At 59.9% G+C, this 57,671-nt stretch carries 45 protein-coding genes and 2 pseudogenes (1 of these 47 running past the window's edge); 17 read left to right on the top strand and 30 right to left on the bottom strand.

Going from position 1 to position 57,671, the window contains the following annotated elements:
* The coding region (locus ACE3TJ_RS07050; RefSeq protein WP_374595238.1) for an alpha/beta hydrolase family protein at nucleotides 1–705 on the bottom strand (705 nt) is incomplete at its 3' end.
* 448 nt (nucleotides 706–1,153) lie between these two features.
* Here ACE3TJ_RS07050 and ACE3TJ_RS07055 point away from each other — a divergent pair.
* On the top strand, nucleotides 1,154–4,954 hold the full coding sequence (locus ACE3TJ_RS07055; RefSeq protein ID WP_374595240.1) for an SIR2 family protein: 3,801 nt from the start codon (nucleotides 1,154–1,156) through the stop codon (nucleotides 4,952–4,954).
* Here ACE3TJ_RS07055 and ACE3TJ_RS07060 read toward each other — a convergent pair.
* From ACE3TJ_RS07060 to ACE3TJ_RS07075, 4 genes are all read right to left on the bottom strand, one after another.
* A complete protein-coding gene (locus tag ACE3TJ_RS07060; RefSeq protein ID WP_374595242.1) occupies nucleotides 4,932–5,846 on the bottom strand; it encodes an HNH endonuclease in 915 nt (304 codons plus the stop codon). The two genes, ACE3TJ_RS07055 and ACE3TJ_RS07060, sit on opposite strands and share 23 nt — an antisense overlap.
* A complete protein-coding gene (locus ACE3TJ_RS07065) occupies nucleotides 5,843–6,625 on the bottom strand; it encodes a hypothetical protein (RefSeq protein WP_374595244.1) in 783 nt (260 codons plus the stop codon). Before ACE3TJ_RS07065 ends, ACE3TJ_RS07060 begins: the two co-directional genes overlap by 4 nt.
* A 501-nt stretch (nucleotides 6,626–7,126) precedes the next feature.
* On the bottom strand, nucleotides 7,127–7,348 hold the full coding sequence (locus ACE3TJ_RS07070; protein WP_374595246.1) for a conjugal transfer protein TraD: 222 nt from the start codon (nucleotides 7,346–7,348) through the stop codon (nucleotides 7,127–7,129).
* 16 nt (nucleotides 7,349–7,364) lie between these two features.
* Complete coding sequence (locus ACE3TJ_RS07075; RefSeq protein ID WP_374595247.1) at nucleotides 7,365–7,685, bottom strand: conjugal transfer protein TraD; 321 nt, start codon at nucleotides 7,683–7,685, stop codon at nucleotides 7,365–7,367.
* A 175-nt stretch (nucleotides 7,686–7,860) separates the two neighbouring features.
* Between ACE3TJ_RS07075 and traA the strand changes: the two genes are divergently transcribed.
* Both traA and ACE3TJ_RS07085 read left to right on the top strand, forming a co-directional pair.
* Nucleotides 7,861–10,728 (top strand): Ti-type conjugative transfer relaxase TraA, encoded by a 2,868-nt coding sequence (gene traA / locus ACE3TJ_RS07080; RefSeq protein ID WP_374595248.1) that lies wholly within the window; start codon nucleotides 7,861–7,863, stop codon nucleotides 10,726–10,728.
* A gap of 9 nt (nucleotides 10,729–10,737) precedes the next feature.
* On the top strand, nucleotides 10,738–11,415 hold the full coding sequence (locus ACE3TJ_RS07085) for a hypothetical protein (RefSeq protein ID WP_374595249.1): 678 nt from the start codon (nucleotides 10,738–10,740) through the stop codon (nucleotides 11,413–11,415).
* Between the two features lie 247 nt (nucleotides 11,416–11,662).
* Here the strand turns inward: ACE3TJ_RS07085 and ACE3TJ_RS07090 are convergent, their stop codons facing one another.
* The 11 genes from ACE3TJ_RS07090 to ACE3TJ_RS07140 all read right to left on the bottom strand — a co-directional run bounded on the left by ACE3TJ_RS07090 (nucleotide 11,663) and on the right by ACE3TJ_RS07140 (nucleotide 24,043).
* Nucleotides 11,663–12,763, bottom strand: a complete 1,101-nt coding sequence (locus tag ACE3TJ_RS07090; protein ID WP_374595250.1) for a PepSY-associated TM helix domain-containing protein — start codon at nucleotides 12,761–12,763, stop codon at nucleotides 11,663–11,665.
* A 139-nt stretch (nucleotides 12,764–12,902) separates the two neighbouring features.
* On the bottom strand, nucleotides 12,903–13,655 hold the full coding sequence (locus tag ACE3TJ_RS07095; protein ID WP_374595252.1) for an HpcH/HpaI aldolase/citrate lyase family protein: 753 nt from the start codon (nucleotides 13,653–13,655) through the stop codon (nucleotides 12,903–12,905).
* Nucleotides 13,656–13,891: 236 nt separating this feature from the next.
* Nucleotides 13,892–15,115 (bottom strand): diaminopropionate ammonia-lyase, encoded by a 1,224-nt coding sequence (locus ACE3TJ_RS07100; RefSeq protein WP_374595254.1) that lies wholly within the window; start codon nucleotides 15,113–15,115, stop codon nucleotides 13,892–13,894.
* Between the two features lie 3 nt (nucleotides 15,116–15,118).
* On the bottom strand, nucleotides 15,119–15,934 hold the full coding sequence (locus tag ACE3TJ_RS07105; protein WP_374595256.1) for a carbon-nitrogen hydrolase family protein: 816 nt from the start codon (nucleotides 15,932–15,934) through the stop codon (nucleotides 15,119–15,121).
* A gap of 12 nt (nucleotides 15,935–15,946) precedes the next feature.
* Nucleotides 15,947–17,698, bottom strand: coding sequence for a dipeptide ABC transporter ATP-binding protein (locus ACE3TJ_RS07110; protein WP_374595258.1), 1,752 nt, complete (start codon nucleotides 17,696–17,698; stop codon nucleotides 15,947–15,949).
* Complete coding sequence (locus tag ACE3TJ_RS07115; RefSeq protein WP_374595261.1) at nucleotides 17,695–18,528, bottom strand: ABC transporter permease; 834 nt, start codon at nucleotides 18,526–18,528, stop codon at nucleotides 17,695–17,697. The genes ACE3TJ_RS07110 and ACE3TJ_RS07115 overlap by 4 nt, the downstream gene beginning before the upstream one ends.
* A gap of 1 nt (nucleotide 18,529) precedes the next feature.
* Nucleotides 18,530–19,468 (bottom strand): ABC transporter permease, encoded by a 939-nt coding sequence (locus ACE3TJ_RS07120; RefSeq protein WP_374595263.1) that lies wholly within the window; start codon nucleotides 19,466–19,468, stop codon nucleotides 18,530–18,532.
* A gap of 3 nt (nucleotides 19,469–19,471) precedes the next feature.
* A complete protein-coding gene (locus ACE3TJ_RS07125; protein WP_374595265.1) occupies nucleotides 19,472–21,070 on the bottom strand; it encodes an ABC transporter substrate-binding protein in 1,599 nt (532 codons plus the stop codon).
* The gene (locus ACE3TJ_RS07130) at nucleotides 21,067–22,149 is read right to left on the bottom strand and encodes a C45 family autoproteolytic acyltransferase/hydolase (protein ID WP_374595267.1); all 1,083 of its coding nucleotides are present in this window, start codon (nucleotides 22,147–22,149) and stop codon (nucleotides 21,067–21,069) included. Before ACE3TJ_RS07130 ends, ACE3TJ_RS07125 begins: the two co-directional genes overlap by 4 nt.
* Nucleotides 22,146–23,021, bottom strand: a complete 876-nt coding sequence (locus ACE3TJ_RS07135; RefSeq protein ID WP_374595269.1) for a hypothetical protein — start codon at nucleotides 23,019–23,021, stop codon at nucleotides 22,146–22,148. Before ACE3TJ_RS07135 ends, ACE3TJ_RS07130 begins: the two co-directional genes overlap by 4 nt.
* 89 nt (nucleotides 23,022–23,110) lie before the next feature.
* Complete coding sequence (locus ACE3TJ_RS07140; protein WP_374595271.1) at nucleotides 23,111–24,043, bottom strand: GntR family transcriptional regulator; 933 nt, start codon at nucleotides 24,041–24,043, stop codon at nucleotides 23,111–23,113.
* Between the two features lie 230 nt (nucleotides 24,044–24,273).
* Between ACE3TJ_RS07140 and ACE3TJ_RS07145 the strand changes: the two genes are divergently transcribed.
* Nucleotides 24,274–26,373: a TonB-dependent siderophore receptor gene (locus tag ACE3TJ_RS07145; RefSeq protein WP_374595273.1), complete on the top strand. Its 2,100-nt coding sequence runs from the start codon at nucleotides 24,274–24,276 to the stop codon at nucleotides 26,371–26,373.
* 1,206 nt (nucleotides 26,374–27,579) lie between these two features.
* On the opposite strand, the gene ACE3TJ_RS07150 is transcribed toward ACE3TJ_RS07145, so the two are convergent.
* Nucleotides 27,580–27,945: a hypothetical protein gene (locus tag ACE3TJ_RS07150; RefSeq protein WP_374595275.1), complete on the bottom strand. Its 366-nt coding sequence runs from the start codon at nucleotides 27,943–27,945 to the stop codon at nucleotides 27,580–27,582.
* A 107-nt stretch (nucleotides 27,946–28,052) separates the two neighbouring features.
* On the opposite strand from ACE3TJ_RS07150, the pseudogene ACE3TJ_RS07155 reads away from it, so the two are divergent.
* Nucleotides 28,053–29,223 (top strand): annotated as a pseudogene (locus tag ACE3TJ_RS07155) (IS3 family transposase).
* Nucleotides 29,224–29,441: 218 nt separating this feature from the next.
* Complete coding sequence (locus ACE3TJ_RS07160; RefSeq protein WP_374595277.1) at nucleotides 29,442–29,627, top strand: transposase; 186 nt, start codon at nucleotides 29,442–29,444, stop codon at nucleotides 29,625–29,627.
* A gap of 544 nt (nucleotides 29,628–30,171) precedes the next feature.
* On the opposite strand, the gene ACE3TJ_RS07165 is transcribed toward ACE3TJ_RS07160, so the two are convergent.
* Nucleotides 30,172–30,903: a winged helix-turn-helix transcriptional regulator gene (locus ACE3TJ_RS07165; protein WP_374595280.1), complete on the bottom strand. Its 732-nt coding sequence runs from the start codon at nucleotides 30,901–30,903 to the stop codon at nucleotides 30,172–30,174.
* Between the two features lie 46 nt (nucleotides 30,904–30,949).
* On the opposite strand from ACE3TJ_RS07165, the pseudogene ACE3TJ_RS07170 reads away from it, so the two are divergent.
* From ACE3TJ_RS07170 to ACE3TJ_RS07190, 5 genes and pseudogenes are all read left to right on the top strand, one after another.
* A pseudogene (locus ACE3TJ_RS07170) lies at nucleotides 30,950–31,318 on the top strand (DUF1428 domain-containing protein); the annotation flags it as partial.
* Complete coding sequence (locus ACE3TJ_RS07175; protein ID WP_374599343.1) at nucleotides 31,304–32,098, top strand: VOC family protein; 795 nt, start codon at nucleotides 31,304–31,306, stop codon at nucleotides 32,096–32,098. The pseudogene ACE3TJ_RS07170 and the gene ACE3TJ_RS07175, both read left to right, overlap by 15 nt.
* A 51-nt stretch (nucleotides 32,099–32,149) precedes the next feature.
* Nucleotides 32,150–32,638 carry a VOC family protein gene (locus ACE3TJ_RS07180; protein ID WP_374595282.1) on the top strand — a complete coding sequence of 163 codons (489 nt, stop codon included), beginning with the start codon at nucleotides 32,150–32,152 and terminating at the stop codon, nucleotides 32,636–32,638.
* Nucleotides 32,639–33,134: 496 nt separating this feature from the next.
* Nucleotides 33,135–35,489, top strand: coding sequence for a TonB-dependent receptor (locus ACE3TJ_RS07185; RefSeq protein WP_374595284.1), 2,355 nt, complete (start codon nucleotides 33,135–33,137; stop codon nucleotides 35,487–35,489).
* Between the two features lie 14 nt (nucleotides 35,490–35,503).
* Nucleotides 35,504–36,436: an alpha/beta hydrolase gene (locus tag ACE3TJ_RS07190; RefSeq protein WP_374595286.1), complete on the top strand. Its 933-nt coding sequence runs from the start codon at nucleotides 35,504–35,506 to the stop codon at nucleotides 36,434–36,436.
* On the opposite strand, the gene ACE3TJ_RS07195 is transcribed toward ACE3TJ_RS07190, so the two are convergent.
* Together ACE3TJ_RS07195 and ACE3TJ_RS07200 are read right to left on the bottom strand one after the other, a co-directional pair.
* Nucleotides 36,420–37,505, bottom strand: a complete 1,086-nt coding sequence (locus tag ACE3TJ_RS07195) for a response regulator transcription factor (protein ID WP_374595288.1) — start codon at nucleotides 37,503–37,505, stop codon at nucleotides 36,420–36,422. The two genes, ACE3TJ_RS07190 and ACE3TJ_RS07195, sit on opposite strands and share 17 nt — an antisense overlap.
* Before the next feature lie 242 nt (nucleotides 37,506–37,747).
* Nucleotides 37,748–38,896: an aldehyde dehydrogenase family protein gene (locus ACE3TJ_RS07200; RefSeq protein WP_374595290.1), complete on the bottom strand. Its 1,149-nt coding sequence runs from the start codon at nucleotides 38,894–38,896 to the stop codon at nucleotides 37,748–37,750.
* Nucleotides 38,897–38,994: 98 nt separating this feature from the next.
* Here ACE3TJ_RS07200 and ACE3TJ_RS07205 point away from each other — a divergent pair, with 98 nt between their 5' ends.
* The 4 genes from ACE3TJ_RS07205 (at nucleotide 38,995) to ACE3TJ_RS07220 (ending at nucleotide 44,194) form a co-directional block, all read left to right on the top strand.
* On the top strand, nucleotides 38,995–40,419 hold the full coding sequence (locus ACE3TJ_RS07205; RefSeq protein ID WP_374595292.1) for a glutamine synthetase family protein: 1,425 nt from the start codon (nucleotides 38,995–38,997) through the stop codon (nucleotides 40,417–40,419).
* A gap of 37 nt (nucleotides 40,420–40,456) precedes the next feature.
* Nucleotides 40,457–41,185 (top strand): SDR family NAD(P)-dependent oxidoreductase, encoded by a 729-nt coding sequence (locus ACE3TJ_RS07210; protein ID WP_374595294.1) that lies wholly within the window; start codon nucleotides 40,457–40,459, stop codon nucleotides 41,183–41,185.
* A gap of 179 nt (nucleotides 41,186–41,364) precedes the next feature.
* The gene (locus ACE3TJ_RS07215; protein WP_374595296.1) at nucleotides 41,365–42,438 is read left to right on the top strand and encodes a DUF1116 domain-containing protein; all 1,074 of its coding nucleotides are present in this window, start codon (nucleotides 41,365–41,367) and stop codon (nucleotides 42,436–42,438) included.
* Nucleotides 42,439–42,544: 106 nt separating this feature from the next.
* Nucleotides 42,545–44,194 (top strand): flavin-containing monooxygenase, encoded by a 1,650-nt coding sequence (locus ACE3TJ_RS07220; RefSeq protein ID WP_374595298.1) that lies wholly within the window; start codon nucleotides 42,545–42,547, stop codon nucleotides 44,192–44,194.
* Between the two features lie 77 nt (nucleotides 44,195–44,271).
* Here ACE3TJ_RS07220 and ACE3TJ_RS07225 read toward each other — a convergent pair whose 3' ends face one another.
* From ACE3TJ_RS07225 to ACE3TJ_RS07235, 3 genes are all read right to left on the bottom strand, one after another.
* On the bottom strand, nucleotides 44,272–45,060 hold the full coding sequence (locus ACE3TJ_RS07225) for an SDR family oxidoreductase (RefSeq protein WP_374595300.1): 789 nt from the start codon (nucleotides 45,058–45,060) through the stop codon (nucleotides 44,272–44,274).
* 106 nt (nucleotides 45,061–45,166) lie between these two features.
* Nucleotides 45,167–47,365, bottom strand: a complete 2,199-nt coding sequence (locus tag ACE3TJ_RS07230) for a TonB-dependent receptor (protein WP_374595302.1) — start codon at nucleotides 47,363–47,365, stop codon at nucleotides 45,167–45,169.
* A 27-nt stretch (nucleotides 47,366–47,392) separates the two neighbouring features.
* Complete coding sequence (locus tag ACE3TJ_RS07235; protein ID WP_374595304.1) at nucleotides 47,393–48,124, bottom strand: SDR family NAD(P)-dependent oxidoreductase; 732 nt, start codon at nucleotides 48,122–48,124, stop codon at nucleotides 47,393–47,395.
* 146 nt (nucleotides 48,125–48,270) lie between these two features.
* Between ACE3TJ_RS07235 and ACE3TJ_RS07240 the strand changes: the two genes are divergently transcribed.
* Nucleotides 48,271–49,002 carry a FadR/GntR family transcriptional regulator gene (locus ACE3TJ_RS07240; protein ID WP_374595306.1) on the top strand — a complete coding sequence of 244 codons (732 nt, stop codon included), beginning with the start codon at nucleotides 48,271–48,273 and terminating at the stop codon, nucleotides 49,000–49,002.
* 72 nt (nucleotides 49,003–49,074) lie between these two features.
* Entirely contained in the window at nucleotides 49,075–50,040 is a 966-nt protein-coding gene (locus tag ACE3TJ_RS07245) for an alpha/beta hydrolase (protein ID WP_374595308.1), read from the top strand.
* A gap of 20 nt (nucleotides 50,041–50,060) precedes the next feature.
* Here the strand turns inward: ACE3TJ_RS07245 and ACE3TJ_RS07250 are convergent, their stop codons facing one another.
* The 7 genes from ACE3TJ_RS07250 to ACE3TJ_RS07280 all read right to left on the bottom strand — a co-directional run.
* Entirely contained in the window at nucleotides 50,061–50,372 is a 312-nt protein-coding gene (locus ACE3TJ_RS07250; RefSeq protein ID WP_374595310.1) for a DUF1330 domain-containing protein, read from the bottom strand.
* A gap of 17 nt (nucleotides 50,373–50,389) precedes the next feature.
* Nucleotides 50,390–51,661 (bottom strand): MFS transporter, encoded by a 1,272-nt coding sequence (locus ACE3TJ_RS07255; protein WP_374595312.1) that lies wholly within the window; start codon nucleotides 51,659–51,661, stop codon nucleotides 50,390–50,392.
* A gap of 64 nt (nucleotides 51,662–51,725) precedes the next feature.
* Nucleotides 51,726–52,913, bottom strand: a complete 1,188-nt coding sequence (locus tag ACE3TJ_RS07260; protein ID WP_374595314.1) for a lipid-transfer protein — start codon at nucleotides 52,911–52,913, stop codon at nucleotides 51,726–51,728.
* 29 nt (nucleotides 52,914–52,942) lie between these two features.
* Nucleotides 52,943–54,511 (bottom strand): AMP-binding protein, encoded by a 1,569-nt coding sequence (locus ACE3TJ_RS07265; RefSeq protein ID WP_374595316.1) that lies wholly within the window; start codon nucleotides 54,509–54,511, stop codon nucleotides 52,943–52,945.
* A 32-nt stretch (nucleotides 54,512–54,543) separates the two neighbouring features.
* Entirely contained in the window at nucleotides 54,544–55,719 is a 1,176-nt protein-coding gene (locus ACE3TJ_RS07270; RefSeq protein WP_374595318.1) for a serine hydrolase domain-containing protein, read from the bottom strand.
* A 24-nt stretch (nucleotides 55,720–55,743) separates the two neighbouring features.
* Nucleotides 55,744–57,009: an aspartate aminotransferase family protein gene (locus ACE3TJ_RS07275; RefSeq protein ID WP_374595320.1), complete on the bottom strand. Its 1,266-nt coding sequence runs from the start codon at nucleotides 57,007–57,009 to the stop codon at nucleotides 55,744–55,746.
* Nucleotides 57,010–57,151: 142 nt separating this feature from the next.
* A protein-coding gene (locus ACE3TJ_RS07280; protein WP_374595322.1) for a TonB-dependent receptor crosses the window boundary here: on the bottom strand, nucleotides 57,152–57,671 show its final stretch. The gene runs 1,694 nt beyond the window's last position; only the last 520 of its 2,214 coding nucleotides appear in the window; the start codon falls outside the window, past its right edge; the stop codon is at nucleotides 57,152–57,154.

Genomic DNA, 57,671 nt, shown 5'->3' on the forward strand with positions numbered 1-57,671 from the left:
GCCGCCGAACACGAAGGTCTGAGACGTGTCGACATAGCCCAGCGCTTGCGCCAGCGGCACCAGGTTCCGGACATCGTCAAGGTCGCCCCGACTGCCAAAACCATCCGAGCCGTCGCTGCCCGGCCCACCGCGATACTGCGTGGCAAGCACCACATAGCCGGCCTTCAGAATGGCGTGCCAGCCCTGGTACATCCAGGGCTGCATCGGGCCGAACTTGTTGTTGCCGCCGCGCAACGCGATCAGCAGCGGCAGGCGCTTGCCTTCGGTGTCAATGGGCTTCCACAAGAGGCCGGCGATCCGCAAGCCGCCGCTTGCGTAGCGGATGACCCAGCATTCGAAGCCGCGATAAGCCAGCCCCTCCTCGACCCCCGCCCGATCCGAGAGCGCTGCCGCCAGCTGCGCGTCGCTGATCGGCGGCATGACCAGGTTTTCCTCACGCGCCGCCTCGATCTCGCTGTCGAGATCCGCGCGGATCATTCGGACGAAGTCTTCGTAGGAGCGGTTCGGATTGGGCGGACAGGGTTCGGACGATAATAGCGTCCCGTCCGGTGCATCGGTTTGTGCCAGCGCGGGACTTGCGGCGATGACGAGCAGGCTGAGAAGCAGAATCAGGCACCGCCTTATGCCGGCACCCTCCCGTGCCCCAACCGGGCGGCAGGCGACCGCTTGGTCCCGATGGGAACAGGAAATGAAGACGTGGCCCATATGCACCCCCGATTGCAGTGGTGGCACAAGCAGAAACGGGACGCCAGCGTGAGAAGCGGGGGCTGATTTCGGAAAGCTGCGCCAGCCGTTTGAACGACCGCATTTTCGTGCGAAGTTGCCGTTCGGTGTCGCGCTAGGCCAGCTGACTTTTTCGCGAACAAAGGCGACGTTCACGGGTCCCAACTCGGGCGCCGAAACCGGCCGTTCGTTCACACGGCTGATTATGGCGCCTCCTGGGCCGAACGCGGTCAGTCAGCTTCCGGCTCGACACGCTGGCGCAGCGTCATGAGCAGAATGGGCAAGGCATTCGCCAGCTCGCCAATCCAGCGCCGATGCAGTTGGCAGGCTCAAGTGCTGGATCTACGGATGATCGGCATGCTGCACGAAAGGTATTATGGGGCGTAAGGTTAAAGTGGACCTATGCTTGTGAGGGCTCATAATAGCCGACATGCAGTTCGTCCCCGATGGCCCTTCTATTCCCGATGAATTGCTGGTCGCGCGCGATGCCGGTGACGTCATTTTCTTTTGCGGCGCGGGTGTGTCGCAGCACGAGGCGGGGCTGCCCAATTTCGAGAAGCTGGGACGCAACGTCATCGAGATTCTTGGCTCCGCGCAGGACAGCCCCGCGCGGAGCCTGCTGGTCAAGGCTCTGGAAATGGGCCGGATGGCTGGCGTCGGCGGTCTGCTCGCGACCGATCGCGTCTTCGGCCTGCTGGAGCGCGAGTTCGAAGTTGCCGACGTTCGGGCGGCGGTCGCCGAGGCGATCACGCCCGCGGCGGGCGCCGGCCTGGGTGCGCATCGCACGCTTTTGACGCTCGCCACGTCCCGGGCCGGGGTGACTCGGCTCGTGACCACCAACTTCGATCTGCTCTTCGAAGCCTGTGATCCCAATCTGCCAAGCTCCGGGCCGCCGCGCCTGCCCGACCCCCGGAACGATCGAGAGTTCCGAGGAATCGCGCATCTCCACGGAAGGGTCGACGCCACCTATCAGCAACCGGCGGATGACGAATTCGTCGTGTCGAGCGCCGATTTCGGGCGCGCCTATCTGTCTGACGGCTGGGCGACACGCTTCATCCAGTCATTGCTCTCCCGCTTCCAGATCGTGTTCGTCGGCTACACCGCCGAGGATCCGCCAGTTCAATATCTGCTCGAGGCGCTCAATCTGCAGGCGGGAACCCGCAATCGTCTCTATGCCTTTCAGGACGGCGAAAGCGAGGCAGCCACGGCGCTGTGGGAGCATAAAGGCGTCCAGGCGATCGCCTTCGACAGCAGCAAGGGCTTCGGCCTGCTCTGGGATACGCTCGCGGCTTGGGCGGAGCGCGCCGCCGACATCGACGGTTGGTACGATGGCTTGCTTGCCAAAGCTGCTGCCGGGCCGGCCGCGCTCGATCCCCATGTTCGTGCGCAAATTTCCGAGGTCATGGCGACCCGCGAGGGCGCGAGGCGCTTCGCGACTGCGGACGTGCCGCTCGATGCGCGCTGGCTTCTCGCTTTCGACCCGGTCCATCGCTTCGCCAATCCCGACAAGATCGATCCCTATGTCGAGGAGACGGAGCTTTTCGACCCCTTTACCGCACTCGGTCTTGGGTCGGACCCGATCCCCGATGCCGATGCGGGCGACGATTTTCTGCGCAATCGCAAAATTCCGTCTGACGCGCTGGACGTGTTTGCCCTGAACCGCAGCGACTCCGAGGACGTTGGCGAGGGGAGCATGGCGGTGCTGCGCGGCGGTAACGCGCGCCAGATCACACCACTGCCACCCCGACTGAGCAGCCTTGGCATCTGGCTCCAGCGCATTGCCCATCATCCCATTGCCTTATGGTGGGCGGGACATCAGGCGGCGCTCCATCCGGATGTCGAGCGCAGCATCGAATCCTGGCTCCGACAGGATCCCGCGCGTTTTCCCGAGGCCATCCGAAGGCAGTGGCGCTGGCTGTTCGCGGCCCGCGCGGACGTGAGGCCCGATCCCGACATGGCGCGCTACGACATCGAGGCGCGCGCCCAACAGGAGCATTGGTCGCCGTCGCTCGTTCGCGCCTGGGCCGACATCTACAAGCCCCAACTGAGCGCGTCGAAAGCCTATGGGGTGCGCCATCCGTTGTTCTGGGGGGACGAGCCTCCCGAAAAACTCGTTCACTTCGATGTGGAATATCCGCGCCCGCACGACAGCCTGCGGATCCCGGATGACCAGCTCGTTTATGCCGCCAGCCTGATCCGCGGGCACCTTGAACTGGCAGTCGCGCTCGAACGCGAACTGACGGGCGACGACTATATCCACTTCGAGCATACGCGCACCGACGACGGCGGCCCGCCGCTCACCGAGAATGAGTACGGCATCCGCTCTCCGATCGTGGTCCTGCAGAATCTGATGGCGCGATTGCAGGCGATCGATCCGGCCGCCGCGCGGGCCGAGGTGATGCGCTGGCCGGTCAGCGATCCATATGTCTTCGCGCGCATGCGAATCTGGGCGGCCGCCAACCGCCTGATCGATCCGGACGAAGGGGCGGCCGTCTTGCTCGGGCTCTCGGACGAGCTGTTTTGGTCGACCCATCACCAGCGCGATCTGCTCTATGCGATCCGGGATCTTTGGCCGGACCTGTCGGCTGCGTCGCGGGCCGCGATCGAGCAACGTCTGCTGACCACGACCTATCCCTGGAATGAAGAGGTTCGCGGCGGGCCGAGCCGGGCTGAGGCGCATTACCGCCTGAGCCGCTTGCACTGGTTGGCGTCGCAAGGCGTGACGTTTGGCTTTGATGTTGACGCTGAGCTCGCTGCCCTGCGGGTGTTGGATCCCGAATGGACAACCCAGGCAGGAGATCACACCGCGGATTCCAACGCGCCCGAAGTCTATAGCATAGAGACCGACACGGCACCGGACGCCATCCTCGACACGCCAGTACCCCAAATCCTGGAGGCGGCGCGGGCCGCCGGGGGACGTGTCGACTTCTTCGACCATGTCCAGCGCGAGCCCTTTCGCGGTCTCGCCGAGCAGCGTCCACTGCGCGCCCTGGCCGCCCTGACCCATGTCGCGCGCTCGGGCGAGGCGCCGCTCTCGGCCTGGTCGGCCTTTCTCTACGCCGACCAGCGTCTGAAGGACTCGGTCAGGATGATCTGCCTCATCAGCGGCCGTCTTCAGCGGCTCCCACTCCCGCTGCTGCATGGCATCGCCTATCCGGTGTCGGACTGGATGCAGCGGATCGGGCATCGTCTTTATGGCGACGCAGCTGCCGCGCTGCCCGCCCTCTGGGATCGGCTGGTTGCCGCGCTGGCGCTGGGTGACGAGGAAACGGCGCACCGCGCCGATCAAAGCTGGGCCGATGATGCCCTGAACGCGCCGGTCGGCCGCCTCGTGCGATTGCTGATGGACGATCCTATGAAAGCCGATCGGACCGTCGGTGGCGGCTTTCCGGAAATATGGACCCGCCGCGCCGATCAGCTTTTGGCGCTGCCGGGCGATCGGCGGCGGCACGCTCTGGTGATGATGGGCAACCGGTATAACTGGCTGTTCAACGTCGATCCGGTCTGGACCGAGCGGGCCTTGCTCCCCGTGATCGATGCGGACGACGCGGACGGCGACGCCCTGTGGGATGGCATTTTCTGGGCAGCGCGCATGCCCTCGCGCGCCCTGTTCCAACGGATCAAGTCCGGATTGGTCGCCCGCGCGCGTAGATCCGCGTCGCGGCGCAAGAGCAATGAAGTGATCGCGGGCATGCTGCTGAGCGGTTGGGGTGGCGAAGCGGACGCGCCGGAACCGGAGCGGCTGCTGACTGACGCGGAGTTGCGCGAGGTTCTTATCCACGCGGACGACGAGCTGCGCGGGCAGCTTCTGTGGCATCTGGGACATTGGTCGAACAACGCGCAGACCCGCTGGCCTGAGCGTCTCATACCGTTTCTGCGCAATGTCTGGCCGAAGCAGCGCGCGCTGCGAAACCCGACCGTCTCGGCCCGCTTGGTCGACCTGGCACTCGGCAGCGGCGACCAGATGCCCGCGGTGGTCGCGACTATATTGCCGCGCCTGGTGCCGGCGCGGTCGACCTCCATGCACATCATGCTGGTGACCAGTAGCTCGGACCCGCATCCCGCGCATCAGCATCCCAAGGCCCTGCTCGATTTGCTATGGGTTGTCCTGGGCGAGGATCCGCAGCAATGGCCCTATAAGATCGAGGATACGCTCGCGCTCCTCTCCGAGGATCCCGATGTCGGCTCGGACCCGCGCTTGGCGGAACTCAGGCGGCGGCGCCAGCGCTGACCGCCGACAAAGGCGCATCGAACAAGACATCGTCGTCATCGGCGAGCGGCTGCTCCGTTCGCATCCGCAGCCATCGATCAGGACCTTCGTGTATAGTATGAATGTCGAGCTTCGGAAGGTCGCCGAGCAACGCGGCAATTGCCTCGGGATCGCCGAAGAAACCTGCCAGCCTGAAATTGCGGTTCCATTCGATCGCCCAGGCCCAGACCGCCGGCTCGCCGAGGTGCCGACGGATCCAGACCCTGTAGAAGCCGTCAGCTGCAATGGCATGCAACCGATATTCCCAGTCCCTCGATACCGCGTCGATCCACAGCAGCCGCGGGTTACCCCAATCCTCCTGACGCGCCACCACAACCGGGGCATATTGCCCCGTCCAGAAATATCCGCGCTTCGCCGCCTCGTCATAGGTCAGCATGGAGAAGAACCCGACCAGCTGAAGCCGGGCCAGTTCGAACATCCGGCGATCATCTGCCTGGGCGGGCGCCGTGTAGGAGAAGGTGATGTTGGCCGGCCCGAAATTGCCCTTCACGATGAGCGGCGGCGTCGGCTCCGAGACACGTTGCTGTGTCCGCCGGTTCCGGGTGCGCGCCTTGCGCACCGCCTCCGCCCTGAGCCTGTCATCGTCCGCGGCGAACCGGCCGAGGCCATCGGGCTGCATCGTGATCGCCGAAAGATCGTCCTCGAGATCGGCCTTTGCGTCGTTACACGCCGGGCATGACCGAACGATCAGGTTCCACTGGCCGGCCAGGGTGCCCTTGGGCACGAACCGGCGACCAATGACATGCTCCTCTTCACCGCCCTTGAAGGGCTCGAGCGTTATGCCGCAATAGGCGCAAAGCACGTTGCGCTTCACGACGCGGTGCTTGGGCGAATAATGTACCAGGTCGGTCATGTGGGATCAGATCCGGGTTTGGGCACGGCGACGACATAGGCGAGCGGGTCGATCTGGCCCTTTTGCAGGCCCATCGCTAGAGTGAACGCCGCCTCGTCGCTTCCGCAGAATGAATAGGGGTCAAAGGGAAATCGCGGAAGCGCACGACCAAGGTCGGAATCTGCCTTCACCGCGGCCTCCAGCTCCGCGCGCAGCGCGCCCAATTCGTCATCCTTGATACGTTCGATCCGATCGAGTTGGGCGGTTACCAGCGCTCGCAGGTCATGGGCGATTTCGACCTTATGCTGCGCGCGCGTTGTGAGGATGTTGGTCTGCTCGCGAACGCCGGTTTCGGTGCGCTGGAAACTGAAAACGACCGCCTCGCGGACCAGCGGCGTGCCCAGAAGGACTTCCCCTGTGCCATAGTGCGCGATTGCCTCGCTTCTCAGCTTCTGTATGCGCTTGTGCGCATCGCGCAGCGGAGCCGGCACATCGGTGTCGTTCAATAGCGCCATACGGTTGTTGCCGCCCTGGGCCGTTGCCCGGGCATAAAGCACAATGGCCTGGGAAAAGAGCGCGCCGGTGATCGTCGCCTCATCCTCGCGCGGATTGGGACTCTCAATGGCGAGATCGTGCTTCTCTTGGATGCGCTCGATCACATCCAGGCAGCGGCCGCACTCGCGCAAGTCCTCGCAGATCGTGCCGAGCGCGGCGCTACGATCGACGAGGCCGACCAGCTTCCTATGGCGGCGCTGCGGTCGGAGCCAGTCGGCTAGCGCCTTCAGATCTGTGCTGTGCATGTCGTGTTCTAACGCGGCCGTGATTGTAGGAACGAGAACATGACCTCTATCACCTTAGTCGGTCGCCATGCGAACAAGCTGAGGGAGGCCAGTTCCCTGTCGCCTCCGGATGTCTGATCGGACACTTCTGCTGCGGTCGACCCAACAACGCCTCGCACGGAACGCGGCTATTGCTGGGGTAGCTTCCGGCCCTTCCATGCGTGCGCTTTCCATCGGCTGCGCGGCAGATCTTTGCTCGCCTGCCGATGCCGACCTGCGGCCTTCTGCTAGATACGCCCATGATTTCTCCGAAGTTTTCATGCCCCGCGAGAGCTGGAGCTCGGCAATCTGAGACAGGCGTTGCTCTTGAGCGGGCCTGTCCGCTTTCAGGCACTCGGCAAAGGGACTTCAACGACCGAAACTAGGGCGCGAAGCTGACGAGCCAGTTCACGTCCTAGCGCGTCCGCTATCCGGTGAGCGATCCTGAAAGGAGCCATTCCGGATCGTCGAACGAAGCCGCCATTACGAGTCCCGTTCCACAGCCTCCGCCTCAAACGCCCGTTTCCCTTTGCGCCGCCAGAGCGCAATGACCTCATCGCGCCGCTCTCCGCCCGCCTGCTGTACGAGCCCGAGCAGCGCCCCGTAGATCGCGGCCCGATCATCCTCGACCAGCACATCGAGCCTGACCTTGACGATGAGCCCGCCAAGTTCGATGAGCCGGCGCGTCCGCTCGCGGCGTTTCACCACCCACCCCCGCGTATCAGCCCGTGCGCGCCGCGCCTGCAACCGATGCCGCAGAGCCTGCATCCGCTGCTCGGCGCGCAGTGTTCTCAGCAGCGCCGTCAGCGTGCTTCCCGCGCAGAAAGAACGCCGCGCCCGCGGTGCGCCATTCCTCCCTCTGCACCATGTCGGTGACCGCGACGGCGTTGACCAGCACGCCCGCAAGCACATCGGCCCCGAGGCCATCGGCCCCGGTCGCGGTGACCAGCTGTCCGAGCTCGCGAAGCTTCCGCTCCTGAAGCGCCTTCGCCTTGTCGGCGAGCAGCTTCATCTCGGCATCATAATCACGGGGCCTGCGCATGGGATATGATCCTTCGATTCTGTGGTGATGTGCCCGAGGCTACGAGTCGTTCTCGCTTGCCGTAAAGAGGCCGAGCCTTGGTGAGATCACCCGGTCCCTCGCGAGATTCGATCTTGTGAGGGCGCGCTTATACGTCGTGCCGACGTGACTTTTGAAGTGTAGATGGATAGCCCTCATGGCGATCTATCACTTTAGCGCGAAGGTCATCAGCCGGTCGACCGGCGCGAGCGCGCTTGCGTCGGCCGCGTACCGCTCGGCCTCGCGGCTGCATGACCAGCGTCTCGATCGCCATCACGACTTCACGAACAAGGCGGGCGTCATCCACTCAGAAGTGATGCTCCCCGAGAACGCGCCCGAGCATCTCTGCGACCGCGAAGCGCTCTGGAACAGCGTCGAGGCCGCCGAGGTGCGCAAGGATGCGCAGCTCGCGCGTGAGGTCGAGTTCGCACTGCCAAGGGAGCTGGAACAGGCGGACGCGATTGAAGTGGCACGCGACTTCGTGCAACGCGAGTTCATCGAACGCGGCATGTGCGCGGATCTCAATGTCCACTGGGACATCGGCGCCGACGGCATGGCGAAGCCTCATGCCCACGTCATGCTGACGATGCGCGAGGTGGACGCGGACGGCTTCGGCGGGAAGGTGCGCGACTGGAACAGCACGCAGCTCCTCGAACACTGGCGTGAAGCCTGGGCGCAGCACCTCAACCGCGCACTCGCCGAGCGCGACATCGACATCACCGTCGACCACCGCAGCCTCGAGGCGCAGGGCATCAACCTCGAACCCCAGAACAAGATCGGCCCGGCGGCATCGCGCATGGCGGACGTGGGGCTTACCGGAGAACGCCTAGACGAACACCGCGCCATCGCGCGCGCCAACGGCGCGCGCATCCTCGCGAACCCGGAGGTGGCGCTCGATGCGCTGACGCACCAGCAGTCGACGTTCACGCGGCGCGAGCTTGCGATGTTTGTGCACCGGCACAGCGACGGCAAGGACCAGTTCGACCGTGTGCTCGCCGCCGTCGAAGCCTCGCCCGAGCTTGTCGCACTCGGCAAGGACGGACGCGAGCAGGAGCGCTTTACTAGCCGCGCGATGCTGGAGACCGAACAACGGCTCGAACAGGCCACAGAGCGCCTGCAGGGGCAGGACAAGCACAGTGTCCGCGATCTCTTCCGCGACCACGCCATCACGCGGGCCGAGCGGCGTGGGCTCGTGCTCTCCTCCGAGCAGCGCGCTGCGCTCGACCACGTGACCGAACCCAAAGGCCTCGGTGTCATTGTCGGCTATGCCGGAACGGGCAAGTCCGCGCTGCTCGGCGTGGCGCGAGAAGCGTGGGAAGATGCCGGCTACCGTGTGCGCGGGCTCGCGCTCTCCGGCATCGCCGCCGAGAACCTCGAAGCGGGATCGCGCATCGCGTCGCGAACGATCGCAGCTCAGGAGCACGCCTGGGCGGGCGGCACCGATCGTCTGACGTCGCGCGACGTGCTCGTCATCGACGAAGCCGGGATGATCGGGACGCGGCAGATGGAGCGTGTGCTGTCCCATGCCAGCGAGGTGGGCGCGAAGGTGGTGCTGGTGGGTGACCCCGAGCAGCTGCAGGCGATCGAGGCGGGCGCGGCGTTCCGCAGCATCCACGAGCGTCACGGCGGAGTCGAGGTCGCCGAGATCCGCCGCCAGCACGACGCCTGGCAGAGGGATAGCGTGCGCCAGCTCGCCACGGGCAGAACCGCAGAAGCCATCCATGCGCTCAAGGAACATGACCGCATCCACGCGGCGCCGACCGAAGCCGACGCCAGACGCGCGCTCATCGATCGCTGGGACAGGGACCGGAAGGCGCAGCCGCAGAAGAGCCGGCTGATCCTTGCGCACACGCGCGCCGATGTTGCCGGGCTCAACGCGCTCGCGCGCCAGCGCCTGCGGCTTGGCAAACAGCTGGGTGATGACGTCCGTGTCGAGACCACGAAGGGCCCCAAGCCGTTCGCGCGCGGCGACCGGGTGATGTTCCTGCGGAACGAGAAGAGCCTGGGGGTGAAGAACGGATCACTCGGCAGGGTCGAGAGCGTGAGCCCGGCACGCATGGGGGTGATGCTCGACGATGGTAGAGCCATAAGCTTCGACACGAAGCTCTACACCGACATCGACCATGGCTATGCCGCCACGATCCACAAGGCGCAGGGGGTCACCGTGGACCGCTCCTATGTCCTCGCAACGCAGGGCATGGACCGGCACGGCGCCTATGTGGCGCTGTCGCGCCACAGGGAGCGCGCCGATCTCTACTACGGCAAGGAGACGTTCAAGAACGAGCCGCAGCTGATCCGCACGCTGGCACGCGACCGCGGCAAGGACATGGTCGGTGACTATGGACCGGTCGCGGACAAAGCCGATGCGTTCGCCGCGCGCCGGGGCATCACGCTCCGGGAGAGGGTCAAGGAGATCGCGGTCAAGGTCCGCGACATGTTCGAAGGGCTGCAACTCAAAAGCACCCCCATCCAGACGCCGAAGCCGCAGCTCGAGCCGGCGATCGAGCAGTACGCCCGCACCGTGCAGAAGGTCCGCGAGATGGGCCTCGCACGCGTGCCGATGAGCGATGGCCTGCGCGCCATGCACGAACGCGACGAGGCCGCGCTCGATGCGATCCGGCCCGGCGCGGCGCGCGACCTTCGCAATGCATGGCGCGCGGACCTGAAGCTCCTCGACACGATGGCGCGCGGCGACGTGCGGCAGGCGCGTGCCATCCTCGACGAGGCTGAGCGTGTCCGCAGCGACCCCGCCTATCGAGCCGACCGGTTCGTCGCCGAATGGACCCGGCTCCGCAAACAACAGGAGCATGCCAGGTTCTGGGGTGAGGAATACAAGCTCCCGAAGATCAACGCGGGCATGGCCGGCCTTGCCAAGAGTCTCGAGCGCGACGCGCAGATGGAATCGCTGCTTCGGCCACGCGCCCGCGAGCTCGGGCTCGGCATCGGCATGGAACCGGAGCGCGGACTGTCCCGGGAGCTCTCAGACTGGTTCGGCCTCTCGCGCGGGCGAGGACTCAGCCGTTAGGCTCCGAGCATGACAACCGACTCATCACCGGCAGACGCGTTCGAGGCACTCAGGCGCGAGGTGGCGCTGCTCCGCCGCGCGCTCGAAGGGCTCGCCGCCGAGCAGAAGGCGCAGCCCGACTACAGCGGCGTGCTCGCCGGCATCAGCCAGAGGATCAGAGAGCAGAACACGGCGCTCGGCGCCATGGCCGAGGCGCCGGCCCTACAGCTGACCCCCGAGTCCATGGGACAGCAGATCATGCGCGCAAGCGAGCAGGTGCGGGCCGAGGACGCCCGGCTGCTCGGTCATGCTCAGCAGGCAATGACGAACGCGGCGCGTCAGATCGAGGCAGTCGTGGAGAAGGTGAAAACTGCACAGGAACAGCGGCGGGCGCGGATTTTGGCGGCGGTCGTTGGAGCCCTGTTCGGCGTCATTATGGCTTCTATTGCGTGGATAATAATCGGATGGCAGCCAGGATCGGGACAATCCGAAACACCAGTTTCAACCGAGGTCTTGTACCAGCCTGCAGAGGTTTTCACTTGCGCGCCGACTTCAGCTTTTTATTGGGTGCAGGTCCGGGGCCCTATACACTTTTCCTTGATTGGGGAGCCCGGCAAGGGGAGGTATTCTCCATCGATCAGCGGATCGCCTGAAAAGGTACCTTCCAATGTCACACCGGTCGAACTCGTATCGGCCGCGTTGGCGTAAAGTGCGAGATTCCGTCCGATGATGCGGCTGCCAACGCCAAGTGTGCTCCGAGGAACCTCGACCGCCAAAATCCGCGCGCCCAAGCCAGGCCGTCCTGCGCTTCTGGCCGCCATCAATGTTGACCCGAAAATCCTTCAAATAAGATAAGAAAACATTCAGTCGATCTTCTTGCCCGCTGATGACCAAAAATCCCGTTATCAGCATGGCGCGCGCCCACGAAACCGCAGTTTCATGACTGCAGGGTACTTCATCTTCGGCGCGGCTTTGCGTTCGTCCGCGCCCCTCGGGTCCTGCGGGAATTCCAAAGCCACAGCCCGCTTACCGATAGCCCAACAAGGGCTGTGCCCGAAATGACGACGAGAAGTCGTGTAACAACACCACCCGCTGTTCCCGCATGGATCGGAAAGAGTAGGTCCATCGCCTCAGTGGCGACGGGCAATTCACCTTCAACGTAGCGGGCCACCTCGCGACCGGTATAGCGGTCATAATAGATTTGATTGACCGCTTCGGGGTACCACGCACCTTTCCTTGCTAAGAAAATTACAGCCACACGGCCTTGGTTCACAAACCGCACTTGCCGGAGGGTATTGTCGCCGTAATCCTGGCGAGCAACAGCGATCAACCGGTCGATCCGGACCATCGGCGAGTTCGGCAATGCTTTGACCACCGGAGACGGCTTGTCGACCATCGGAGCCCATGTTCCAATAAAATCGCGAAGCTCCCCTTTCCATACCATCGCACAGCCCGTCAGCGCTGAGATCCCGAGTAAGGTCGCAGAGATTGCGCCGCACGTACGATGCGACGTCCTCCACGCAATATCAGCACCCCGATTGTAAGTGACGGTCAGCCCACTACGAACGCGCCTGCCTCCCGGCCACCAGATCACCGGGCCGGTCACACCAAGGAACAGCAAAGCCAGTCCCTCTAAACCGATGACGTAATGCCCTACCGACCCCGCCAGCAGACTATGATGGATGTAAAAGACCAGTTCAACGGGCCAAGAGAGCATTGGACCGTCTCGAACGAGGCTGTTACGAAACGGATCGACCGCAACTAGGCGACGAGAGCCATCATTGGCAACGAGCCTGAAGATGACCGCATCAGTCTTGCGTGCAGAAAATTCGATGCGATCGACCGAAAATTCTGCATGTGCCGCCTGCACCTTGTCGAGCATTTTTTGTAGCGGGGCACGATCCGGAAGCGCCACCAACACAAGCGCAGGGTGGATTGCCCTCTCTATTTCCTCACGAAATACCAGAACGACACCTGTCAGACCCTGCACTGTCAACAAGATGGCAAGAATTATACCTATCCATCGATGGATTTTTAGAAGTCCCTTTTTGTTCATTCCATGAGTTTCCAGCCATACGACTCAAATTTCTGAACGATTTTCTTCCAACATATTGACGATTAACTACAACAATTACCAGTATTCGAAGGGTTATATTTCTATAAATTGACGAGTATTCTACGAAGCGTCAAAGGCGTTATCCATTGCGGGCGTTCGATAGCGCCGCATCGAGACCCTGGGACAAAATTGCTTGCTCTTCGGCCACAATCAAAAGGTGAGCACCAAGGGTTTGGGCCCAGTCACGCTCAAGGGGAGTCCAAGCCGGCATGATCCAGGGCTTGCCAGCGGCGGCGGCCGCACAGGCGATTCGTTCTAGATCGGAACGGTCCTCGTCAGTCCGGCGATACCGCCCTCTTCCTCGTCGCAACGAAAGATCGGTCGGCCCCACGAACAGGCCATCGACCGTTTCCAAAGCTGCTATCGCCTCGACAGCTTCTAGAGCCTCCGCGGTCTCGATCATTGGAAGACAGAAGGTTTCGCGATTTTGCCGATCGAAAAAGTCGTCGGCGGGTGTTCGATAGTGAAAGCTCCGTCCGCCGGACGAACTTCGCGTACCGGAGGGCGGATACTTTGCGAACCCGGTCACACAGCGTGCATGGTCGACATTACCCACATGCGGGATAATCACTGCGGCTGATCCAAAATCGAGTGGTTGCTGAATCGAAGCCCGCTCGGGTGAGAGGGTCTTCGCGAGCACCACGAGTTCCAGCGAACGCGCGAGGCACAAGAAACTATCGAGTGTTGCAAGGTCGAATGAACCGTGTTCGAGATCAAGCACTATGACATCGACAGATTTCTGCACTGACAACTCGAGCAAAAGAAGGTTCGGCGATGACAGCCACAACCCCAACCCGCCGGGCAATCGTCCTGATGAGTTTTCAACAACCATACGCCCCTCCTCTTTGGATTGGATACCAAATAGATTCCGACGTCATTAACGATCTCAATATCAATAAGAATTCTTATTATTATATTTTCATCAACTTTGCACGAAGCTTATAAATTCCGGCACTAATCACAAAGAAAATTCTACATAATACTTTCGGGTCAATCTGGCGAAGCGGCTGTTCTGGTATTTTGACATACCAATTTCCATCGAACGAAAATCTCGCGTCTGCGCGAACGTCAGTTCATCTGAGCTTCAAGCCCACGCAGCAACAAATTTTCACGACGCTCCGGGTCCGTCGCACCTTCGGTGCCGATCAGTAAAATTCGGCTTGAAGACGAGATGCCAAGGGCATCTCTCAATGCAGGATTTCCCTTAACATTGCGCAACACGGCCAAACCTGCACCTGCGCATTCGCCAGCCTCAATCGGTTCGCCATCGATTCTCGTGGCGCCCAAATCACGCATCGCTTCAACTGCCGCCTCATCAGTAATCAAGACAAAGGCATAGGCCAATCGTTCCAGTACCAACCACGCGAGTTCGGACACCTCGCCGCAATCAAGACCGAGCATCACAGATCCAAGTCCACCCCTCGCGCGCCGCGGCACCCCGTGTAGGGCAGTTTGGTAGAGGCAATCGGCCTTCTCCGGCTCAACCATGATGAACTTTGGACACTCATCACCACAGTGAAGCGCGAAATAGGTAACAACCGCAGCAGCGAGTCCACCCACACCCACCGGAATGATAATATGAGTAGGCCTGGCCTCTCCCAGAACTTCTAGAATTTCGGCGAACATAACGCTGTATCCCGTCATCACGAGACGAGGAATTTCATTGTACCCAGGGTAAGTCGTGTCTGACACGACAGTCCAACCATTCGCTTCGGAGTCACGTGCTGCTATCCGGACGGAATCATCATAGTTCCCGTCCACGCTAATAATATTCGCTCGGAATGCAGCGATCGCGTTAGCGCGCGCTTGGCTGACGCCCTTGTGAACATAAATATTGCAGGGACATCCGAACATGCTCGCGCCCCACGCAACCGAACGGCCGTGATTTCCCGCTGTAGCGGATGCAATTGCAAACTTCGACGCGATCTCAGAAAACTCACCGCCCAGTAGACGCTCGATAGAGACCGAAGCTATGCCGGTCTCTATCTCAACTCTCTGGCTGAGCAGTTTGTAAACCGCATAGGCACCACCAAGGGCTTTGAAACTCCGGAGATTGAAGCGCTCTGCTTCGTTTTTGTAATGGATTATCCCGACATCGAGCTCGCGAGCGAGCTTAGTTAATTGAAGCAGCGGCGTCGGGCGATATCCCTCCCATTGTGAAATCACGCCGAGCGCTTCCTTGGACTCATCGATGCCAAACATGATTGAGGACAGCCACTCACGAAGCTCAGCTTTAGTCGGAGCCGTCCCAAAGCGTGAGTTCCTCAGAACGCTGATATCGGACCAAGCCATCTATCAACCTCCAAGTACTCGGTTTCTGTTGGATGGAATATCCGATCGCACCTTCTCAAGATACGCAAGATCGAGTTCTGCGGATACGAAACCGATGCCGTCCTGGGCCCGGGCAATGACAGTACCCCATGGATCAATAATCATCGAATTACCATAATTCATCCGTTCCACACCTCCCCCGAAATAACTACCCACCTGCCCGGGAGCTAGGACATAGCATTGGGTTTCGATGGCACGTGCACGCAGCAGCGCTTCCCAATGATCTTTACCCGTCATCATTGTAAATGCCGCAGGAAGAATAATTACCTGTACACCCTTCTTCGCTAGCGCGACGAATAGCTCGCCAAACCGTAGATCATAGCAGATGGTACATCCGATCCTCACGTCGCCAACATCATATGTCACGATGTCACTCCCCGGCGTGAATGTCGCCGACTCCTGATAGCTTTTCCCATCAGGCGTCATCACGTCGAACATGTGGATTTTACGGTACCGCACCACGAGTTCGCCTCGTGGATTGATGACCGGCGTCGTGTTGTAAAAGCGATCTTCATCGCGCTCGCCGATGCTGCCCCCATGGACATATACGCCATATTCGCGTGCAATTTGGCACAGCATCTCGAAGGCGGGGCCTCCGGGAATAGTTTCTGCTGAGTTCTTCGCACCGTCAACGGTTCCTCCGTGATAGGTGAAGACTTCCGGAAGCGCGACAAGATCGGGACGGCTGGCCTCGATGGACCTGCGCAACAAGTTTTCCGCATGCACGATATTTGCGGCCTTGTTGTCATGCGATGTCAGTTGAATGAGCGTGACTTTCATTGACGATGCCTTTCAGAATCCGTTTGAAGTGCAGGCCACGCTGTGGCCGGGAGAAACTTCGACTAGTCGCCCCATCGACATGGCTGCACCCTCAAGTTGGGCATAGTCATGGCCTGGCGGCGGCGGCGGCTGATTGGCTGGAAATGGATGTAGGCGATAGCCGTTAGCCCTGTCGCCATTAAGCCGAGGAGCAGCGCGCAGCAGTGCGCAAGTATATGGATGACGCGGTCGATCGAAGATGTCATCTCGACTACCGGTTTCCACAATATTGCCACGGTAGAGGACCATGACGCGATCCGCGACCTGTTCGACTACACCGAGCGCATGTGAAATGAAAATGCACCCAAACCCGCGGTCGGATTGCAGTCGTGCGAGCAGATTCAATATCTCGGCCTGAACAGTAACATCGAGCGCCGATACAGGCTCGTCCGCGACAATGAGATCCGGATCGGCAACAAGCGCACGCGCAATGTTCACGCGCTGACGCTGCCCACCGGACAACTGGTGAGGAAACCGGCTCGCAAAACCTTCGCCGAGCCCCACCTCATCCAATGTCCGCGATACGCGTTGAGCCCGTTCTCGGGCAGAAAGATCGTATGAATGGCGAAGCCCCTCCATCACAATCGCACCTATGCGCATGCGAGGATCCAACGCGGAAAAGGGGTCCTGGAATACGATACGGATGCGACGACGAGCGTCGCGTAATTCCTCGAGCCGCAGCGAGGAAATCTCGATACCATCGAAATACACGGTGCCGCTGGTAATGGGAACCAGTCCCAGGAGGGCTCGCGCAAGCGTAGTCTTACCGCTACCGGACTCGCCGACGATGGCCACCGTCTCGCCCCGCCGTATGCACATGGAAACGCCGTTGAGTGGCCGGACGTCCTCAGTCTTGCGCCATGGCAAGCTCCGCTTGCCAGGGAAGCGCACTGAAATATCGTCAGCCGACATGAGGATATTATCCGACTTATCGACATTCCTGTTCTTGCCGCGTCGCGGCAAGGCACCCAGAAGGGTTCGCGTATAGTCCTCCTTGGGGGCCGACAGCAAAGATGCGCTTGCGCCCTCCTCGACTACGCGCCCACGCCGCATGACATATATGCGGTGAGAATACTGCGCGACCAATCCGAGGTCGTGTGTAATTAATAATACGCCGGACCCGGCCTCGCGCGCCAGCTCGACGATGAGGTCGAGCACTTCCTTTTGCACTAAAACATCGAGCGCTGTTGTAGGCTCATCCGCAAGAACAAGCGTCGGCTTTAACAACATGACAGACGCGATCATGATGCGTTGGCGCATACCGCCCGAAAACTGATGGGGATACCGGTCAAGTACCCACTTGGGATTTGCAATCCGTACACGCGATAGCATCTCGATGCAGAGCGTGCGTGCCTCCGTTTCCGAGACCCCGGCATGATGCTTCAACGCCTCGGCCATTTGATCCCCGATACGCATCGACGGGTTGAGGCTCGTCATCGGCTCTTGAAAAATCATCCCAATTCGAGCGCCCCGGATCGCAAGTCTGTCGGTCTCGGATGCTCGCAGCAGGTCCACGCCGCTGAACAATGCCTCACCCCCGACGATTTCTGCCCCGAAAGGCAGGAGCCCCATCAGCGAACGTGCTGCCAGAGTTTTTCCCGAACCGGACTCCCCAACCAACGCGACGATTTCACCGCGCTCCACTTCGAACGATACCGAATCCACGACCTTCTTCGCGCCTTCGAAAGCGACGCTTAGGCCGGCGACCTTGAGAAGGCTGCTCATGCCCGAGCCATTCGCGGATCGAAATGATCCCGCAAAGCGTCGCCCAGCAAGTTAATGCCAAGGAGCGTCATCGAAATGGCAAGGCCGGGAAAGATCGCAAGCCACGGAGCGAATGTGAAGTAGGAACGCGCATCGGCGAGCATGCCTCCCCAGCTCGGATATGGCGGCGGAACTCCGAGTCCGAGGAAGCTGAGAGCGCTTTCTGCGAGAATGGCGAGTGAAAAGAAGGCAGTCGCTAGAACAGTCAGCGAACCGGCGCTGTTCGGAATGACATGCCGCGCAATCGTGTAGATTTCGGCATTACCCATCGCGCGTGAGGCCTCGACAAACTCCTTTTCCCTTAACGAGAGTGCTACGCCACGCATGACTCGAGTCACGCTAGGCGCATATGCGAGGCCCAGTGCCAGAATAACACCCCACTTGCTCTGGCCCAAGGCAGCGACGAGCGCCAGAGCGAGGAGAAGTCCCGGCAATGCCATCAAGGCGTCGGCCAGCATCATGACCAACCGGTCAACCCAGCCTCCGAAATAACCTGACAGCGCACCGATCGAGATGCCAATGACCATCGCCAACAACACCGCCAAGAAGCTGACGAGCAGACTGACCGAAGCTGCCGACAAGAGCCTGCTGAACACATCGCGCCCGAACTGGTCGGTTCCCAACCAATGCATTGCAGACGGAGGAGAAAGGCGAGCACCGAAATCAAGCGCGATTGGATCGTAGGGAGTGGCGACAGTCCCGATCAGCGCGGCAGTGAGGGCGAGGCCAAACAGAACGGTACCGACGCTGGCATTGGCATGCCGGAGACCGAGAAAGGAAGTTCTGGACATTTCAGAATCTCACCCTTGGATCAATGAAGGGATAGATGAGATCGACCGCGAGATTCACGGCCACATGGATGAGAGCCACAACGATTAACACGCCCTGGACGACCGCATAATCGCGGGCATAGATGCCATCGACGAGAAATCTTCCGAGCCCGGGTAGCGTGAATACCGTCTCGATGACAGCCGTGCCGCCCAGAAGGCTGCCAAGTATCAACCCCAGCAAGGTCATGGTCGGAAGAAAGCTGTTCTTGACGACGTGACGGCGGATTAGCGTGCTTTCGTCGAGCCCCTTGGCCCTAGCGCTCATCACATAGTCTTGGCGAAGAACATCGAGCGTGCTTGCGCGTACCATGCGCACGAGCGTGGCGATCTCAATACATAGAAGTGCGACCACCGGAAGCACGAGATATCGCAGGCCCTCCGTCAGATTCTCACCGATAGAAACGTAGCCGACCGTGGGAAGCCATCCGAGTGTCGCACCGAAGATGAGGATGAGCAGCAATCCGATCCAGAAGCTCGGCACCGAGATGAGGAGGTTGGCCAGCAGGACCACAGCAAGATCGCCTCGCTGATTTTGCCTTGCGGCAGCGTACGTGCCGAGGGGAACAGCAACAAGAAGCGCAAGTCCGACGGCAATGAGGACCACCTGTGCCGTAACCATAAAGCGGCTACCAATCGCCGATAGCACCGGCTCTCCGGTCATCATGGAAACGCCAAGGTCGCCGCTGAGAATGTTCGAAAACCACAGCCCGAACTGGACAATATACGGCTTGTCAAGACCGAGCTCCTTGCGCGCCTGTTCGAGGGCAGCCGCGTCTTCAGAATCGCCTACTAGGAGCAGAGCCGGGTCGCCCGGTATCGCACGCATCAGCAGAAAAATGATGCCGGCGACAAGAATGAGCGTGGGGATACTCAAAAGGAGTTTGACGATCGCGTAACGCATCGATTAGCTTCCCTTTCGCGAAACGCCCCAAAGGCGCGGGTAACCTATCGGCCAATTGCGATAACCCACGATGTTCGCGCGCAAGAGATCGCTGGAAGGCTCGTTGTAGAGGCCTATAATCGGTACAGTGGTCACCATCCGATTGTGGAGTGCGTCAAAAATCCTCTGCTGCTCGGACAACGAACCGACTATCGTCGAGCGAGCGAGCAGCGCCTGGGCTACCTGATCGTCCCACTGGACCGCGGCGTGCTTTTCCTTCGACCCCGAGAACATGGCGTAGCTCAGGACGGGATGAGCTCGCGCCGAGTATGAAAACGCCGAAAGCTGAAATTTGCCCTCCTGATAGTTGGAGAGCTGGGTAGCCCAATCGAGAACATCGAGGCGGGCATCTATCCCGACCGAGATCAGCATCGCCTGGATTGCGACCGCGTTGTCGAACGCGAAGGGCGTCTTTCGGTTCGTTTGGATTAAAACCGGCTGACCACGGTAACCTGCCTGCGACAAGAGCCTGCGCGCCTCCGAGGGGTCATATGGCCACCACTTGTCCTGATGTTTCGTATGAAAGGGACTAAGCAGTGGAATGGCCGACGGGTTGGCAGGTATATCACTAAGGGTCGCGATTTTCGCGATTTGCCGTGGATCAAGAGCCATTGCGATTGCGCGGCGTATCCGGACGTCCCGAAAGAGTGGATTTTGTGTTTGAATCAACAGCGTGTGCCAGGCTAGTTGCTCGCTTTCTGAGGTTTGCATCCCGTCGCGTTTCAGATCCAGATGCGCTGTGACGTAGGCCGGGGTGCGGGGAAGTATGTCGATATCGCCAGCTCGCACGGCAGAGACACCGACCGCGGCCTCGGGAATGATGACGAAGCGTACTCGCGGTGCCAGTGCTATTCTGGCTCCAGCGTAGCCGTCGCTTGGTTCCTGCCGGGGATTATAGCCGTCGAAGCGCTCGAGGTCGACAAATTCGCCGCGTCGCCATTCACGAATCCTGAACGGGCCGGTTCCAATTGGTCCGATCCAGTTTCCGTTCTTGTCCACAGATGCAGGATGAAGGATGGCTGTGATACATTGGAGACTCGCTAACTGGTCGAGAAAGACACTGTTAGGTTTGTCGAGCGTGAACACGGCGGTTAGCCGGTCGGGCGTTTCGATCCTGACGATCTTCGCGCCGAACCCAGTATTCGCCGAGCCGTCGTACCAGCTCCGACACCGCATCCCGGTCGCGGGATCCAGCATGCGCTCCCAGCTCCACTTGACTTCGGCCGACGTCACCGGCGCTCCGTTGTGAAACCGCAGTTTTTCGCGTAGCCGAAAACTGTACGTCCTAAAATCGGGCGAAACCTCAACATGTTCGGCGAGCATAGGTGCAACTTCGAGATTCTGGCGGTAGGCAACGAGACCTTCAACCACGTGATGCAGAACCGCATCCGTATTGCCGTCACGCGTAACGCCCGGGTTTGTACCTCGGATGTCAGCGCTGATTGCGACGCGTAGAGGTACGTCGGCCTGCACCGGGGGAAGGCTAGACGTTTGGAAAACTGACAGGCTGACGAGGAGCACCAACGTGGCGAGCACCCCGCCAATGGCAATACGCCTTCTCATGCCGCCACCTTGTAACGTGTGTAGGACGGCACGCCGTCGAATGGCGAAGGAGCAATCCAGATATCGCCGGATCCCGCGTTCATAATGAGGCTTGCAACGGTCGCAGACAGGCTCCCGTCCGGACGGACGGCGGGAGGACGACATATCGAATGCGGTTCGCCGAAATCGTCGGCGAACACTTGCTTGAGGGTATCGACAGTGATGGACGCCCTACCCGCATCAAGCCGCTCGTAGGCACGTGAGTCCCTCAAGAGGGACTCAGGGTGACGCAACAGGCCAATGTCCTTCACGCTGAGGAGTGCGGCGGGATGCTTGAAATGATTCGCGTGAGTCAGCAAGCCATCCGTCGGAAAACTCCAGAACAACTGCTCTGGCGTCGTCTCAAAGTTGATAGCGGCGGCGCGGCCGCTGCCGTCGATCTGGCTAAGCATCAGATTGTGCGAGGCGGATCGCGGCGTATTCAAAATGACGTCGGACGCTTCCGCCAAGGTTTGCGACATCAATATACGACGCCGTGCGAATGGACTGGGTAGACCATCGGCGGATCCCTCGTGGTCGGTTTGAAGCCCATTTGCCGTGACGGCGAGACCAACACTGTTGATGCCATGCCGGGCCAGTTGTCCGGCTTCGCAGAATGTAAGAATATCCGGTCCGTTGTCGACGAGGATACGAAGAACGATGGACGTCTCGGCGCAATCAGGCCGCCAATCCCAGTTCTGCCCATGAAGAAGCGAGCCGTCCGCCGTGCGTCGGGGCATCGCAAGTGCTGCCGTGCAGCCCTCGCGGACTGCCTTGGCATCCCAAGCGGTGAGCTCGGTACGCGCATTCAGCGCAACGATTGCTTCAACAGGCTGCTCCGCTCCCTCGGCAATTCCGCGAACCTCTGCCGCCAAGCCCCGGTCGAACTCGGCAAGGCGGGCAAGGTAGCGCGCAGCGATTTCGCTGAGCCGCGGAGAAGTCAGCGACGAGGCGTACAGACGAAGACCACGCGCAATGCGATCGCCGGCCTGTCTTCCATATGCGCGGCCGCGTTCGAGGGGCGGCCCTTCTACCTCTATCAGGGGAAACGAACGAGTCATACTTGGACCTCTCGTCCGCCACCACGAACGTCGTCCAGCACGGAGGCGAAGAATTCCGCCGCAGTATCGACGACCTTGTAGCCTTCGTGCCCTATCCCCTCAACGATATCGAGACGAACCGAGATGCCATGCTCCTCAAAACTTTGCTTCAGGGACCTTAGGCGATCGATACGTGTGCGCCCTGCGTCATTGGCACCCTCCATCCAGAAGCGGGAACCGGGCTGGATAGTTATTTCCCATGTCTCGGTATCATTCTCGCCGACGATCATCTGGACCGGGACTCTGCGGAGGGCGTCGAGATCAAAATCCTTTCCGAATCTTTGCCTCAAATCGCGGATCCCCCGCCACCATCCCCTTTCTGGATCGAGGAGCGTCACCATCCCAGGCGCGCCGATCGACAAGCCGAGCAGCCTTTCTGGATGAACATAGGCGAAACGGTGCACAAAATGCGCGCCCCCGGAGAAGCCAAAGGCAAGAAACCTTCTCTCCGGCAACCGGTACCGTGCCGCGATTTCATCGATCATCGCTAGTAGCAACTCGTCGTAGCGAAGGCCGCCACGTTCTAGAAACTTGTACGCCGCCAGTTCGCGCGGCTCATCGATCCCGGCCGGAAACATCGGAGCGACGACGATGCTGTTGTTACGCTCGGCAAAAGGAGCAAAGAGGTCACGATAAACCGCTGGCGTGCGCCCGGTCCCGTGAACGACCACGCAGAGGTCATATTGCGCAGCCCGGTCGAACGCGAAATTGCGGGGCACGTAAAGATAGTAGCCGAACCTCTGGTCAGCCTGGCACGCAAAATAGGTGGTGGCCTCGCACTCGTAGTGGCCAAGCTCATCCTCGGTGCCCGCACTCGTTGGTTGCTTGCCCACTCCCCCCCCCCTCGACACGATCATGGTGTCGCTTCATTCTCTGGCTCTGATTGTCTCTTTAGAACCATTTTTTTTATATGTCCAGATCATTATGGCATTATTTTATCTTTTGATACCAAATTGGTTTCTACGGCCGACTCCTTGGCAAAGAAAACTTGGGTTGATTCGGCCGCAAGTCGGAGGTGGCGATCGAGCAGGGTCGCCGCCCATTGACAGTCGCCACGGAGCAAAGCCTCAAGGATGGACATGTGCTCCTCGAAAGACGCCTTTACTCGCTCATCTGCGTAAAAGGACTCGATTTCCACGATACCTCGCAGCTGATTCTGGTCTTTCATGGAACGGATGAAAAACTCGTTCCCCGAGAAGGCCACGATCGTTTCGTGGAGTTCAGCATCAAGGGCAGACCATTCCATTCCGTTGATCGCCTCCGAACCCCTGCCGAGCAGCTTGACGTGACGATCGTACAAGGTCTGGACCGCGGCCATATCGATTCGATAGTTTGGCGATTGCAAAGCCGCCGGCTCTATCGCGAGACGGAACTCGTAACTGGCCTGATAGGACGCGACGGATCCGAGCGTCTCGCCGAATGTCCAACCCCGTGCAACACTCCGACTGATATATCCATTCCGATTCAGTTTGAGCAAAGACTTTTGGAGGGTGCTTCGGGTCACTCCATATTGGCGAAGCAAATCCGTCTCGCTGACGTGATCGGGCAGCTTACCGGAGAAGCGGTCGCGCAATATCTGAAGATACAGCGCACTCGCCGCAGGCTGCGGAACGTCGTGTGCAACTTTTGCTAGACTGCTCCCTCCCAACGCCAGGACGTAGCCCGCACCGTCACGAGTCACGATTTTTCGCTTCTGAAGCTCCGCCAACGCACCGCGTATCGGCGAGCGTGAAACCCCGAATTCATCGCCTAAGCGCCTCTCCGTTAACTTCGTCCCTGCCGGGAGGCCTTTGGCTACACAATATTCCACAATTTTCCCGCTGAGATGCAGGGCGAGTTGATTCGCGTTCGACATAAGCAGTTCCCATTGTTGCGGCTTGACATACGGCCTCTTTACAACCTCACTGTAGTTTGGTATTAAACCATTCATTGATACCACTCATGATCAATCTATATCCCAGTTATGCCAAGAATTTCCTATGCCGACCAGCGCTAATTAGGCCCTGTTTCGGTATCTAAGACCAAATTTGTCTTGTTCAGCAAAGCTGCGTGCAAACCATGTGCGCCATAAAGGGAGGGGTAGAAATGAAGTTGGGATTGAGGATCGCGTTGGCCGCTGGTGTTGCCATACCTGTAAGTGCGTCTGCGCAGACAGGCAAAGCCGCGACCGAGCAGGATCAGAGGCCAGAACTTGAGGAGATTGTCGTTACGGCTGACAGGCCGGACAGCTATGGCGCTGACTTCGTCCAAGTAGGAACGTTCCGTAACGCGCGGATCATTGATGTACCGCTCACCGTCAACGTTGTTCCGCAAGAGCTCCTGAAGGCACAAGCCGTTGCGGGGATTTTCGACGCACTCCGCAACACCGCCGGCGTTACCCGGTCGCAATTGAGCGGTACGACTTACGACAATATTGCGATCCGCGGGATCCTCATCCACAACAGTACGAGCTATCGCCTGAATGGCTCTATGCCCGTAGTCAACCTCGTCGATCTACCGCTGGAAAACAAAGATCGGGTCGAGGTTCTGAAAGGCGTGGGAGCGCTCTATTACGGATTTGCGCCTCCCTCAGGTATCGTCAACCTCGTGACCAAGCGGCCCGACCGCGACGTGACCAACTTTAGCATGACTGCAAACGATGCTGCAGGCGTCAATGCTACCGCCGATATCAGCCGACGGCCCAACGACGGATTTGGGATTCGCTTCAACGGGGGCGCTGGAATTGTTGAGAATGGCGTCAAGCGCTTCGGCGGCACGCGATACGTCGCTTCGTTGGCAGCCGACTTGAAGGTAACTGATGCCCTGAACTTCAGGTTCGATGCCGAGCACGTAGCCAAGGACGTGACCGAACCCCCCGCTCTACAACTCTTGTCGGCTGCGGCTGGGTTCGTCCCCGCGGCCATCCCCGATCCTGACGTGAATTATGGGGGAGAAAATCTTCGCTATGACGCCTGGGCGACAAATGTATTGGGGCGCGTTGACTGGAAAATTTCGCCGGCATGGGCCCTGACAATAGAGGGAGGCCAAGCCCTGACGGTTAGGAATCGCGATTTCTCCCAACTCGAGAATTACGCGACACCCTCGGGATCTTCGACATTGCGCATCTTCCGTACGCGGGATCAGCGGTTCCGGAACCGGAATGCGCGCGTCGAATTAGCCGGTACCTTCGCCACCGGTGCGATTACGCACAACATCGTCGCGGGCGCGAGCAGCAATTGGCGTTTTCAGAACGGCCGCAACAGCTCCGCGATCACGGTAGCTCAAAACTATATTGATCCCCGCGAAGTTGTCCTTCCTAATCCGACGGCCTTCACGCTTTCTCCTCTCAATATCCGGGACCAAGGCACCTATGTCGTAAACCGTACAGCCATTGGACCGATCGAACTGCTCGCCGGCGTCCGGTACAGCACCTACAAGAGTCACGCGGTATCGGCGTCCGGCGTTACGAGGCGCTTTTCGCTGAAAAAGTGGACGCCATCATACGGGATTATCGTCAAGCCCACGAAGAAGCTCAGCCTGTACGCTACCTATCTCGAGGGCCTGGAAGAGGGCGGTACAGCGCCGATCAACAGCGCCAATCCGGGCGATGTTCTGCCGCCCGCGATCTCGAAACAATACGAGGCCGGAGTGAAGGGTGAGGTGTTCAGAAATGTCACCTTCCAACTTGCCGGCTTTCAGATCAGTCGCCCATCGGCTTTCACCGATCCGGCCGATAATCTCTTCAAACTCGCCGGACGGTCGCGCTACCGGGGCATTGAAGCCTCTTTCACCGGCGAAGTGATCCGTGAACTCTCCGTTTATCTCTCGGGGCAATATCTCGATGCAGAATCGACATCTGCCGTAAGCCCGCTACTGCTCGGAAAGCGCCCGGAAAATACGCCCAAGTGGACAGGAAATCTCTATGTGGAGTATCGCCCGCAAGCGATTGAGAACCTCGCGATTGGCGGAGGCGTCATGCATATAGGTGATCGCGCAGTGAACAATTTCAATAATGCCTTCGTCGATGATTTCACGCTTTTGCAGGCCTCGGTTCGCTATACGTTCGATGACGTCGCAAACGGCTTGACGCTTCAGCTCAACGCAGAAAATCTCGCGAACAAGCGATATTGGAGCACCGCCAGCAACGGCTTGCTCGGGATCGGTAGACCGCAGCAGTTCAAACTGACGGCGCGGATCGGCTTCTAACCTCCTACCAAGAAAGAGCAGAAGCGGTTCAAACCCCGCCTGCGAAGGCCGGCTCCCCACGGGGCCGGCCTTCAAGTTGTAAATTGGTTGTTGATTTTCGCTGAGAAGCGACTTGGGAAGGCATAAATCACCATTCCTTTGAGTCGATCTCTGATGGTGCAATCAGATATTCTCAAAGCAACTAGAGGTCGTTGTGACTATGAATGTCTGTGATCCATCGCGCAGGGGCGGAACAGGTACAGAAACGCGCAAGAACGTGTGCGGCTGCAGTTGGAACGCTACAAGGCGGTACGGGAAGCGATCTCGTCGCAGCCATCGTAATTGCGCTCAGGCAGGTTACCGTGAAGGATACGCCCAGCGCAGTGGAAGTCGCCTATGACTTTGACCTGCTTTGAAATCCTTCCGGCGTTCGCCTTACCGCGACGTCGCTATGGGCGCCGGAGATTTGCTACACGTGAGACAAGGCGGGTTGCCTGCTCTCGCGCACGGCGTATGGCCGAATGCTGTGGTATGCCTATGTAAACGTAAACCTCGAGTGTGCCTCGCTGACGCTCCCAGGCGGGGTTGTGACGTACAGCTGCTATGATGCGGTTGGCCGTCTGACGAAGCTCAAGTCCGCCACCAAATGCGGCAATAACATGAGTCTTAATATGTCCCACGCGTTTGGCGACCTGTCGCGGCGCAGCGCGGCGACACTGAGGAAGGTCAGCGCCCATAGCTATATGGACACTCGCCTTCGCGAGGCGGGTTACGGAGATTTGAAAGCGTACTGATCTATGTTCGGTGCCAATTTTTGACCAAAATATGTGCTTTTTTTTAAAATGGTTATAAATACTTTGGGGGCAAGATTGGGGGCAATCTGATGCCACCCCCTCAAAATATCTTTTATTTTCAAATCTATGCATCAGGTGTTCGAGTCACCTAAGCGCACCATCCATTTTAAAATCCTTTATATTCAATCACTTGTCGTTGCTGAAACGCTGGGACTTGCGCAGTTCTGCGGGCTTTGGGTATGCGGCCATTCTGCCCTGGGGCGAGAGCGTCTCTGCTTTCAGGCCGGCTGCGCCTAAGTATCCCCGGCGTCTCTGTCAGCGATGTTTCAGACCCCATTTGCGGGATACGCGATGGTAGGTTGATGGGGCGGCGTTGCTAGAAGAACAGCGCACGAAGGCGCTCTTCATCAACTTTGAAGCTGTGGTTCAAGCGTTATGCAAACCCCAGCACCACACGCTGCTCTTGCCACTGGATGGGAAGCACCGTGCTGAGCAGCTTCTGATGCGTAAGCGTTGCAGGCTGGGAACCTTGGACGATCGCCTCAACGATGTCGGGCGCGAGCCACGCGAGCGGCGACAACCGCATCATGCGCTTGCGGCATTTGCCAGCTTCTGTAGCGATCACGCTCACCGGTTTTCCCCTAACCAGCATCGTCTCCCTCAAGGCGAACGCTTCAGCGACGAGTTCGACCAGCTGGGCATCAGGTGCTCGCGATGGCATCGTACCTTGGCCCGGAACAACGAGCTTGAGCTCGTTCCCACGACGCACGCGGGTAACCGGAGCCGTGATCTTGATCACCGCATCGTGATCCTCAGGTGCCTGGATGCTGCACACTCTGGTCTGCCTTAAGAAAATTGGTCCAATTCTGGAGAGAGCCCTGTGGGGCATGAGAATTGGAGAAATGTATGGGACGTCAGCGATTTACACCGGAGCAGATCATCGCGAAGCTGCGTGAAGTGGATGTGATTGTCGGACGAGGCGGGACCGCCGTCGAGGCTTGTCGGCAGATCGGGATTGCCGAACAGACGCTGTATAGGTGGCGTAAGGAATATGGTGGCCTGAAGGTCGACCAGGTCCGCCGGATGAAAGATCTGGAGCGGGAGAATGCGCAGCTGAAGAAGCTGGTTGCGGACCTCGCACTGGACAAGGCGATCCTGCAAGAGGCGTCGAAGCTGACTTTTTGAGTCCCTCCCGTCGCCGTGAGGCGATCAAGTAGGTCTGCCGGGTTCTTCCGGTATCGGAGCGGCAGACCTGCCGTGTTCTGGTTCAGCATCGTTCAACGCAGCGACATCGTCCCAAGGGGGATGCCGACGAGCAGCATCTAACGGCCGACATCATTGCGCTGGCCAGGGATTATGGCCGGTACGGCTATCGCCGCATCCATGCCTTGCTCGGCCGTGCGGGCTGGCAGGTCAGCTTGTCAGTGGTGGAACGCATCTGGCGGCGGGAGGGCCTTAAAGTGCCGAAGAGGCAACCGAAACGACGTCGGCTCTGGTTGGGCGATGGGTCGTGTATAAGGTTGCGGCCACAGCATCGCGGACATGTCTGGTCTTACGACTTTGTTGAGGATCAGACGCGCAACGGACGCAAGTTCCGGATGCTGAACATCATCGACGAGTTCAGCCGCGAATGTCTGGCGATGGTGCCGCTGCGGCGGTTCCAGTCGAACGGCGTCATCGACGTGCTTGCCATCTGTTCATCGAGCATGGGCCGCCCCAGCATATCCGGTCCGATAATGGTCCCGAGTTCGTCGCCCATGCGGTGCGCGAATGGTTGGGCCGGCTCGGCGTCACCACGCTTTACATCGAGCCGGGGAGCCCTTGGGAGAATGGTTACATAGAGAGCTTCAATGCCCGCCTTCGCGATGAACTGCTCAACGGCGAGATCTTCTACAGTCTGGAGGAGGTCCGCTGCGTCACCGGCTGGTGGCGCGACCATTACAACCGGCTGCGCCCTCACAGCAGTCTCGGCTATCGCCCACCAGCCCCGGAAACGATCAAGATGGCAGCCTGGCCGCTCGGCTCCGCTCCGCTTCGCCTCCCGCCCAGGCTGCCATCAGAAATCCGGATCAGCTAACTATGCAATCGGACCAATCATCGCGGGCAGTCCACATGCCCCACAGGGCTCTCTCCAGAATTGGACCAATTTTCTCAAGGCAGACCATTAATTGATGCTGGGTGACCGCGGAGCCGCGCCGTGTAGTCGTAAGCATCCGACCAGCCTGAAAGACCACGGGGCACCGAGCTAACCAAGGCTATTCCAAGCCTGTGTTAGCGAGTCTGAGTAAGCTTACGGTGATCTGGCAGCATACTGCCTTGTGTTCGGTTCCCAATTTTGGACAAAAACATGCGCACCAAAAAGGTGCTATAAAAATTCTCTACAAGCGCCGCAACCGCGCCGAGCGCATGTTCGGACACCTCAAGATCAACCACGCCATCGCTACCCGCTACGACCAACTGGCAAAAGCTTCCTCGGCATAGTCCATCTCGCCACCGCAAGATACTAGCTCAAATTTGTCCACACCGTCTGAAATTTCAACTTTACGCCACCCGACATGTAAGTTCCGATGGCATCGGAATTGATCGCAGCCACGTTGGTTACATATTTCGGGCTTACGTCGAATAGATTGGTGACACTGCCGAACAGGGTAAACGGGCCAACGTTATACCTCAAATCTAGGTCTATATAGGTTTGCCTATCGAGGTGGTTGTTGAAGTCCACCGTATCCTGCGCGGCAGCAAAGCTCTCACATTGCCAATGTCGATGTCGGAATAGTCAGCGGAAAGCCGCAGGCCCGGCACACGAATACAGGTTGTTGACGGTCACGTAAAACAATCCTCCCGATGCGAGCACCCCACCCCTTAACCCGCCTTTGATCCATAGAGACTTGGAGACGCGTAATCCTCGTTATCCAAGTTTATTGGCCCGCCTCGCCCGCCTGCGATCATTGGCAAAGCGCCTGGTTTCCACCCGACGCACCGGGCCAATCCAACTTCCCTTCCTCGAGTGAATGATCAGCTGCCTTTAGGCAATTCCATGTGGGTCGAACTTAGGCGGCAGAACGAAAAGATCAGCGAATTGGGCTGCAAGTGCTGGGTCGCCTTGGAGAATGAGCACGTCTTCATTCGCGAGAGTGTCCAGCGATGCACCGCTGTAAACGAAGGCCGCCAGCGCAGAGGGCTGGCCGCTGAAAACGATGTTGCCTGCAGCGGCACCCCGTTCAACATGAATGCCGCCGCGATCCACGCGCGCGTTATATTCGTGCTCGCCGAACCGGAAACCGATTGTAAGATCAAGGCTGCCGATGCGGCTCCTGTCGATCATCGTCCGGAACGAAAGCAGAATCGAGACACCGCTGATTGGGAGTGTCGGATCATGCGCCGGGGAGCGCGCTGCCCAGCGGCCGAGTTCCTGCACGACCGGCTCAGCCTCGTATCCCCATTCGGTGAGACCGTAGACCTGCACGCTCGCCGGCGGCGGCAGCTTGCTTCGTATGACGACCCCGTTCGCTTCCAGTTCCGACAGGCGCTGGGTAAGCACGTTGGCGCTGATCCCGGGCAGGTCGGCGCGTAAGTCACCGAAGCGTCGCGGACCGAGCATAAGCTCACGCACCACGAAGAGTGCCCACCGGTCGCCGAGCAGTTCCAGGCCGTGCGCCGTGCCGCAGGCATCGTGATACACACGCTTTTTCGCGCCTTTTGATAATTTAGTTATATTTTCTAACTTCATAGTTGTTTTATTTAATTTATCGGGCATGTTTGGTCAACATCGAGTCGGAATTGCATGAAGGGAGGATAGAGGCATGACCTATGTAGACGGTTTCGTGCTCGCGGTGCCCACAGCGAACAAGCAGAAATTCATCGACCATGCAAAGCGCGGGGACAGCGTCTTCATGGACCTCGGCGCGCTTCGGGTTCTTGAATGCTGGGGCGATTCTGTTCCGGACGGCAAGTTGACTGATTTTCGCCGCGCCGTTCAGGCGAAGGACGACGAGACGGTGGTATTCTCATGGATCGAATGGCCAGACAGGGCGACCCGCGACGCGGCATTCGCGCAAATGGACACGCTGATGAAAACAGACGACCGGATGCATCCTGAAAAGAACCCCATGCCCTTCGACGGCAAGAGAATGATTTTCGGAGGCTTCGCTCCGATCGTGACGTTGGAGAAACCTGCCGCCAACAAATCCGGCGACTATATCTGGTACGAACTGCTGACCAGCGACGTGGAAGCTGCACAGGCGTTCTACGCGCGCATCCTTGGCTGGAGCTTTGCCGATAGCGGCCAATCCGGCATGGACTACCGCATCATCAATGCCGGCGCGAATAGCGTCGGTGGCCTGATGGCGATAACGAAGGACATGGCAGAGGGCGGCGCCGTGCCGACGTGGCTCGGCTACATCGCCGTCGATGATGTCGATGCCGCAGTCGCCGCAGTCGAGGCGCAGGGCGGTCGCACGCTCATGGCCGCGATGGACATTCCGATGGTCGGGCGTATCGCGATGGTCGCAGATCCGCAAGGTGTGCCGTTTTACATGATGAAGCCACAGGGAACCGGCAAGAGTCTGGCCTTTGCCGACGACATGCCTCGTATCGGGCACTGCGCGTGGAACGAGCTTCAGACTTCGAACCCCGCTGTCGCATGGGCGTTTTATGGTGATCTGTTCGGCTGGAGACAGGATGGCGAGATGGATATGGGCCCGATGGGCAAATACCAGTTCATCCGTCACGGCACCGTGATCGGCGCCATTATGCCAGCCAACGCAGAAATGGGACCGCCGCGCTGGAATCAGTATTTCCGCGTCGAGGATATCGATGCTGCAAAGGTGGCGGTCCAGGATGGCGGCGGCCGGGTCATGAGCGGCCCGGACGAGATTCCCGGCGGCGATTTCTCGATGAACTGCATCGATCCCCATGGCACGCCCTTCGGCCTGGTCGGCGGACGGCGCTGAGCTTGCCGCTATCATTCCTCGAAGAAATATAAGGACAACCGGAGATATAAAATGGCGAGCAAGATCATCAACTGCCTGTGGTTCGATCACGGCGAAGCACGCAAGGCTGCGGAATTCTATGCGAGCATTTTTCCTAACAGCCACGTGGACAAGGCAGTAGCCGCACCGGCCGATTTCCCGTCAGGCTCGGAAGGCGCGGAACTGACAGTCGAGTTCACGCTTCTCGGACAGGCATTTGTCGGCCTCAATGGTGGCCCCATGTTCAAACCCAACGAGGCCGTGTCGTTCATGATCGAAACGGAAGATCAGCAAGAGACCGATCATTACTGGAACGCGATCGTCGGCAATGGCGGCACGGAAAGCGCTTGCGGCTGGTGCAAGGACCGCTGGGGGTTCTCCTGGCAGATCACGCCGCGCGTACTCAACGAAGGGTTCGCCGATCCGGACAGGGAAGTTGCAAAGCGCGTGTTCGAGGCCATGATGACGATGCAGAAGATCGATGTTGCGAAGATCGAAGCGGCGAGACGAGGCCAGGATTAACCCCAACACTGTGCGTTGGCCCCGCCTTTGGACGGGCGGCACCGCGCCGAGCGGCTCATGGTGCGTAAGCATCGCAAGGTAGGATATCGACGACAGCGTGCGTAAGCCACGTGCGCAGAAGCAGCCGCAACATGTGCTTTCTGCACCGCTACCACCTTCCGTAGTGATCGCGCTGACCAGCCTCCCATTGGTCAGCCGCGCCATTGGATTGCGCATGCCCGATGGCCTTGAGCTGCCGAACGGCGGCCGAACGCTGTTTTCCATAGCCTGCAGCTTGGCCGCTTCCACCGTAGCATTCGATCCGGCCGTCCGTAGTTTTTGAAGGCTAATAGCGCAGTCAGATGCTTCTGTTCGGTCCTATCACCCGGCAGAAAATTGAGTGTCTCTCGTCATTGTTCCTCGGATGGCCGGGCTTCATGAATCTGGGTGTCCAAAGCCGGCAACCGCCAAGAGAGCATAGGCCGGCAAGGACTATTCTGGGGGAGGATACTGTCCGATGATTGCACGCTCGTTCGCTGCCCGCCGTATGCTTTCGCTTTGCCTTGGGGCCTCCATTCTGGGTGGGTTGGCGGCGCCATCGATTGCCCAGGCGCAAGCAGGGCCGGAGGCCGAGGAATCGACCGGTCTTGCCGAGATCGTCGTGGTGGCGCGCAAGCGCGAGGAGCGGTTGCAGGATACACCCATCGCCATCACTGCGCTCGGCGGCGAGGACCTGACGGCGCGCGGCGCGAGCGCACTTGCCGACGTGGCAGGCTTCGTGCCCAATGTTTCGATGTACACGGCCGCGGGCGGCAGCGGCGGCGGCGCGAACCTCTCCGTGTTCATCCGCGGTGTCGGACAGAGCGAATTCCTGTTCACGGTGGATCCCGGCGTCGGCGTCTACGTGGATGGCGTCTACTATCCGCGCTCGGTGGGCAGCACATTCGACCTGCTCGATGTCGAGCGCGTAGAGGTGCTGCGCGGACCCCAGGGCACATTGTTCGGGAAGAACACGATCGGCGGCGCCGTCAACGTCACCTCGGCCAAGCCCAATGGTGAAACGCGCGGTTTCATCGAGGTGACGACCGGTCGCTTCAACCGCATCGACCTGCGCGGATCATTTGAAACCGCGCTTGTTCCCGATCAGGTGGCGATAAAACTCTCCGCCTCGTCGCAGAATCGCGACGGCTACGGCAGACGCGTCGATTACTTCACTGGCGACACGGTTTCCCGACCCGGCGATATCGACCAGACGGCCGCGAGGCTCGACCTGCGGTTCACGCCGTCGAACGACATCACGATCGATATTGCGGCGGATTACTCGCGCTGGCGGCAGGAAGCCGTGCCTGAAAAACTGCTTTCGTTCGATCAGGACGTTTCCGTCGTCGCGACCTTGTGGAACATCTTCGTGGCATCGCCGATACCGATGTCGACGGATTTGATCTCGCCGAACCCCTTCACCACCTACGGGACGGGCCCTAACCGCAACGATCTCGACATGTGGGGCATTTCGGGAACGTTCAACTGGGACATGAGCGATGCGATCGCTCTCAAATCCGTCACCGCCTACCGCCACATGAAGGCGCATTTCGGCCGCGATGGCGACGGCGGCCCCATGGACTATATCGCAACCGACAACCGGCAGCGGCAGCACCAGTTCAGCCAGGAACTCCAGCTCGTCGGCACATCTGCGGACGAACGGCTGAAATGGGTCGTAGGCGGCTTTTATTTCAACGAGTACGGGCGCGATACCAACAACGTCATCCTCGCATCCGGATTTTTCAACGCGTTCGAAGCACTTCCAGGGCCGATCGACGGGTCTCCGCCCGAAGCGCCAACCGCGCCCGGCGGCGCAGGCAATCCTGTGAACGTCGCGCTCGATCTTGATTTTGATATCTTCAACAAGATTCGCATCAAGAGCTACGCCGCTTTCGGGCAGGCGACCTACACACTTGCCAACGACCTGAATCTTACAGTCGGCGCGCGCTACACGCATGAGAGCAAGGACTACACGCTGCGGCACATCCGCGTTGCATCGGGCGTGCCGATCATACCGCTTACGACGGTGGGCAAGAGCTGGGATTCGTTCACACCGATGGCGTCGATCGACTATCGCTTCTCACCGCAGTTCATGGCGTATGCATCGGTATCGCGCGGGTTCAAGAGCGGCGGCTTTAACGGCCGCCCGACGGTGGACAACACGCCGCCGGTGCCCTTCAATCCCGAGGAGGTGACAGCCTACGAACTCGGCTTCAAATCCGATCTTCTGGGCCGTATGCTGCGCTTCAACGCCGCCGCCTACTGGAACGATTACACCGATATCCAGCTTTCCCGTGTCAAGGCCAACGAGGCCGGCGTTCTCGTCCTCGACCTTGGAAATGCCGGAGACGCAGAAGTAAAGGGCTTCGAGCTGGAACTGCAGGCGCAGCCAGTCCCCGCCCTGCAGCTTTCAGCCGGGCTTGGATATGCGGATTTCAAGTACACCAGCCTGGCAGCGGGGGTGAGCGACATCTCGCTCGACACGCATCAGCCCTTCGTCCCGAAATGGACGGGCAATGCGAGTATCGTCTACACGGTACCGGTGGGCACCAGCAGCAGCATCGCATTCCGAGGCGACCTGACTTACAAGAGCCGCACCTATCTCGATCCCACCAATGTGGCATCGCTGGTGCAGGATGGTTTCGCGCTGATCAATACGCGGATCACTTACTCGAACGACGATCTGGGTCTGGAGATCGCGGCCTTCGTCACCAACCTGACGGACAAGACCTATCTCGGCGGCGGCATTTCGGCGGAAACCAGTTTCGGGCATACCGAAGGCTATTACGGGCGCCCACGCGAATGGGGACTTTCGGCGAAGAAGCGCTTCTAGGGCGGAGGCGCACGATGGCCGGGCTCGATCCTGATGTGGCGGCGCTTCTCGATACCATGCGGGCAGCGGGCGCACCGCCGCTCTGGAGCCTGTCGATTGCCGAAGCGCGCCAGCAGCTCGCGGCCGCTACTGCCCAGCTCGCACCGGAGGTCCCGCACGTCGCCAGCGAGGATCTGACGATTGCGGGAGACGGGGCAGCGGTGCCGATCCGGATATACCGCGCCGACCGAGGCGGTGAGGGACCGATGGTGCTGCTGATCCACGGCGGCGGCTGGGCGCTTGGCAGCATCGAAACGCATGATGCGATCGCGCGGGCAATCGCGGCGGGCACGGACGCGACAGTGGTATCGGTTGATTACCGGCTTGCGCCTGAACACCCGTTTCCGGCCGGTTTCAACGACTGCGTGGCCGCGCTGGCCTGGTGCGACATGCAGCGCCTTCCCGGGCAATCGCTTGTCGTGATGGGGGACAGCGCCGGCGCCAATCTCACTGCGGCGCTCACTCTTCACGCGCGCGACAATCAGGGACCGCGCATGGACGCGCAGATTCTGATCTACCCGTGCGTGGATCTCACGACATCACCCCCATACGTCTCGCGCACGCAATATGGCGGCGGCGAATATTTTCTCGGCCAGCAGGATATCGACTGGCTTCGCGGCATGTATCTCGCGGACGCTGCGGACACGGGAAACCCGTTCGTCTCGCCGATGCTTGCGGAGAACCTGGGCGGCTTGCCGCAAGCGCTGATTGTGACGGCGGGTTACGATCCGCTGTGCGGCGAGGGCCTCGCCTATCACCGCAGGCTTTCGGATGCGGGCGTCCCCTCACGCAACCTCCATTTCGGGGGCGCGATCCATGGTTTCCTGTCCTTTGCCGGCGCCCTGTCTTCCGGCCGCGATGCTCTGGCGCGGATTATCGACTGGCTCTCCGCTATTCCAGCTCGTTGAGCTGGCTGAGCAACTGGGTTCGACGGTTTACGCCCGCCTTGGCGTAGATCGAACGCAGATGGTTCTCCACCGTGCGGGGGCTGATAAACAATCGTTCCGCAATCTCTGTGTTGGAAAGCCCAGCGGCAAGCGCCCGCGTGATATCGACTTCCCGCGCGCTGAGCTGGTATTCGCGGCAGCGAATTGCGAACATGGCCTCGTCATTCCGCCGGTTGGTATGCACGATAAAGAATGGGCGCCCCTCGGGACTGCGCCGGGTTCGAACAGAGGCGACGATGCCGTCGGCTTTTGAAATATCAACGGAAACGGCATCAGCGTAATTGCCGATCCGCAGGGTTCTGAGGCAAGCGCGGGAGAGTGCATCCAGCCGTATCCGCCCTCCGACATCCTGCATCGCCATATGCGCCAACCCCGTCCGGTTTCCGTATGTCACGGTCATGTGCTCATCAAGGAACACGAGGCCGTGCCCCGGAAATGCCGAGTCATATTCGGCAATGGCGCGCTCACGGATGACGAAACCGTCCTGCAGGCACAGAAGTCGCGCCGAACAGCCAAGAGCCGAGGCCAGCTTCTGCAAGCGGCGCTTTTCAATGTCGGTGAACGGGCGGTCTCCTCTCGGTCGATGGAAGCCGAAGATCAGCGTGTCACCGTCATCGCTCTGCGGTTTCTGGGTCATCACCATCACATGGTGAATGCAGTTCGGCCGGAAAAAATCATTATAGAATGGACTGTTGGTGAGCTGCGCATAGTCCGATATTTCCGAAGTACAGAACACATGCGGCGTATTGCGCAAACTTCGGCTGGCGGCTTTCATCGCGGGGTCTTCGCGAAAGTGATGCGCGAGATAGCCTTCGTGCGCACGTTCAGGCACATTATGGGCTGCCGTTCGCCCGAAACGGATTTCCCCGGCAGGGCTGACCCAGAATTGCATGAAGCAACTCGTCAGGGCGTCGAGAAAGTCGGCAGCAGGCGCAAGAACGTCCCGCTCAAGCGTGGAAAAGTCCTTGCAAGACAGAATCCCCTCCTGAATGGACAGGAGCGTTTCTGTTTCTCTGGCCAAGCTCGCCATCGGATACCTCCCCTTGTCCGTCGCTTTTTTTGGGGCAGCGACTGGATGCAGCATCTCCACCTAACGGCTGCTTCAGCAGCACAACCGATGCTTTATAGGCTTTTAGGGGGCAATCGATCAATTCAATAGACGTCGGGCGTAGAAGAGCGCGCTCAGGTGAGCGCTTGGGCGCCTTGCATCAGCGAACAATAGCACCTTCCATCATACACACAGCTTCGCCAATCGGATCGGCCCCCGGGAGTTCAAGTGGGGAGTTTCCGGACCGTGATGGTCTTCGAGTTCGTATATTCCGCGAGACCTTCCAACGCATTCTCGAGACCGATCCCGGATTGCTTGTGGCCTCCGAAGGGGATCGTGGGCGAGAATATGTGCGTTTCGTTGATCCACACCGTCCCCGCCTCAAGGCGCCGCGCGATCGCGTACGCGCGCTCCGTATCGCGCGACCAGACGGAGGCAGCGAGCCCGTAACAGGTGTCGTTGGCGCGCCGGATGACGTCCTCGATCTCGGTGAAACGCAGCAAAGGCAGTACCGGGCCAAAGGCCTCCTCGGTGACCACCGGTGCGTCATCAGGCGGATTGTCGATAATCGTCAGCGGCACGAAATAGCCCGGTCCCTCCGGCCGTTCGCCACCCAGAAGGAAACGCAGCCCCGATGCGCGCGCTTCATCAATCAACTGCCACACTTTCTCATATTGTGGGCGGTTCTGGATCGGACCGAGGTCCGTGCCCTGTTGCGACCCGTCGCCTATCTTGATCGTCTGCGCATAATCCATGATTTCGGCGGCGAGTGCGTCGTACACATCGTCGTGTATGTAGAGCCGCTTGGTGGCGAGCGCCGGCCCGAATATCTTCTCGGCCTCCTCACCCCGCCCCCGTACGAACAAGCTGTTCTGATGTATGCCGACCTGCCACTCGGCCTCAGGCATACCGGAAGAAACGATAACCTGCCCGTCTTGGCACGGAAGCGTTGGCCATATCCACAAGCTGAGCGTCCAGTCGGTGGGACAATCATTAGGAACGACATCCGCCACGGCATAGGACCCCGACACGATGGGCTGGACCTGCCCCTCAAGGGCGAACTTCGGCAGCTCAGGCATGGCGGCGACCTTGAAGCCCGGGCCTTGGGGGTTGCGATCGCCATGGCGCAGGCGAACGATGTCCACCTCATAGGCGTGCAAATCCGTGCTTACGTAGAAGGCAAACCTGCTGCCCGCGTTGGCAACCAACGGTTCCACAAAACCCGCCAAATGCATCTGTAACTCCCCAGTCTGGACCGACGCCTCCCGCGCAAACGCAGCCCCGGTCATCATATTATGGCCCGGCGCTCCCAAGCCCGGAAGGTTCGTCGCTTCTGGCATCGGCACGAACTGCTCTGCCGTCATGCGGATCATTCCTGCCTTCACAAAGGCAGTTGCCAACATAGGATCAATGGTATAACTCTCATACCATTGATTAATACAACGACGCCAATCAATTGCAGGAAACCAGTATGACGCGTGGTCACCCGGTGGTCGATTTTGAGGAGAGAGGCGCGCTGCTGCGCCAAAAGGGCGAACAGCTGGCCGCCAGCGGCGTGAAATTCGTGCAGATGGAGTTCGCCGACGTCAACGGACATGTTCGCGGGAAGATCAGCCCGTTGAGCAAGGCGCTCTCGCCTTCGGGCTTCGGCATTTCCACGCTTATCCAAACGATCCTCAGCAACGATCAGGTCTGCCTCACACCCTACAGCAATTTCGAAAACTGCTTTCCCAAGCTTTGTGCCGTCGCGGATCCGGAGACATTCCGGCAGTGGTCGTGGAAACCTCACATGGCTTCGGTCAGGTGCGAAATCTTCAATGAAGACGGGACATCGCCCGCCATCGATCCGCGAAGCCAATTGAAAAATGTCGAGTCAGCCCTTGCGGCTCGCGGCATCGAGGTGAAGGCTGCACTCGAGTACGAGTTCTTTCTTTTTCAGGAGGACGACAAGGCTGTTCGCGAGCGACGCTATGCCGATCTCTTGCCGTTCGGCCGGTCCGCCTCTGTTTACAACCTCGCTTCTCGTCCCTCCTGCAGCGCATTCGCCGAAGCCTTGTTCGAACGCTCCGAATGCGTCGATCTCAAGCTCGAAGCCTTCCACACCGAATATGGCGAAGGCATGTTCGAATATGTCCACGACATCGGCAACGCGCTCGCCGCCGCCGATGCCGCGGTCCATGCCAAGCTCCATATGAAGCAACTCGCCGGAGAGCATGGGCTGATCGCTACTTACATGCCCGTGATCGGCCGCCAGGAGTCGGATACCGCGAGCGGTGCGCATCACAACATCAGCCTGTGGCGAGACGGCAAGAATCTCATGCAGCCGGATGGAAATGGCATCCTTTCCACTACGGCACGACACTTCGCCGCGGGCATCCTGAGCACGATGTCCGACCTGCATCTGATTTTCCGTCCATGGGTGAACTCATACCGCCGCATGGATCGACATCACTTCAGCCCGGAAAATGCGTCTTGGGGTTTCGACCATCATACAGCGGCTCTGCGTGTGGTGCATGGGCCTACTCCGGCAAGAACTTCGCGTTATGAAGTGCGCGTTCCCGGGGCTGACGTGAACCCATACCTGTGCATGACCGCCATTCTGGCCAGCGGCCTGCGCGGCATCGAGAATGGCATGGAACCGCCAGCCTATGCCGTGGGTGATCCTGTTGAGAACGGCAACGGCGAGATGTTCCCGCGAACCTATTCCGAATCGATCGCGCGCTTTGAAAGATCGGCACTCGCGCGCGCGATTTTCGGCGACTTCTTTGTCGATATCTACGCCGAGACTCGCAAGGCCGAGTTGCAAACGTTCCAGAATTGGCTCGCCGAAAATCCTGCCGTCGACGCAGATCGCGTGACACAGTGGGAACGCATTCAATATTTTGAATGGCTTTGAAGCCGCCTCGTAGTCGAGAGACATGGAGATTTAAACAGTGAGTTCCACAGATCAAAATGTCGCGGTGGTGACTGGCGCCCGCGGCGGGATCGGACGCGTCATTTCGGATCGCCTGGCGGATGCGGGACAGCACGTCCTCGCGATCGACGTAACTCCGGTAACGGATGACGACAGCCACCCCAACCGCACCTCCGTCGTGGCGGATATTACGAATGGATCGGCGCTCGAAAGCGTCTTTACAGAGATCAGCGGCAAGGGGTCGATCACCTCAGTCGTGAATTGTGCAGGAATTCTGCGTGACCTTCGTGTCGAGAATACCCCGGGTCAGGAAATTACTCTGATGTGGCAGGTCAACGTGGAAGCGATGGCGCGCATCTGTCACCTGGCAGTTCCGCACATGCCGGCAGGTGCCGCCATCGTAAATATCGGCAGCGTAAGTTGCCGTCTCGGCCGATGGTCGACAGGTGCATCGATGTACGCCGCAACCAAGGCCGGCGTGGAAGCCTACAGCCGCTACCTCGCCTGTGAGCTTGCCGCGCGGCGGATTCGCGTAAATGCGCTCGTGCCAGGCCTCATTTCAGTACCGATGAGCCCCGCGATGCAGGCGGTGACGGGCGGCGAGGAAGCGTCCGCCCATCACGTGCCGATGGGGCGCTACGGCACATGCGATGAAATCGCCGACGCCGTTGAATTCCTGCTTTCAGACAAGGCTTCCTACATAACGGGGACAACGCTTGTCGTCGACGGCGGAGTGACAATCGCATGAGCACGATCGATATAGAGGCGGCGAACGCCGAAGCGCTTGAGCGCATCCTCAGTGCCGAGCCCGTGGTGACAGGTGTAGGACGTGCGGGCGATTGCATTCCGGGTTTTACCGGAAATCTTGTTCTTACATCCGGCGCCCCGATGGCTTGGGAGGACTATCACGGCGGCCAGCGTGCAGCCTTGATCGGCGGCGCGCTCTATGAAGGACTGGCGACAACCGAACACGCGGCGGTGGAGGGGTTTCAGTCAGGAAAAATCCGTATCGGCGCTTGCCATGACTACGGCTGCGTAGGATCGGTTGCAGGAATCTACACAGCCTCCATGCCGGTGTTCATCGTCAGAAACACCACGCATGGAAACATTGGATACTGCAACCTTTACGAAGGCAAGACGTCACGACGTCTGAACTATGGCATCTACGACGACGAGGTGAAGCAGCGGCTCGACCGCCTGCGGGATGTCGTCGCCCCCGTTCTCCATCGCGCGATCGAAAGCGCCGGAGGCATCGCACTGAAGCCCATCATCCGCAGCGCGCTCAACATGGGCGATGAACTACACAGCCGGAATACGGCCGCTTCGCATATCTTCACCAACGCACTCTTCCCTCATCTTCTGGATCAGGTGGATACGGGTGTGGATAAGCTGAAGCAGGTGCTCAACGTTCTTACCGAAGACAATTATTTCTTCCTCCGCCTTTCCATGGCCGCCGCAAAGGCCACCGCTGATGCCGCACGTGACATCGCGGGGTCTACAATCGTGACCGCAATGGCCATGAACGGCCGCCATTTCGCCATTCGGGTCAGCGGCCTTGGAGATGAATGGATTGTCGGACCGGAACCGACCGTGGATGCCAAGTTCTTCGACGGCTTTTCAAAGGACGACATTGCCTGGATGGGCGGAGAGAGTGTCATAACCGAAACTGTCGGCCTTGGCGGCTTCGCGCAGGCCGCATCCTTCGCTTTGCAGGATTACCAGGGCGGATCACCCGAACGGATGATCGAGATCAATCTCAGCATGTACGAGATCGTTGCTGGTGAAAACAGCGACTACAAAATTCCGTTCTTCCGCTTCCGCGGGACACCGACGGCTATCGACATACGCAAGGTGGTTGCGACGGGTATCACACCCGTTGTCGATGCCGGCCTTGGCGGCAAGGGCGGCGGACAGATCGGCGCCGGCCTGATCCGCGTGCCGATCGAGTGCTTTACACGCGCCGCGGAGGCGTTTCAGGAGCGATATGGCCATTGCAATTAGCGCAATTCTTCAAAGACAGGCCGCCGAGGACTGCGAAGAAAGCCACAGCGTCTGAACAATCGCGCTCTTATCGAAATACAGTCTTGAATAACAGGAATCCCAGAAAATGACGAGTTCGCTTCACCGCGGAAATTCCGAAAACGTGGATGGCAAAGCCCTTCCGGAATTCGACATATGCATTGTCGGAGCTGGATTGGCCGGGCTCTATGCGCTTTATCGCCTGCGGTCTCTCGGCTTTTCCTGCAGGGTTCTGGAAGCGGGCGATGGTGTCGGAGGAACCTGGTATTGGAATCGCTATCCCGGTGCACGTTGCGATATCGAGAGCTATCAATATTCCTATTCCTTCGATGACGATTTGCAGCGGGAATGGAAGTGGACGGAGCGGTTTGCCGGGCAGGAAGAAATACTCTCCTATCTCGAACATGTCGCCGAGCGCTTTTCTCTTTATGAGGATATCAGTTTCGGCCACACCATCACCGCGATGCGTTTCGATGAAGCAAGCAATCGCTGGACAGTGGAAACGTCAAATGGGCCGATCTGCTCGGCGCGCTTTTGCATCATGGCAACAGGCGTTCTTTCGAAGCCCCGCGACATTCACCTTCCCGGCATGGAAACGTTCGAAGGGCCGATCTATTCAACCGCATACTGGCCTTCAAATCGCATAGACCTTCGGGAAAAGCGCGTGGCCCTCATCGGAACGGGCGCATCCGGCTGTCAGCTGCTGCCTCATCTCGTTGATCAAGTCGGCCATGTCACCGTCTTCCAGCGTACGCCGAATTTCTGCGTACCGACGGCCAACGCCCCAGTGGACCCTGCCTACGAGGCACGCTGGCAAACCGATTACAAGGCGATCCGTAGCGAACAGGCCACGACCCCCGGTGCCGTCATATTCGACATCAATCCCCGTACAGCGACAGAAGCCAGCGAAAGCGAACTTAGAGCTGAATTCGAACGGAGATGGAAGGAAGACGGCGGCCTCAACTTCATGCGGTCGTTCAGCGACCTTTCACGAAATGAAACATCGAATGCGCTCGCGGCCGACTTCGTTCGCGATAAGATTCGCACAATCGTCAAGGACGAAGAAACGGCGCACAAGCTCACCCCGTACGGCTATCCCATCGACGCCCGCAGACTGGCAACTACGGACCGGGAGTTTTATTCCCTCTTCAATCGACCAGACGTGGCACTGATCAGCGTGCTGGAAGAGGAGATTGTTTCGGTCCAAGGCCATGGAATCAAGACAACCCGGCAGGACTATCCTTTCGATGCCATCATACTTGCGACCGGCTTTGAGCCGATAACAGGCGCCATGATGGCGATCGACATCGTGGGCATTGATGGCATTCCAGTTCACGAAAAATGGCGGGACAGGCCCGCGGCCTATCTTGGCATTGGCGTTGCCGGACTTCCCAACATGTTTCTTATGAACGGCCCCGGTGCGCCGGGTGCTCTGGCGAACATGTTCTCGTCGTCCGAACTTTTGGTGGATTGGGTTGCGGAATGCATCTGCTTCCTGCGGGAAAACGGAATTTCCCGCATCGAGACCAAGAAGGCGTCTCAGGCGGAATGGATGAATCGTGTTCAGGAACTCGGAGAGAAGACGCTGATGTGGAAAGCCGAAACATCCGGCTATGTCTATATCAATGCAGCCCGGGAACGCGTGTTTCTGTGCTACTCTGGCGGTTTCCCCGAATTTCGGACCGTTTTGTCCGATGTGAAAGCCAACAACTACGCCGGCTTTTCCCTGGTGCCATAGATTTCCATAAAAAGGGGGCAGCGCGATCAGCCGGATCGCGCTGCCCCCTTTTTTTTACATCCGGAGCGCTTGTGAGGTCAGCCTTCCGGGGCATCCCACGGGCCAGCCAGTTGACCACCATCAACGAGAATTCCCGAACCAGTAATCATCGCGGCCTCATCCGATGCCGCAAACAATACGGCATTCGCCACATCTTCTGCCGTCGCGATACGTCCGATCGGCACCTTGGCGGACAGCTGTCGCAACCGTTCGGCGTGCCCCCCCGCGTCCGCCATTGCTGATGGATCCAGCATTGCGGTATCAATGTATGTCGGATGGATCGATACGCAGCGCACCGGATAGTTTTTCGTGCCGCAATGAAGCGCGACGGCTTTGGTCAACGTCGTAACGCCGCCCTTGGTCGCATTATAGCCCGCGATATCGGCCGGGCCGACGAGCCCGCCGATCGAGTTCATGTTGATGATCGCGCCGCTTCCTCCAGAACGTAATATCGCTTCCAACCCCAATTTGCAGCCGAGCATCGTGCCGGTGAGGTTCACTGCGATCATCGCATTCCAGTCGTCGAGCGTCAGTTCCTCGATCGTGCCTACTCTGCCCATACCGGCTATGTTGCATACGATATCGAGCTTAGCAGCCCATGAGACCGCCATATCGAGCGCTGCTCTCCAGGATTGTTCGCTCGACACATCCAGCACGGCGCATAAAGCGGCATCACCCAGTTGCTCGGCTGTAGCACGGGCGCCTTGTTGATCGATATCGGCGACGATAACGCGCGCGCCTTCGGCCACAAAGCGCCGACATGTAGCCCTTCCGACACCCGAGGCGCCACCGGTTACGATCGCGACCTTGCCTTTCAATCGGCCCATTTTTCCTTTCCTGTATTCCCGGAAGCACCATTCGAGCGCTTTCCACTACCTGCAACGCGAAGAGCTCCCGGGCAAGGGCGCTTGCCCGGGAGCCTCCGTTTCCGCTCTAAAAGCGGTAACGCGCTTCCAATCCGATCGTGCGCGGGCGGTTGGTCACGATACGCGGCAGGCCGGGTGCCTCTGCGGCAAGTGAGCGATTGTCCGCGAGGTTGGCGTGCTCGTCCGTCAGGTTCTTTGCGTAAACAGCCACTTCGAACGTCTCGTTGCGAACGCCCGCACGAAGATCCACAAGCGAATAGGACGGCCGTTTGCGGGGATTGAGCGGATCGTTGTTGGCGCTGTAGCTGGCGTCGGTGAAGCTGTAATCCCCACGCAGGAATCCCTCGAAATCTGTGGTTACCGGAACAGAATATTCTGCGTTCGTCGCAATCGTCCATTCAGGCACCTGATAGACGGGGCTTCCCGCCAATTGCGGCGTTCCCGCACCCGCTTGCACGATCTTGGCATCCGCATATCCGATCGCCAGGCCAATCCTGAGATCCCGGACCGGGCGGGCATTCAGCTCCACCTCGAAGCCTGTACTGCGCGCCTTGCCAGAGTTTCCGATAAACGGAAAGCCACACGGAAGCAGGACGTTCTGCTGAATATTGCTCCAGTCGATCCGGAATGCCGCGACATTTGCGGTAAGTTTCCGGTCAAACAGCGACGCCTTGGTGCCGACCTCGTAATTCCAAAGTGAATCGGATTTATAGCTGAGTGTCTGGTCGCGTGTCGTACCTATCGCATCGAGATCAGCATCGCATGTCGGCGATATATCGCCATTGAATCCGCCGACGCGGTATCCTTTGGCAGCGCTTGCGTAGACCAGAAAATCCCGATTGGCCTGGTATTCGATGAGGAATTTCGGCGTCACGCCGTTCTCGGTCGTTTTATCCCGATCAATGGAAACAGGCCCGCCGGAGATGATACCGTCGCCGCGCTCCCGGTAGCGTTGGCTATTGGAGAAATAGCGCAGACCAACGGTAGCCGTCAGCCCCTCCGCCAGGTCCAGTGAGGCCTCGCCGAACACGGCCCGCTCTTTTGTCCTGAGATGGCGCGTTGTTGTAAAGGCCAGATCTCCCAACGTTCCGCCCGCCCCCAGCGCATCATCCAGACCATCAACCACCGAAGCGGGCAGATAATCATTATAGTCGCGGCTCGATGAATAGAAAACACCGGCCACGATTTGGAACGGACCACTGAAATCCGAGCTGAATCGCAGTTCCTGTACGAATCTCTTGAGTCTCAGATTGCGATCGATCTGCGCCGGCAACGGTTCCGTCAGCTCGAAAATGGCCTGCACGAAAGCAGTGTAATCCTCCGTTTCCGGTGTCTTCCTGTCGAAGTAGGATGTGGAGGATGTGAACGTGCCGAAATCGGTGACATAGTTTCCGGTCAGGCTGTAAAGCGTCCATTCGTCATAGCCGCCTTCATCGATGTCGAAAGCCCGCTCCTGCACGAAATTGCCGGGCGAAACGTCTGCGAAGGGAAAGCCATCCTGCTCGGTGCGCTGATACCATATCCTGGGTGTAACGGTCAGGGCATCAGAAGGTTGAATGCGAACCGCGATCTGACCACCATAAGCACGCCGATCATCGACATTCTTCGTGAGAGATGAATCGCCTCCACCTGTGACACGCTTGTCGAAGACTCCGGTTTCATCGGAATAAAAGCCCTGAATGCTGACCGCGATGAGATCATTCACCACAGGGAGATTCAGACTTCCGTCCGTCAAGTAGTTGACGCCGCCTTCCTTGGTGAAGGAGAAGCCTCCACGTAAACTTCCTGAAACGCCGCTGAAATCGGGCTGACGCGTGATGAGACGAACCGTTCCGCCCATGGACCGCGCGCCGTAGAGCGTGCCCTGGGGGCCACGCAGAACTTCGATGCGTTCAAGGTCCACGATCTGCGGATCGAGCGAATCCGGAACCGGTGTGTCGTCGATGTAAAAGCCCGTCGCACCGGCACCCTGGATGCCGCGAATGGCGATGCCGCGACTTCCGAGCGATCCATCACCCGTCGCACCATAGGAAAGATTGGGGATGGAATCGCCGTAGTCGGCGAAACTGGCAACCCCCTTTGCCGCAAGGTCGTCGCCACTCATCGCCGTTATGCTGAGCCCTACGCTTTGGAGGCTTTCCGAGCGCTTGGTTGCAGTGACCACGATTTCGTCCGGTGCAACTGCATCCTGCGCAAAGGCCGCACCGGCCAGCGTCACGCCCGCAAACAACGATCCCGACAGATAAACCCATTTGTGCTTGTGCACTGCCACCTCCCTTATTCCCTGAAGTCGTTAGTTGATGATGTTTAAGTGCAGCCCGCCATCGACGTAGAAGCCATGACCGGTGATAAAACTGGCCGCAGGCGATACGAGAAAGGCCACGGCGGCCGCCACATCTTCGGGCTGCCCTATTCTGCCGACAGCGCTTGCATCTGCCGCCCGTCGTGACCACTCTTCGAATTTCCCGGAAGCGCGAGACATTGCCGTGTCGATCGCGCCGGGCAGCACGGCGTTGACGGTTATCCCGTCACGCCCCAGATCAAAGGCAAGGCACTTTGTGAGCCCATACAGGGCGTGCTTCGAAACGGGATAAGCAGCGCCACCCGGAGAGGGATATTCGGAGTTGATCGAGCCGATATTGACGATGCGGCCCTGCCCTGATCGCGCGAGGTAAGGCGCGCACGCACGGGCCAGCCACCACGCCGCGTCGAGGTTGACGGCCATGACGTTACGCCAATTGTCCTCGGTGCCGAAAGCATCCCCACTATCTGTGCCCAGCGTGCCGGCGGCATTGATCAGGACGTCGACACCTCCGAACGTATCGAGCACTTCGGCGAACGCAGCCTCCAAGGCTTTCGGGTCACGCAAATCCACCGTCACCGAAAGCAGAGCGCCCGCTTCGCTCTCCGCAACCGGACAAGGCGCACGATCCAGACAGGCAATCTTGAAGCCATCCCGAAGCAGGTGTTCGACAATCGCAGCGCCAATTGCACCCGCTGCGCCAGTGACAACAGCCGTTTTCACCCCATGTTCCTTTGGTATGTTTTTTATGCCAATAGACCATAATCTTATACCTTGCAAGGGGATGACCGCCAGCGTACGATTATGTGCCACCCTGAAGAATATTCCTTTCGAAACAGGGTATTAGCTGAAAGTAGATACGACGACTGATGACCCAAGCGCTGAGCCCGGTTCACGCGAACGCCGCCTACGAAATCGTCGTTGAGAATTTGCGCCGCGCCCTGTTGCTGGGCCGCTTTCTCCCCGGAGAGAAATTACCGCCGGAGCGGGAACTCGCCCTGCAGCTTCAGGTTTCCCGCACAACCCTGCGAGAAGCGCTGCGGGTTCTGGAGGGCGAAGGCTTGATCGAGAGCAAGAGGGGCGCGACTGGCGGTATTCTCGTCAAGACCCCGAAGCTCTCCAAGCGCGAATCGATGGCCTTCCTGCGCAGCCGCATTGACGAGCTTCGCAAGCTCTATGAATACCGTGAGGTGATTGAAGTCGCGACGGTGCGTCTGGCAGCGGCCAACCGTACGATCGAGCAGCTCGATCGCATTGAAGCCGCCCTTTTGAAAATGCGTGTCCTGACCGGCAACAAGCAGGAAGAAGATGCGCCGATGGTCATCGCAAGGTTTCTGGCGGCCGATGCCGAATTTCATTCGGCCATCGCTGCAGCCAGCGGCAACGATTATCTCATGAACGCCGTTGAAGATATCCGTGCATCGAAATTCCTGCCCGTTGGGGCGGTATTCACGAAAATGGACGCCAAAGCCAATGCTGGCCACGAAGACATGCTGACAGCCTTGCGCGAACGTGATGCCGATCAGGCGGCGGAACTGATGGTGGAACACATCCGCGGAACGTTCGAAGGCATTTGCAAACTCGTGGGCGCCACGCCCTGAATCCTTTTGCGGATTTGACAAAGGACCGGGGAAAGCTCAAAAGGTATTTTAATTATACCTTTGGAATTTTCTATGCTGCACCCTGCCCTTACGCCTCTTGTCAATCCACCAGCCAACATCGGCTGCGATCTTGAGGATTTTCGCCCGGAAGGAACGATTGAGGAAGCGCGAGAGGCATTCCACGCCGAGGTCGCTAAACTGGATGCGATGGCCGATAGGGCCCTACCCGACATGGATATTGCAGAGAGCGAAATTCCCGTGTCGGGTGGTACGATTTCCTGCCGCATCTATCGCCCCCATGCCCTGAAAAGCGATGAAGCTGCCGCCGCAGTGCTCTACCTTCATGGTGGCGGATGGATTTTCGGCAATCTGGAAACTCATGACGGCATATGCCGGATGCTGGCGCATCACGCACCATGCGTTGTTGTCTCCGTAGCTTATCGTCTGGCGCCTGATGTACGTTTTCCAGTCCCACTCGAAGACTCGCTGGCCGCGTACTGCTGGCTTCTCAACAACGCATCAGGACTGGGCATCGACGATAGCCGGATCGGCGTTGCCGGCGACAGCGCCGGCGCCAACCTCGCCTTTGGCGTTTCAAGGCTTGCGGCACGAACCGGTATCGCGCCTCCTCGTTTCCAACTCCTGCTCTACCCCGTGTGCGATCTTATCGCCCTCACGACCTCTCGCAAACGCTACGCGCGGGGTTACTGGCTCGACAGTCTCGATTTCCAGATTTCCTGCTACATCGGCTCCGAAGCGGATCGAAATGATCCTCGCGCATCACCCCGCCTCGCGCGGGATCTCCATGTGATGCCACCCACGCGGATCGTAACGGCGGGCTATGATCCGCTATGCGATGAAGGCACCGCGCTCGCCGAGCAGATGCAGAACGCGGGTGTCATTGCAGAGCATGTACATTTCCCGCAGTATATCCACGGCTTTGCCTCGCTACGTGGGCTGCTGCCGGAAGTGGATGATGTCTTACGCGAACAGGCCGCGGCACTTTCGCGCTGGTTGGCAAGGGAATGCTTCGGCTAAGGCTTGCTGCTCCTGGAAGTTCACGGTTGCGGCGGAGTTTCGTGCACCATCGTCAGGAAACTTGCATCCGTCGACGCTCGGCGATGTTCGGAAAGCGTCTGGTATTCGGGATCGTTGTACCAGCGCCGCGCGGCTTCCTCGCTTGGAAAGCGGAACATGACGAAACGGCCGCCGGGAGGGGTTCCTTCCAGCGTCACTGCGGCATCATCGTAGGTGATGAAACGGCCGCCATGTTTCTTGAGAAGCGGGAAGAAGCCCTTCGCATACAGGCCGTAGGTTTCCGCATCGCGGATCGTGAAAGCCGCAATCAGGGTGACGGGCGTCTCGGTCATCGTTCTACTTTCGCTCTTCATTTCCTGACCAACGGAAGGCTGGCCCAGACGAACACGCTCGGCGCGGCCGCAAGCAGTACGGTGAGGCCGCGCAAGGCTTCCTGCGACTGCACTGGCGCACCCGAATGGAAGCCGACCACCGCCAAACCAAGGCCAGCCACGCCCGGCCCAAGCGCAAGCCCAAGTTTTTCGCTTGCCGTCCAGGCCCCTGTGAAAAGCCCGGCGCGATTGCCCCCGCGGGCTTCTCCCGCTGCGTGCGTCAGATGCGCGGCAAGCGCGAACGGCCCAACCTGAAGGCCCGCGAACGGAAAGCCGATCAGCGCATACAGCAACAGGCTCGGTAGGAGAGGAATCGGCGGCACGGCAAGGAAGCCGAGCGTTGCGACACCGAAGATGAATGCAGCCGCGGAGATGACCGAGCGGGCACCGAAACGGCGGACGGCCCATGCCCAAATCGGCGTCGAGAGAATCGTCACGCCCAGCATGATCCCAAGCGCGGTACCGACACCATCCTCCGCCCGTCCGGCCACCTGCACAATCCAGTACGGCGTGAGCGCCGAGACGATTCCGACACCCGTGAGCTGCAGGACATAAGCAGCCGCCAGCCTGCGGAACGGACGTTCGGCAAGCAGCACCGGGATCGCCTGACGCAAGGTGGAAGCCTGTGCGACTCTCGTGCCCGTTACCGACGGGGTTGCGAAAAAGGCCGCGAACATGCCGGCGCAGCAGATCAGGGAGACAACCACGGCCATGAAGATATAACCGTCTCGGCCGCTGCCGCCGGCGCGCACCAGTATCGGCGCAAGGCCGGCGCCGATGAGTGTGCCGACCATCGCGCAGCCGATCCGCCATGCAGCGACACGCTCGCGCTCGGCTGCTTCCTCACTGATCTCGGCGGGAACGGCGATGAACGGCACGGCGAACACCGAATAGGCATTCGTCAGCAGGAAGTAGATGAAGGCGACCCACGGAAATGCCGCGTTCCCCGGCGGATAGGGCCATGCGAACAGGGCGAGGAAGGCGAGCGGTACACCGATACTCCCGGCGAGCAGGAAGGGGCGGCGGCGGCCGATCGCAGTCTCGGCACGGTCTGACCAGAGACCGACGGCCGGATCCCAGATCAGAGCCCACAGCTTCGGCAGCAACACCACGGTTGCCGCCAGCGCAGGCGCCATCTCCAGACTCTCCGTGCAGAAATAGAGAAGGAGCACGGTCGGCACGGTTGCGAAAACCCCCGTGCCGAAAGCGCCGAGCGCATAGCCCATCAGCCGTGGATACGATAACCGCACCGAGCGCCCTCCTCACGGCGCATCCTGCCGGCAATCGGCAGGATGTACGTCCCTTCATGCCCGATCAGGCATTCCCGTAAAGCGTGACGACGCACGCCCCGCCAATCCCGAGATTGTGCTGCAGGGCGATCCGCGCCCCTTCCACTTGCCGGGCACCGGCGTTGCCGCGAAGCTGCCAGACAAGCTCGGCGCATTGCGCAAGGCCGGTGGCCCCGATTGGATGGCCTTTCGACAGGAGCCCGCCGGACGGATTGGTGACGTATTTGCCGCCGTAGGTATTGTCCCCGTCGGCGATGAACTTCTCGGCCGTCCCGGGAGCGGTGAGGCCGAGGGCCTCATAGGCGACCAGTTCATTCGCCGTGAAGCAGTCGTGGAGTTCGACGACGTCGATATCGGCGACATCGACACCGGATGCTTCATAGACGCTCCGCGCCGCCTTCGCGGCCATGTCATAGCCGACAAGGCTCATGCCGCTCTTCGCGTCGAAAACGCCCGGCAAATCCGTCGTCATCGACTGCGCCAGGATCTCCACCCCGGCAAGCCCGTGCTTGCGGGCGAAACGCTCCGAACAAACCACGGCCGCGGCCGCGCCCGTTGTCGGCGGGCAGCATTGGTAACGTGTGAGCGGCGCGTAGACCATGGGCGACTCCATCACCTGTTCGAGGCTGAGTTCATCCCGAAACACGGCATTGGGATTGCGATGCGCGTGGCGCCGCGCCTTCACGGCGATCTGCCCGAAGGCTTCCGGCTTCGTTCCATACTTCGCCATGTGATCGTGGGCGGCGGAGCCGAAGAGCGCCGCCGTCGGCACGCCCGAAACCTGGTGACCCTGCAGTGCCGTAACGGTTTCCAAAAAATTCTCCATCGCCGAGGGCCGGTCGTTGAACACAGCGCCCAGAGCACCCGGCACCATCTGTTCGAAGCCGAGCGCGAGCACGCAATCGGCAACACCCGTCTCGACCGCCTGTCTTGCAAGATAGAGCGCTGTGGATCCAGTGGCGCAGGCATTGTTCACGTTGATGATCGGAATGCCGCTCAGCCCCAGCTCATAGAGCGCGCGCTGCCCGGAGCATGTATCGCCGTACATGTATCCGACAAAAGCCTGCTGAACATCGGCGTAATCGATGCCCGCGTCCTTCAGCGCGGCCTGCGCCGCGCGCGCACCGATATCGAAATAGATCTCGCCTGCGCTCGGCTTGCTGAACGGGGTCATCGCCACGCCTACGATTTGCGCATTTCCAGTCATACCCATTGCCTTTTCTTCAAGAAATCCGGATCTCATCACCCTTCGAGGCGCGCGCGCAGTTCCTTTTTCGCGACCTTGTTCATCAGCGAGCGCGGCAGCGTGTCCGTCAGGATCACTTCGCGGGGAACCTTGAAGTCCGCGAGCAGGGCCTCGCATCGCGCGCGCACCCTGCCCTCAAGCCCGGAAGAAGTCGCACCGGAGGGGATGATGAACACCACCGGGACCTCGCCCAGGAAATCATGCGCCTTGCCCACGACCGCCGCTTCGGCCACCTCGTCCATGGCGACGATCACGCGCTCGATTTCCGAGGCGGCGACGTTCTCGCCGCCCACCTTCAGCATGTCCTTCGCGCGGTCGCCAAAAATGACCTGACCGTCGCTTCTCACCTTCACGATATCGCCGGTATCCATCCAGCCGTTCGCATCGAAGCAGGCGTCGGTTGCCTCGGGGTCGTTCAGATATTCGAGAAAGAGCGATATCCCCGGCACCCCACTGATGAAGAGACGGCCCGGCGCGCCTTCGTCTGTCGGCTCAACGGAAATGCCGTCCTCGTCGCGAACGTCGATTTCGTATTCGGGCGCCGGTACGCCCATCGCGCCGGGCATTCCCCGAAGATGCAGGTAGGATTGAATGGGATGGCTGACGGTTTCCGTCATCCCCCACCATCCGGCGATTTTCAGGCGATATTTATCCTCAAGCGCCGGCAGATCGGCAAGACCGATCGCCCAGAAGCGGAAACGATGCTCGGGCGTTTCCACATCCTGAAGCGCAGACGCGACGAAAGGAAACAGCGATGCCCAGGTGCACCCGTTCGCCGTGCTGATATCCCAGAAGCGGCGCCTCGAAAACTTCGGCGTCAGCACGACCGACCCGCCCGCCCACAGCGTCCCGAGAACCGAATAGCCGAGCGCGTTGGTGTGGAAGAGCGGCAGGACGATGAGGCCTACATCGGCTTCGCCAAGTTCGCAGTGCCGGGCATTGATCTGCGCGGCCCATAGCGCATTGGCGTGCGTCCACACGACGCCCTTGGGACGCGAGGTCGTCCCCGACGTGTATTGCGCGCTGACCGGCGTCAGCGGATCGTGACAGGGCAGCAGAACGCCCGCTTCCGGCGCATACAGCTCTTCGAACGGGAACGCGCCGCGTTCCGGCGTGTCCAGCCCGACGCACGCGATCCATCCGAGCGCCCGCCCGCACGCCTCGACGAGGGGCAGGAGCGATTGCTGCGTCACGGCAAAACGCACGCGCGCATGTTCGATGAAATACGAGAGTTCATCGGCTGAAGAGCGCGTGTTGGTCGTGACGGCAATGGCGCCGATCTTCGCGCAGGCGAACCACGCGAACAGAAATTCCGGGCAATTGTCGAGGTGGATGAGGACGGGATCGGACTTGCGCACGCCGCGCGCAATCAGGCCTCGCGCAACCGCATCGACGCGCTCGGCGAATTCCCCATATGTCCAGCGGAGGGCATCATCCTCGGGCGGTTGCCAGATCAGGAAGACCCGATCGCGGCGTTCGCGTGCCTGCATGTCGAGCAGCCAGCCGATATCCCTCCCAAGATAAGGATGAAATTTCGGCGGCTTTCGGGCGGTGTGCGCTACCATGACGGATCACCGTGTCCATGAGGGGCGCGCATTCAGTTCCGCTCGGCCTTCGGCGCGCAGCCCTTCGCCTTGAGCGCGGGCACGAGCACATCCCTGAAGACGGCGCCGGTCTTGTCGCCGATCTGTTCGGAATTGATCTGGATTGACGCGGAAACACGGCAGTTCGGGAAATAGCCGACGTACGACTTGTAACCCATGAACCAGCCGCCGTGCGCGTAGAGCGGCCCGAATTCGGTATCGAACACATAAACGCCGAAGCCGTACCGTCCCCTCTTGCCGGCCTCGACCGGCTTCGAAACCATCATGCGGGCGTATTCGGTGCCGAGGCGCGTGCGCCCTTCGAACACGTCCCACGCCCATTCGGCAAGATCGCCCGCGTTGGTGACAAGCCCGCCGCCCGTCCATTCCGACCGCGTGTTGATCCGGAAGACGCCATCCGCCAGCACCGTGCCCGCGTCACCAAGCAGCGGGTTCGTACCGGCAAGGTAACCCTGCGCGAGCCCGTTGAAGATGCGCCCATCCGAAGGGCCGGTAAATGTCAGCCCGAGCGGATAAAGAAATCGCTCCTGAAGCAGCGCATAATAGCTCTTCCCGCCCGCCTTCTCGATCACGAGGCCGAGCAGCAGATATCCGAGGTCCGTATAGTGAAACCCTTCGCCCGGTTCGAACAGCGGCTTCGATCCATAGCCGAACGCGATCATTTCGGGTGGCGTGAATGCGAAGTCGGGTTCCTTTATCCGGGCCTTGGCGGCATCCCAGAAGCTGTCGAGATACACATGGTCGACAAGCCCGGAAGAATGGTTGAGCAGCATCCTCACCGTTATCTTCCGGTAGTTCGGCAAGGCCGAAAATTCTGACGTCTCGCCAAGCCATTTCGAAATCGGTGCATCGAGTTCGAGAATACGGTCCTTCACAAGGCTCACGGCCACCGCCGCGGCGAACATCTTGCCGATGCTTCCCGACATCATCCGCGTTTCGGGCGACATCGCGCGGTCGATCTCCTTGTCCGCGAATCCCGCCGAGAAGGAGACGCGCTGCCCATCGTCCGTAACGATCGCCGCGGTCGCGCCCGGAAGCGCGTGCTCGCTGATCGCCTTGTCCAGACGCGCCTGCACTTCGGCGACCGTGGCATCGTCGAGCGCACGAGGCTCGGCAGCCGCGGCTGTCGAAATCAGCAAGGATAAGCCAAGAATTCTCGCGATCAGCACGTGTCTCTCCTGATCTGTGCCGTCTCAGCCGAACTGACGCTTCAACGCTGCAAAGCAGCGCGCCGCCGCTTCGCCAAGACTGTCGATGTCGGCTTCGGTCATGACTGTGGACAGGATGAAGGCCGAAAATGGCGTGGAGATGATGCCTTCATCGAGAAGCGCGCTGTGCAGGTATCGCTGCATCGCCGTCTGTCGATCGCTCCGGGGCAGTTCGCGGAACCGGTCGGAGTCCTGCCCGCCGAAAAAGATGCTGAGAAGCGAACCGTCCGCACGGACAAAGCCATTCAGCTTGGCCTCGGCAAGCGCCGTCGTGAGCGCCGCCTTGGCCCGGCTTCCGAGTGCATCCAGACGTGCATATGCCGCGGGAGGAAGCAGCTCCAGCGTCTTCAGACCGGCCGTCATGGTGATCGGATTGGCATTGTAGGTGCCGCCATGATGGATCTTCACGTGCGGCATCCGCACATCGAAGACGGACATGACTTCCGCGCTGCCCGCAACCGCACCGACGGGGAAACCGCCGCCGATGATCTTGCCGAGCGCGGTAAGGTCTGGGCGGATGCCGGACTGGCCCTGCGCGCCGTTGTAGCCGAGCCGGAAGCTCAGCACCTCGTCGAAGATGAGGACGATGCCGTAGGCGTCGCACAGTGCCCGCAGGCGCGACAGATATTCCGGGCGCCCCCGGATCAGCCCCGCGCGCGAGACGACGGGGTCGATGACGATGCACGCCAGCCGATCCCTGTTTGCCTCGATCAGCGCCTCGGTCGCGTCGAGGTCGTTGTAGGGAACGACGATCACGTCCTCGTTCACATAGCCCGGAATGCCTTCCGTCGCACTCACGGCGCTCGGGGCCGCGGCACTCCCCCACGTATCCGGAGACGAATTGACGCTCACTTCGGCGAAATCATAGGCACCGTGGTAAGCGCCCTCCGCCTTGGCGATCGCACTGCGACCGGTATAGGCCCGCGCCGCCCGGATCGCCATCATCACGGCTTCCGTGCCGGAATTCGTGAAGACGACCCTGTCGACAGACGCGAGCCGATGGCAAAGCTCACGCGCCAGTCCGATCTCGCTTTCCGTCGGCATCGCGACAGCCGTCAGGCGATCGATCTGCGCCTTCACCGCTTCGTTCACAGCGGGATGACTGTGGCCGTGAATGAGCGAAGACATGTTGTTGACGAAATCGATGCGTTCCACGCCGTCGACATCGGTAACCCTGCATCCCTCGGCCGAAGCCGCGTAGAGCGGATACGGCGCGTAGAAGATCGTCGCCCGGCTGGATCCGCCCGGCATGACCTCGATCGCTTCGCGATACAATTGTTCCGACCTCGGCGATGGAGACGACGCGGCTACTTTGGACACGTGATTACAATCCCTGGACAATGAATAGGAAAGCGCGGCGTTCCCACTCCCCGAAGCGGGAACGCCGACGGCTTCACCAGCTGTATTCGAGCTGCACGCCGAAGCGCCGCGGCGCGCTCAGGATATACATCCCGTTGGTGCGCTGTGAGAGCTTCACGCGATCGTCGAACGCATTGTCCACGTACCCCGTGATCCGCCACGCATCCGCTTCCAGACCCAGCCGGAAATTGACGAGGTCCGCGTGCTCCAGCCGGAGTGCGTTGTCGGGCCGCTCGTACCCGCCCGATTTCGACGAATACGAAGCCTGCGTGAAGAGCCTCAGCGCATCGGAGACGGGCGTACGATAGGTTGCGACCGTGCTGTACGACCATTTCGCGGTCTGCGGTACGAAATTCCCATCCACGTTCACGCCGCTGATCAGCTGCGAACCATCGAACTTGGCGTTCAGGTAGCCGAGTGCACCGTACAGCTCGAGGCCTTTGACGGGTTTCGCGAGGAAATCGAATTCCACGCCCTTGGTGATCGTCTTGCCGCCATTGGCAACAATCGAGACGCCGAGGAACTGGAAGATCGGTGCCGGATCGGCAACCAGG

The sequence above is a fragment of the Sphingosinicella sp. genome (genome assembly GCF_041916975.1).
GTDB lineage: Bacteria > Pseudomonadota > Alphaproteobacteria > Sphingomonadales > Sphingomonadaceae > Sphingosinicella.

Coding starts and splice junctions, on each gene's coding strand:
- ACE3TJ_RS07115 (WP_374595261.1), bottom strand. CDS start 18,528: ATGTCCAGAACTTCCTTTCTCGGTCTCCGGCATGCCAATGCCAGCGTC.
- ACE3TJ_RS07065 (WP_374595244.1), bottom strand. CDS start 6,625: ATGCACAGCACAGATCTGAAGGCGCTAGCCGACTGGCTCCGACCGCAG.
- ACE3TJ_RS07130 (WP_374595267.1), bottom strand. CDS start 22,149: ATGACTCGTTCGTTTCCCCTGATAGAGGTAGAAGGGCCGCCCCTCGAA.
- ACE3TJ_RS07245 (WP_374595308.1), top strand. CDS start 49,075: ATGCTGCACCCTGCCCTTACGCCTCTTGTCAATCCACCAGCCAACATC.
- ACE3TJ_RS07180 (WP_374595282.1), top strand. CDS start 32,150: ATGGCGAGCAAGATCATCAACTGCCTGTGGTTCGATCACGGCGAAGCA.
- ACE3TJ_RS07240 (WP_374595306.1), top strand. CDS start 48,271: ATGACCCAAGCGCTGAGCCCGGTTCACGCGAACGCCGCCTACGAAATC.
- ACE3TJ_RS07110 (WP_374595258.1), bottom strand. CDS start 17,698: ATGAGCAGCCTTCTCAAGGTCGCCGGCCTAAGCGTCGCTTTCGAAGGC.
- ACE3TJ_RS07100 (WP_374595254.1), bottom strand. CDS start 15,115: ATGGCTTGGTCCGATATCAGCGTTCTGAGGAACTCACGCTTTGGGACG.
- ACE3TJ_RS07085 (WP_374595249.1), top strand. CDS start 10,738: ATGACAACCGACTCATCACCGGCAGACGCGTTCGAGGCACTCAGGCGC.
- ACE3TJ_RS07060 (WP_374595242.1), bottom strand. CDS start 5,846: ATGACCGACCTGGTACATTATTCGCCCAAGCACCGCGTCGTGAAGCGC.
- ACE3TJ_RS07055 (WP_374595240.1), top strand. CDS start 1,154: ATGCAGTTCGTCCCCGATGGCCCTTCTATTCCCGATGAATTGCTGGTC.
- ACE3TJ_RS07195 (WP_374595288.1), bottom strand. CDS start 37,505: ATGGCGAGCTTGGCCAGAGAAACAGAAACGCTCCTGTCCATTCAGGAG.
- traA (WP_374595248.1), top strand. CDS start 7,861: ATGGCGATCTATCACTTTAGCGCGAAGGTCATCAGCCGGTCGACCGGC.
- ACE3TJ_RS07120 (WP_374595263.1), bottom strand. CDS start 19,468: ATGCGTTACGCGATCGTCAAACTCCTTTTGAGTATCCCCACGCTCATT.
- ACE3TJ_RS07105 (WP_374595256.1), bottom strand. CDS start 15,934: ATGAAAGTCACGCTCATTCAACTGACATCGCATGACAACAAGGCCGCA.
- ACE3TJ_RS07185 (WP_374595284.1), top strand. CDS start 33,135: ATGATTGCACGCTCGTTCGCTGCCCGCCGTATGCTTTCGCTTTGCCTT.
- ACE3TJ_RS07090 (WP_374595250.1), bottom strand. CDS start 12,763: ATGAACAAAAAGGGACTTCTAAAAATCCATCGATGGATAGGTATAATT.
- ACE3TJ_RS07140 (WP_374595271.1), bottom strand. CDS start 24,043: ATGTCGAACGCGAATCAACTCGCCCTGCATCTCAGCGGGAAAATTGTG.
- ACE3TJ_RS07250 (WP_374595310.1), bottom strand. CDS start 50,372: ATGACCGAGACGCCCGTCACCCTGATTGCGGCTTTCACGATCCGCGAT.
- ACE3TJ_RS07200 (WP_374595290.1), bottom strand. CDS start 38,896: ATGATCCGCATGACGGCAGAGCAGTTCGTGCCGATGCCAGAAGCGACG.
- ACE3TJ_RS07145 (WP_374595273.1), top strand. CDS start 24,274: ATGAAGTTGGGATTGAGGATCGCGTTGGCCGCTGGTGTTGCCATACCT.
- ACE3TJ_RS07275 (WP_374595320.1), bottom strand. CDS start 57,009: ATGCCGGGCGGATCCAGCCGGGCGACGATCTTCTACGCGCCGTATCCG.
- ACE3TJ_RS07165 (WP_374595280.1), bottom strand. CDS start 30,903: ATGCCCGATAAATTAAATAAAACAACTATGAAGTTAGAAAATATAACT.
- ACE3TJ_RS07075 (WP_374595247.1), bottom strand. CDS start 7,685: ATGCGCAGGCCCCGTGATTATGATGCCGAGATGAAGCTGCTCGCCGAC.
- ACE3TJ_RS07220 (WP_374595298.1), top strand. CDS start 42,545: ATGACGAGTTCGCTTCACCGCGGAAATTCCGAAAACGTGGATGGCAAA.
- ACE3TJ_RS07095 (WP_374595252.1), bottom strand. CDS start 13,655: ATGGTTGTTGAAAACTCATCAGGACGATTGCCCGGCGGGTTGGGGTTG.
- ACE3TJ_RS07225 (WP_374595300.1), bottom strand. CDS start 45,060: ATGGGCCGATTGAAAGGCAAGGTCGCGATCGTAACCGGTGGCGCCTCG.
- ACE3TJ_RS07190 (WP_374595286.1), top strand. CDS start 35,504: ATGGCCGGGCTCGATCCTGATGTGGCGGCGCTTCTCGATACCATGCGG.
- ACE3TJ_RS07125 (WP_374595265.1), bottom strand. CDS start 21,070: ATGAGAAGGCGTATTGCCATTGGCGGGGTGCTCGCCACGTTGGTGCTC.
- ACE3TJ_RS07265 (WP_374595316.1), bottom strand. CDS start 54,511: ATGGTAGCGCACACCGCCCGAAAGCCGCCGAAATTTCATCCTTATCTT.
- ACE3TJ_RS07260 (WP_374595314.1), bottom strand. CDS start 52,913: ATGGGTATGACTGGAAATGCGCAAATCGTAGGCGTGGCGATGACCCCG.
- ACE3TJ_RS07205 (WP_374595292.1), top strand. CDS start 38,995: ATGACGCGTGGTCACCCGGTGGTCGATTTTGAGGAGAGAGGCGCGCTG.